The sequence below is a fragment of the Acidovorax kalamii genome (genome assembly GCF_002245625.1).
GTDB lineage: Bacteria > Pseudomonadota > Gammaproteobacteria > Burkholderiales > Burkholderiaceae_C > Acidovorax > Acidovorax kalamii.
In genome coordinates this window covers 115,002-168,573 of record NZ_NOIG01000004.1, presented here as the reverse complement: position 1 = coordinate 168,573, position 53,572 = coordinate 115,002, and the positions used below count along the sequence as shown (strand labels likewise).

The following is a 53,572-nucleotide window of genomic DNA, read 5'->3' as shown; positions in this document are numbered from 1 at the left end:
ACCTTCCGCGCATCGGGCGCAGGCGGCCAGCACATCAACAAGACCGACTCGGCCGTGCGCGTGGTGCACTTGCCCACCGGCATCGTGGCCGAGTGCCAGGATGGCCGCAGCCAGCACAGCAACAAGGCCAAGGCGCTGCAGGTGCTGCAGGCCCGCATCCAGGAGAAAGAACGCAGCGAACGCGCCGCCAAGGAGGCCGCGCTGCGCAAGGGCCTGATCGGCAGCGGCGACCGCAGCGACCGCATCCGCACCTACAACTTCCCTCAGGGGCGGCTCACAGACCACCGCATCAACCTCACGCTGTACAAACTGCTGCAGGTGATGGAAGGCGACCTGGGCGATGTGCTGCAGGCGCTGCAACATGCGCGCGAGGCGGAACAACTGGAAGAGCTGGAGATGAGTGTGGCGTGACCACAGATCTTTAACAAACTAGGCCTCCTGCGCTTATCCAGCAAGCGCAGACAGCTATTAAATTCATAGTGAACCAGACAACCCCCACCCTGGCACAAGCCCTGGCCCAGGCCCACACGCTGGGACTGCCGCGCATTGACGCCCAGCTACTGCTGCTGCACGCCCTGGGCCGCCCCGACGCTGGCCGCGCCTGGTTGCTGGCGCATGACACCGACACGCTGGAGCCCGGTACCCACGACGCTTTCATCGCCCTGTGCCAGCGCCGCGCAGTGGGCGAGCCCGTGGCCTACCTGACGGGGCGCAAGGAGTTTTATGGGCTGATGCTGCAGGTAGACGCCCGCGTGCTGGACCCGCGCCCTGACACCGAAACCCTGGTGGACTGGGCGCTGGAAATCATCGCCCCACTGGCATCGCCGCGCGTGGCGGACCTGGGCACCGGCAGCGGCGCCATTGCCCTGGCGCTGCAAAGCCAGCGCGCCGACGCCCAGGTGCTGGCCGTGGATGCCAGTGCCGATGCCCTGGCCGTAGCGCAGGCCAACGCTGAACGGCTGGGCCTGCCCGTGCAGTTCCAGCAAGCCAACTGGCTGGCGGGCGTGCAGGGCCCGTTCGATGCCATCGTCTCCAACCCCCCCTACATCCCCAGCGCCGATCCGCACCTGGCGGCGCTGACGCACGAGCCGCTGCAGGCCCTGGCCAGCGGCGCCGACGGGCTGGACGACATCCAAGCCATCGCGGCCCAGGCGCCCGCCCACCTGCGCCCCGGCGGCTGGCTGCTGCTGGAGCATGGCTACGACCAGGCAGCGGCGGTGCAAGCGCTGCTGGCCGCCCAGGGCTTTGCCCAGGTGCAAAGCCGCAATGACCTCGCTGGCATTGCGCGTTGCACAGGGGGGCAGTGGCCCTTGCCGCAGACAGTGAAATAATCCATCCCATTGCGGGCACCCTGCCACCCTCTGCCCGCCAGCCCCAATTCAAGGAGTTTTACCCATGAGCGACACCCAACAACGCATCGACGCCCTCGTCAAATCCAGCGACATCCTGCTGTTCATGAAGGGCAGCGCCAGCTTCCCCATGTGCGGTTTTTCGGGCCGCGCGATCCAGATCCTCAAGGCCTGCGGCGTGGACCCCAAGAGCGTGGTCACCGTCAACGTGCTGGAAGACGACGAAATCCGCCAGGGCATCAAGGAATACAGCAACTGGCCCACGATTCCGCAGCTGTACGTGAAGGGCGAATTCATCGGCGGCTCAGACATCATGATGGAGATGTACGAGTCGGGCGAACTCAAGCAGGTGCTGGGCACTGAAGGCTGATCGACACGGCCATTGCACCACCCGCCATCAGGCCGCCTTCGGGCGGCCTTTTTGTTTGCCTGCAACAGCTGCACCAATCGGGGGCTTTTCCGGTGGAGCAGCGGGCATGTTGTGTGCTTGAATGGTTGCGTGACGTAACCATCACAGGAGCATGCAATGACCAGCCATAGCCTTGTTCCCCAATCCCCCGCCCTGCGCTTGCCGGTGGCCCAGATGCGCAATGTGTTCCACCCGGGCGATGTCGAACGCAAGCTGGCCCGGTTGCAAGAGTCCGGCAACCAGCGCGAATACGAAACCCTGCGCACCGTGTACGAACGCATGCTGGAGCGCGGCCCGGAGCGTTTTCAGGTCAAGCCCTCGGGCGTGCCCGACATGGCCAGCCTGTACGAGCAGTTGCCCAACTTCACCGAGGTGCTGGACGATGTGAAGCGCCATGTGGCGCTGGCGCAGGACAGCAGTGATGGCCTGGAGGTCACGCCCATGCTGCTGCTGGGCCCGCCCGGTATCGGCAAGACGCACTTTGCACGCCACCTGGCCGAGCTGCTGGGCACGGGCATGAACCTGCTGCCGATGAGTTCCATGACCGCTGGCTGGTTGCTGTCGGGCTCGTCGGCGCAATGGAAAGGAGCCCGCCCCGGCAAGGTGTTTGAGGCGCTGGTAGAGGGCGAATATGCAAACCCGGTCATCGTGGTCGACGAGATCGACAAGGCCAGCAGCGATGCGCAATACGACCCGCTGGGCGCGCTGTACAGCCTGCTCGAATACGACACCGCCCAGAGCTTTACCGATGAGTTTGCCGAGGTGGCCATCGACGCGAGCCAGGTGATCTGGATCACCACAGCCAATGACACGCGCGGCATTCCCGACCCCATCCTGAACCGCATGAATGTGTTCGAGGTGGAGGCCCCCACGCTAGAGCAGGCGCGCACCATCGCCCGCAACCTGTACCTGGGCATCTGCGCGGGGCATGACTGGGGCCGCCTGCTGGACCCGGAACCCCTGGACGACGTGCTGGACCACCTGGCCCAGATGCCGCCGCGCGAAATGCGCAGGGCACTGATGACGGGCTTTGGCAATGCGCGGCTGGACCGGCGCAGCACGGTGGAGATTACCGACCTGCCCAAGGCGGCCTCGGGCCGCAGCCGCATCGGCTTCGTGCAATAGCGGCTGCGCGTGGTTGCCGGCCGCCTTCACGGGCGGTGCGCAGCCGGTGTCCGCCCGCAGGGCGCGCAGATACACTCGGGTGGCCGCTGTGCCCTGGCCTGCGCCGCCCGTCCCTCCCATGACCCTGTCCCAAAGCCTCTTCGTCATCGGGCTGCTGATTGCAGCCAGTGCCTTCTTCTCCATGGCCGAGATTTCGCTCGCCGCTGCGCGCCGCTTGCGCCTGCGGCAGATGGCCGACGAGGGCGACGCGCGCGCAGACCGCGTGCTGCGCATGCAGGAGCAGCCGGGGGACTACTTCACCGTCGTGCAGGTGGGCCAGAACGCCGTGGCCATCCTGGGCGGTATCGTGGGCGAGGGGGCGCTGAGCCCCCATTTCACGGCGCTGCTCAGCCTGTGGCTGTCCGAATCGACCGCAGAGAAGGCCGGGTTCCTGGTGTCCTTCCTGGTCATCACCTCGCTGTTCATCCTGTTTGCCGACCTGTTCCCCAAGCGCCTGGGCATGGCCGAGCCCGAGCGGCTGGTGGTGCGTCTGGCGCAGCCCATGGCCTGGTGCACCACGCTGCTGCGCCCACTGGTGTGGTTCTACAGCCGCGGGGCCGATGCGCTGTTCCGCGTGCTGGGCTTGTCATCGCTGCGCGACGACCGCATCACCTCCGACGACATCCTGGCCATGATGGAGGCCGGGGCCCGTGCCGGGGTGCTGGCCGCGCGGGAGCAGCAGGTCATCACCAATGTGTTCGAGCTGGACACGCGCACCGTGTCCAGCGCCATGTCGCCGCGCGACCGGGTGGCGTTCTTCCTGCGCGACGAGCCCGACTCCGTCATCCGGCTGCGCATTGCGGCCGAACCCTTTTCGACCTACCCCGTGTGCGAGGGCGACATCGACCATGTGGTGGGTTATGTGGATGCCAAAGACCTGTTCCAGCGCGTGCTGAATAACCAGCCCATTTCGCTGGCCGACGACAGCCTGGTGCGCAAGGTGCTCATCGTGCCCGACCGGCTCACCCTGTCCGAGGTGCTGGAGCAGTTCCGCCAGGTGCACGAGGACTTTGCCGTCATCGTGAACGAGTACAGCCTGGTGGTGGGGGTCGTGACCCTGAACGATGTGATGAGCACGGTGATGGGCGACCTCGTGGGCCCCGCAGACGAAGAACAGATCGTGCGGCGCGACGAGGACTCGTGGCTCATCGATGGCGTCACGTCCATTGAGGACGTGCTGCACGCGCTGTCGCTGGACGAGCTGCCCCACACCGGCGAGTACGAAACCCTGGCGGGTTTCCTGATGGTGATGTTGCGCCGCGTACCGCGCCGCACCGACAGCGTGAGCTGGGGCGGCTACAAGTTCGAGGTGCTGGACGTGGACAGCTACCGCATCGACCAGGTCATGGTCTCACGTTTGAACCCCACGGGCGGCAGCAGCAGTAGCAGCCCGCCTGCGGTTCAGGCGTAACCCCGTCAGGCGGCAGGCGCTGTGGGCCTGTCGATGAACGCCCAGTTGCGCTGGGCGCCAAACACCGCATCCGGGTAGGGCGAGCGGCCACGGCTGCCGTTGTAGCGGCCCAGGGCCATGAAAAGATCACCCTGCTCGCGGTCGATGTAGTGGCGCAGGATCACACAGCCAAAACGCAGGTTGGTCTGCATGTGGAACAGCTTGCCTGCATCGCCATCGCCAATCACCCGCGTCCAGAACGGCATGACCTGCATGTAGCCCCGCGCGCCCACGCTGGACACGGCAAACTTGCGGAAGCCACTCTCCACCTGGATGAGCCCAAGGACCAGCGATACGTCGAGCCCCGCACGTTTGGACTCGTACCAGACCGTCTGCAGAAAATCGCGCCGCACCTCCCATTCGGGCTTGCGGCGGCGCAGCCGGTCGCTCTGGGTGCCCAGCCAGCGCAGGTAGTGCAGGCGGGCCTCGGTGGTAAAAAATTCAGGCTCGGGTGGCGCCTGGTTGGCAATGGCCGAACTCAGCGCCGTGCGCACGGAATCCATCAGGGGTTCTTCAAGCTGCCCCCCCGCATGTGCCGCCTGCGGTGCGGCCAGCCAGGCTGCCGGTGCCGCGAGCGAGGCTGCAGACAGCAGGCATGCGCGCCGCGAGAGCCCAGCCACAGGACCGGGCCGGGCCGTGGGGGATGCGTTGGTGCCCCGCTCCTCGCTCATGCTCATACCACCATGCGGCCCTTCACATGGGCCAGGATGTCAGCCACCGCCACTTTGGTCGCGGCCGTGTCGCGGCGGTGCTGGTACTCGACCACACCTTCCTTGAGACTCTTGTCGCCAATGGTCACGCGATGCGGCACACCGATCAGCTCCCAGTCGGCAAACATGGCGCCGGGGCGCTCGCCACGGTCGTCCAGGATCACATCCACACCGGCTGCCAGCAGGTCGGCATAGAGCTGCTCGGCCGCAGCCTTGACAGCCTCGCTGCGGTCCATGCCAACGGGGCAGACCACCACAGTGAAAGGTGCGATCGCGTCGGGCCAGATGATGCCGCGCTCGTCGTGGTTTTGCTCGATGGCGGCGGCGGGAAGGCGCGTGACGCCAATACCGTAGCAGCCCATCTCAAAGAAAGCGGGCTTGCCGTCGTCACCCAGGAAGGTGGCGTTCATGCCCTTGCTGTACTTGGTGCCCAGGTAGAAAACATGGCCCACTTCGATGCCGCGCTCAATGGAGAGCTCGCCCTTGCCATCGGGGGAGCGGTCGCCCGCCACCACGTTGCGCAGGTCGGCCACGGCATCGGGCTCGGGCAGGTCGCGGCCCCAATTCACGCCGGTGATGTGGAAGTCCACTTCGTTGGCGCCGCAGATCCAGTCGGCCATGAGGGCCACTTCGCGGTCCACCACAATCTTGAGAGACTTCTTCAGGCCGATGGGGCCCAGGTAGCCGGGCTTGCAGCCAAAGTGGTCCTCGATCTCGGAGAGCGTGGCAAACCGGAAACCCGCCAAGCCGGGCACCTTGCCGACCTTGATCTCGTTCATGTCATGGTCGCCACGCAGCAGCAGCAGCCAGACCTGGCTCTTGACGATCTCGCCGGCCTCGTTGGTTTCGTCCGTGGCCAGGACCAGCGACTTCACGGTGGTGCTCAAAGGCACGCCCAGCAGCTCGGCCACGTCGGCGCAGGTGCTCTTGCCAGGCGTCGGCGTCTTTTCCATGGCCTTTGAGGGCGCAGGGCGTGGACCGGCAGGCGCCAGGGCCTCGGCCTTTTCCATGTTGGCGGCGTAATCGCTCTGCGGGCAGTAGACGATGGCGTCTTCACCCGTGGCGGCGATCACCTGGAACTCTTCGGACAGGTCGCCACCGATGGCACCGCTGTCGGCCGCCACGGCACGGTAGGTCAGGCCGAAGCGGTCAAAAATGCGGCGGTAGGCCTGGGCCATCACCTGGTAGCTGGCCTTGGCGGCCGCCTGATCGCGGTCGAAGCTGTAGGCGTCCTTCATGATGAACTCGCGGCCGCGCATGAGGCCAAAGCGTGGGCGGCGCTCATCGCGGAACTTGGTCTGGATCTGGTAAAAGTTCTTCGGCAGCTGCTTGTAGCTCTTGAGTTCCTGGCGCGCGATGTCAGTGATCACTTCTTCGCTGGTGGGCTGCACCACGAAGTCGCGGCCATGGCGGTCCTGGATGCGCAGCAGCTCGGGGCCCATCTTGTCGAAGCGGCCGGTTTCCTGCCACAGCTCGGCGGGTTGCACCACGGGCATGGTCAGCTCCACGGCGCCCGCGCGGTTCATCTCTTCGCGCACGATAGCTTCCACCTTGCGGATCACGCGCAGGCCCAGAGGCATGTAGTTATAGATGCCCGCGCCCAGCTTCTTGATCAGCCCTGCCCGCATCATGAGTTGGTGGCTGACCACTTCTGCGTCGGCCGGAGCTTCCTTGAGGGTGGAGATAAAGAATTGGGAGGCTTTCATCGGAATCGATTTCGGGCGGATCAGAGCAGTCCACTTGCTGCGCGCTAGGCGCCGTGCATAATGGACACAGTTTAAAAATTTGGGGTTTGATTATGCTTGACCGGGACGGCTTTCGGCCGAACGTCGGCATCATCCTGCTCAACCAGAGAAACCAGGTGTTCTGGGGCAAGCGCATACGCACCCACAGCTGGCAGTTTCCGCAGGGTGGCATTGACCGGGGCGAAACCCCCGAGCAAGCCATGTTCCGGGAGCTGCACGAAGAGGTGGGATTATTGCCTGACCACGTGCGCGTGGTGGCCCGCACACGGGACTGGTTGCGCTATGAGGTGCCTGACCGGTACATCCGCCGCGACGCGCGCGGACATTACAAGGGCCAGAAACAAATCTGGTATCTGCTCCAACTGGTGGGCCACGACTGGGACTTGAATCTCCGCGCGACCAACCACCCCGAGTTCGATGCCTGGCGCTGGAATGACTACTGGGTGCCTCTGGACGTGGTGGTCGAGTTCAAGCGGGGGGTCTATGAAATGGCCCTGACCGAGCTGGCACGCTACCTGCCTCGGCATGAACAGCGCAACCGCTACTTGCGCAGCGGCATGCGGACACGAGAAGGTGAGCACACGGGGACGAGCATGTACCGCACCGGGTCCATGCTGATCAACCCGGGCATGGAACTCCCCCCTGGCGCCAGTTTTGACCCCGACCCGCAAAACAGCATGCCGGGTGAACTGGACGGGATTCCACCGCTGACCACCACACCCCGCTGATCTCCACGTCCACCAACAAAAATGCCTGTAATGAGCAGGCATTTTTTATGGCTTGGGCGGCTGTGCGCAAAACGCTAAAAGCAATCCGGCAATCAAGCGCCCACGGCCAGCACCAGATTGTCCCGGTGCACCATCTCCGGCTCGGCCACATAGCCCAGCAGTTTTTCAAATTCGGTCGAAGGCTTGCGGCACAGAAGGCGCGCTTCGGCGGCTGCATAGTTGGCCAGGCCCCGCGCGATCTCGACCCCGGAGGCATCCCGCACGGCAATCACGTCGCCGCGCGAAAAATCTCCCTCCACCGCCGTCATGCCGATCGGCAGCAGGCTCTTGCCTTCATCGCGCACCTTGGCGGCAGCCCCGGCATCCACCACAACGGAGCCGCGCAGCTGAAGGTGATCCGCCATCCATTGCTTGCGGGCTTGTTTTTTCTGGGTTTGTGCAACCAGCAGGGTCCCCAGAGGCTCACCCCCGACCAAGCGCAGCAGCACATCGGGCTCCCGCCCCCAGGCGATCACGGTGGACGCGCCCGAGCCTGCGGCACGCTTGGCCGCCAGTATCTTGGTGATCATGCCGCCCTTGCCGATGCTCGACCCCGCGCCTCCGGCCATGGCCTCCAGGGCCGGATCCCCTGCCTTGGCTTCGTGCACGAATTGCGCTGCGGGGTCCCGGCGCGGGTCGGCGGTGTACAGCCCCTTTTGGTCCGTGAGGATGATCAGTGCATCGGCCTCGACCAGATTGGCCACCAGCGCCCCCAGGGTGTCGTTGTCGCCAAACTTGATTTCGTCGTTGACGACCGTGTCGTTCTCATTGATCACCGGCACCACGCCCAGGCGCAGCAGCGTGAGCAAGGTGGAGCGCGCGTTCAGGTAGCGCTCGCGGTCGGCCAGGTCGGCGTGGGTGAGCAGCACCTGGGCGCTGCCCATGCCCTCCTCGCGCAGCTTGGTCTCGTACATCTGCGCCAAGCCCATCTGCCCCACAGCGGCGGCGGCCTGCAGCTCGTGGATTTCCTGCGGTCGTGTGGTCCAGCCGAGGCGCTTCATGCCCTCGGCGATCGCGCCGCTGGACACCATCACGACCTCACGCGCCACCCCGCCATCGCCGCGCACCAAGGCCGCCAGCTGGCGGCTCCATTCACCGATGGCCGTTTCATCCAGGCCACGACCTTCATTGGTCACAAGGCTGGAGCCCACCTTGACCACGATGCGGCGGGCATCTCGCAATACGCTGGAAACCATTGTTTGAATCATTTTTGGCCGCTACCGCGCACCCACAAAGCGCTAGCAGCTATTAAAAATATAGCAATCAGGCAAAAGACCCGGAAGCCTCTTGCATCAAGCGGGCGCGTCTCCGGCAAACCGGGGATCGACTTCCACGGGCTCGTTTTCCGTGCGCTGCTCCGACTGCACATGGCGGAAGATCGCATGGATCAGAGACTCGCAGCCCTCGCGCGTCAGCGCAGAAATCTCAAACACCGGCCCCTTCCACTTGAAGCGTTTCACAAAATCTTTGACACGCGCCTCGCGCTCGTCGTCCGGCACCATGTCCAGTTTGTTCAGCACCAGCCAGCGGGGTTTGTTGTAAAGCTGCTGGTCGTACTTCTTCAGCTCGTTGACGATGGCCTTGGCCTGCGCCACCGGGTCCACCGCATCATCGAACGGCGCCAGATCGACGATGTGCAAGAGCAGGCGGGTGCGCTGCAGGTGGCGCAGGAACTGGTGGCCCAGCCCCGCCCCCTCCGACGCGCCTTCGATCAGGCCAGGGATGTCTGCCACCACAAAACTTTGCTCGGGCCCCACGCGCACCACACCCAGATTCGGGTGCAGGGTGGTAAAGGGGTAGTCCGCAATCTTGGGACGCGCATTGGAAACCGCCGTGATGAAGGTGGACTTGCCAGCATTCGGCATGCCCAGCAGACCCACATCGGCCAGCACCTTCAGCTCCAGCTTGAGGTTCTTTTTTTCACCCGGCCAGCCCGGCGTCTTCTGGCGGGGCGCACGGTTGATGGCGCTCTTGAAGCGCAGGTTGCCGAATCCACCATCGCCGCCCTTGGCGATGGTGATCACCTCGCCCGGAGTGAGCAACTCATACAGCACCTCACCCGTTTCCGCGTCGGTGATGATGGTGCCTACGGGCATTTTCAGGGTGATGTCAGCCCCGGCGGCGCCAAACATGTCCGAGCCCATGCCATGCTCACCGCGCTTGGCCTCGTGCCGGCGCGAGTAGCGAAAGTCCACCAGGGTGTTCAGGTTGGGGTCGGCAACAGCAAACACATGCCCGCCCCGCCCCCCGTCACCGCCATTGGGTCCGCCAAATTCCTTGTATTTTTCGTGCCGAAACGACACGCAGCCATTGCCGCCGTCACCGGCTGCAATGTCAATAAAGGCTTCATCGACGAACTTCATGGAATATCCAGTTTACAAAAGGGCGCCGTACAAACCGGCAGCCAACCGCCGATTGTGGCGGAACAGCGGAACGCCTTCCAGGCGCCGCAGGCAGATGGCATGCGAGAGCCACCCGTACAGACCAAACAACAAAGCCCCGGCAAAGCGGGGCTTCGTTGCTTGCCGGAGGAAAAATCCTCAGGCGGGAGTCACATTGACCGTGGACTTGGACAATGCACCCTTGGTGCCAAACGACACATGGCCGTCCACCAGGGCGAACAAGGTGTGGTCCTTGCCGACGCCAACGTTGGTGCCAGGGTGGAAACGTGTGCCACGCTGGCGCACGATGATCGAGCCAGCGCTGATCAATTCACCACCGAACGCCTTGACACCCAGCATCTTTGGCTTGGAGTCGCGCCCGTTTCGCGTAGAGCCGCCGCCTTTTTTCTGTGCCATGACTTAGCTCCTTCGCTTAAGCAGCAATCGCACCGATTTGCAGTTCGGTGAACTGCTGGCGATGGCCTTGGCGTTTCTGATAGTGCTTGCGACGGCGCATCTTGAAGATGTGCACCTTGTCGTGCTTGCCGTGGGCCACAACAGTGGCTTTCACGGTTGCGCCGGACACCAGGGGCGTACCAACCTTGAGTTCAGCGCCGTTGCCGACAGCCAGAACCTGGTCGATCACGATCTCCTGGCCTACGTCCGCAGCAATCTGTTCTACTTTAATTTTTTCGCCGGAAGCAACGCGATACTGCTTGCCGCCGGTTTTTATGACCGCGTACATGTTGACCTCTTGATATGAGTTCCGCAGACGGATTTCTGCAGAGCCAGCGATTGTAGCGCATCACGCATCGCAGGTCCAGCTCTCTTGAAGTCTGGCGCAACGCGCGCCAGTCAGGCAGCGATGGCCCCTGTCAGGTCTTCCTATAATCCGGGCACTTTCTGTGACCGCCATCTTGACTGACCATACCGCCCCCGCAGCCTCTCCCCTCACGCTCGTTGCCCAGGACATGCACGAGGTCGACAAGGTCATTGAGCGGCGCCTGACGTCCAGCGTGCCGCTGGTTGCCCAGATATCGCAGTACATCATTGCTGCTGGCGGCAAGCGGCTGCGGCCTGCGCTGCTGCTAATGGTATGCGGCGCCCTGGGCTACCGCGGCGACCACCGGTTCAGCCTCGCAGCGGTGGTCGAGCTGATTCACACGGCCACGCTGCTGCACGATGACGTGGTGGATGCCTCCACACTGCGCCGGGGACGCCCTACGGCCAACGAGACTTTCGGCAACCCCGCCAGCGTGCTTGTGGGGGACTTCCTGCATACCCGCTCCTTCCAGATGATGGTGGAAGCGGGAAGCATGCGGATCATGGAAATCCTCTCCGAAGCCACCAACGTGATCGCCGAGGGGGAGGTGCTTCAGCTCATGAACATGCATGACGCATCCCTGGATGAGGCAGGCTACCTGCGCGTGATCCGCTCCAAAACCGCCAAGCTGTTCGAAGCCAGCGCCAGACTGGGAGCCGTGCTGGCCAACAGCACCTCCGAGATCGAGGAAGCATGCTCCACGTACGGACAAGCTCTCGGCACGGCTTTTCAGATCATTGATGACGTCCTGGACTACGACGGTGACGCCGCTGAAATGGGCAAGAACCTGGGGGACGACCTCCGGGAGGGAAAGTCTACGCTGCCATTGATTGCCGCCATGGAGCGAGGCACCCCCAGCCAAGCACTCATTGTTCGACAAGCCATCGAGCAGGGATCAACAGAGCAGTTGAGCGAGATCATCCAAATCGTCCGCGCCACTGGCGCCCTGGATGTCACGCGGGCAGCCGCATTTGCAGAGGCCCGTCGGGCCATGGCCGCCGCAGAGCAGCTTCCGGCCAATGCCTATGCAAAGGGCTTGCTAGAATTGGCCGCACAGTTGCTCGCGCGGCGCAACTAAGAACTAAGGTGCGCATTACACCCGCAAATGGGTGCTATGCAATCAACGGGGTGTAGCTTAGCCTGGTAGAGCGCTACGTTCGGGACGTAGAGGCCGGAGGTTCGAATCCTCTCACCCCGACCATAAATCCACCGCCCAAACACACATTCGCGCTGCCTGTGGCGCAGTTACCAATATCCAGCGCTGTACACCCCTAGCGTAATCGGTGATGATAGGATGGTTTCTTTTCCAAACCTAACACATTACCGGTTACATGGCCGCTGTTGATACTGTCCCTAAAGAAGCCTCTGCAGTCGCCCTCCCCGGACTGGGTCGGGCGTTGATGTCTGCCGGCAAGCTGACGCAAAAGTCAGCCGAGGACATTTACAAAAAATCACAAATCAGCCGCACCAGTTTTATCGCCGAATTGACAGGTTCTGGCGCGGTATCGGCGGCCGATTTGGCGCACACGGTTTCTGCCGTCTTTGGCGCACCACTGCTTGATCTGGATGCAATTGATCCATTGCGCCTGCCCAAGGAACTGCTGGACAACAAAATCTGCCAAGCTTATCGCGTTGTAGTGCTCAGCAAGCGCAACAACCGGCTGATTGTTGCGACTGCAGATCCCACCGATCAAGAAGCTGCAGAAAAAATCAAATTTACCACCCAGATGGGGGTGGATTGGATTATCGCCGAGTATGACAAACTGAGTCGCCTGGTAGATGTGACCTCCAAATCCACCAGCGAGTCCATGGAAACGCTGGTGAGTGGAGGCGGTGATTTCGAGTTTGACGATGTCTCGATTGAAGATGCTCCCGAGGAAGCCGATACTGGCGTCACAGAGGTCGAAGACGCACCTATCGTCAAGTTCCTTCACAAGATGTTATTGGATGCCTTCAATATGCGGGCATCCGATTTGCACTTTGAACCCTATGAACATCAGTATCGTGTCCGCTTCCGAATTGATGGGGAGTTGCGCGAAATAGCATCACCCCCGATTGCGATCAAGGACAAGCTGGCTTCGCGCATCAAAGTGATTTCGCGCCTGGACATCTCGGAAAAGCGGGTTCCGCAAGATGGTCGGATGAAGCTGAAGGTCGGCCCCGACAGAGTCATTGATTTCCGCGTCAGCACGTTGCCCACCTTGTTTGGTGAAAAAATTGTGATCCGTATTCTGGATCCGAGCAGTGCAAAACTGGGCATTGACGCATTGGGGTATGAGCCTGTCGAGAAGGAGCGACTTCTTCAGGCCATTGGTCGCCCCTACGGCATGATCTTGGTGACTGGGCCTACGGGCTCCGGCAAGACCGTTTCTCTTTATACCTGCCTGAATCTGCTCAACAAGCCGGGCGTCAATATTGCGACCGCTGAAGACCCTTCTGAAATCAATCTGCCTGGCGTCAACCAGGTCAATGTGAATGAGAAGGCCGGCCTGACATTTGCAGTCGCGCTCAAATCCTTTCTCCGCCAGGATCCCGACATCATCATGGTGGGGGAAATTCGGGACTTGGAGACTGCCGATATCTCGATCAAGGCGGCCCAGACCGGTCACCTGGTCCTGTCCACCCTGCACACCAACGACGCGCCCACGACGCTGACACGCATGCGCAACATGGGCATAGCGCCCTTTAATATTGCATCCAGCGTGATCTTGATCACGGCACAGCGACTGGCACGCAGGCTCTGCCCAGCCTGCAAGACACCTGCCGATATTCCCCACGAAACGCTCGTGGAGGCAGGGTACAAAGAAGAGGACCTCGATGGCTCTTGGGTCACCTACCGCCCTGTTGGCTGTTCTGCCTGCAACAACGGGTACAAAGGCCGGGTAGGTATATACCAGGTCATGCCAGTGTCTGAAGACATACAGCGCATCATTCTTCGTGATGGAAGTGCCCTGGAAATTGCGGAGCAAGCCCGGGCTGAAGGTGTGCGTTCGCTGCGCGAATCCGGACTTCACAAAGCCAAGCTCGGCCTGACCTCTCTTGAAGAGGTTTTGGCAGTTACCAACGAATAGCACCCACTGACGAGGGCAGTATGGCTACCGTAGCATCAAAAAGAGATATCAAGGATTTTGTCTTCGAGTGGGAGGGCAAAGACCGCCATGGGAAAATCGTGCGTGGGGAAATCCGTGCGGTGGGCGAAAATCAGGTTCAAGCGACCTTGCGCCGCCAAGGCGTTTTCCCGACAAAGATCAAAAAACGCCGGATGCGTTCGGGCAAGAAAATCAAGCCCAAAGACATTGCGCTTTTCACCAGGCAACTGGCAACCATGATGAAAGCCGGGGTTCCGCTGTTGCAGGCTTTCGATATTGTTGGAAGAGGCAACACCAATGCCAGCGTTACCAAATTGTTGAACGATATTCGTGCGGACATTGAGACAGGCACATCGCTGAATGGGGCCTTCCGCAAGTATCCAATGTATTTTGACAGCCTCTACTGCAATTTGGTCGAGGCAGGGGAAGCTGCGGGTATTCTGGAAGCGCTTCTGGATCGGCTCGCCACCTACATGGAGAAAACTGAGGCCATCAAATCGAAAATCAAATCGGCCTTGATGTACCCGATATCCGTGATCATTGTTGCCTTTGTCGTTGTAACCGTGATCATGATTTTTGTGATTCCCGCATTCAAAGAGGTCTTCACGTCATTCGGTGCAGATTTACCCGCCCCTACACTGTTTGTGATGGCTATCAGTGAGATTTTCGTGAAGTGGTGGTGGTTGATTTTTGGCGTTATAGGCGGTGGCTTTTTCTTCTTCATGCAGGCGTGGCGACGCAATGAAAAGATGCAAATGTTCATGGATCGCCTGCTGCTGCGCATGCCCGTCTTCGGGGCACTGATCGACAAGTCTTGCGTTGCACGCTGGACCCGGACCCTGGCCACCATGTTCGCGGCAGGCGTTCCCTTGGTCGAAGCTCTGGACTCGGTAGGAGGCGCCGCAGGTAACTCCGTTTATTCCATGGCCACCGACAAGATTCAGCAGGAAGTCTCCACCGGCACCAGCCTGACCGCCGCGATGGGAAATGCCAATATCTTCCCGTCCATGGTGCTGCAAATGTGCGCCATCGGGGAAGAATCCGGCTCCATTGACCACATGCTAGGCAAGGCGGCCGATTTCTACGAGTCGGAAGTGGACGACATGGTGGCCGGCCTGTCCAGCCTGATGGAGCCCATCATCATCGTGTTCCTGGGCACCTTGATTGGCGGAATCGTGGTTTCCATGTACCTCCCCATCTTCAAGCTCGGTCAGGTCGTGTAATGGAATTCGAGGTGTGGTGGGGCGCCGCCCTGGGTGGCGTCTTGGGCTTGCTGATCGGCAGTTTTCTGAACGTGGTCATTTACCGGCTGCCCAAGATGATGGAGCAGCAGTGGGCGGCGGAGTTGGCCCAGTTGGAGGCAGAGAAACAGGGCAAGGAGCCTCCTGCAGACACGCAGGCCCCCTTCAACCTGATGACCCCGCGGTCACGCTGCCCCGCTTGCGGACATGTGGTTCAGTGGTATGAAAATGTCCCCGTCCTGAGTTATCTCTTTTTACGGGGTCGCTGCTCGGCCTGCAAAGCACCGATCAGCGCCCGCTACCCGTTGGTCGAATTGCTCACCGGGGCGCTGTTCTTCTTCTGCATATACCGCTGGGGGGTGACCCCTGTCGGTTTTGCATGGTGCGGATTCTCCGCAGCACTCGTGGCCTTGGCATTCATCGACTGGGACACCACCCTGTTGCCGGACGATATCACCCTGCCTTTGCTCTGGGCGGGCTTGCTCTCGGCGGCATTCCAGTGGACGAACGTCCCGCTGCACGCATCCGTGACAGGAGCTGCTGCCGGTTACCTGTCGTTGTGGCTGGTGTATTGGGGCTTCAAGCTGGCCACGGGCAAGGAGGGCATGGGGTATGGCGACTTCAAGCTGTTCGCGGCACTCGGCGCCTGGTTTGGATGGCAGGCGCTGGTGCCCATCATTTTGATGTCGTCGATCATTGGCGCCATCATCGGTATCGCAATGAAAATTTTCAGCAGCTTGCGCGAAGGGGGCTACATACCGTTTGGTCCCTTCCTCGTGGGTGCAGGGCTGACGGCGATGGTGTTTGGCCCCAATGCCATCCTCAACACCGTGTTGAATCTCCTGGGCCTGTAGCCCCTCCCCGACCATGGCAAACAAAAGGTGCCCGGTGCGCCTGGGCCTGACCGGCGGCATTGGGAGTGGCAAAAGCACCGCGGGCGGCATGTTCGCCTCGCTGGGCGCCACCATGATCGACGCAGACCAGATTGCGCGCGCGGTCACCGGCCCCGGCGGGGACGCCATGGACGCCATCCGCAGCACATTCGGCGCGGCCTTTGTAGATGCATCCGGGGCGCTGGACCGCTCGCGCATGCGCGAGCTGGCCTTCAACCAGCCTGAGGCACGCACGCAGCTGGAGGCCATCGTGCACCCGCTGGTAACCCGCCACAGCCTTATGCAGACGCAACAGGCCATTGCGGCAGGTTCCCGCCTGATCGTGCACGATATTCCGCTGCTGACAGAGTCCGGCCGGTGGGCCCGCCAGCTGGATGCCGTGGTGGTGGTGGACTGCCCTGTGGAGACCCAGATTGAGCGTGTCATGCACCGCAGTGGCCTCGCCCCTGACGTGGTGCAGGGCATCATTGCATCGCAAGCCACCCGGCACGCGCGCCGTGCGGTCGCCGATATCGTGATTGCCAACGGGCCCCACAACACCTTGCCCGCATTGCAGGCCCAGGTGCGGCAGGTAGCCGCCTTGTTCGGGCTATGATGCACAAGAGCCCCAGGAACCCGCCAGCGTGATCCTTTACGAATACCCCTTTAACGAGCGTCTCAGAACCTATCTGCGGCTTGAGCAGTTGTTCCGCCGGTTGGGGGAGTTGATCCCCCGCGCCCATGCGCTCGACCACCACTTTGCACTGGTCACGATCTTCGAGATCATGGATGTGGCAGCCCGGGCCGACCTGAAGTCGGACGTGCTCAAGGACATCGAAAAACACAAGCACCAGCTCGACAGCTACCGTGGCAACCCTTCCATCTCCGAGGCCGCGCTGGATGCAGTGATCGCCCAGCTCGACCGGTGCTTCACCGCACTGAATGGGCAAAATGGAAAGTCAGGCCATGCACTGACCGAGAACGACTGGCTGATGAGCATCCGCAGCCGCATCGGCATTCCCGGCGGCACCTGCGGGTTCGATCTGCCAGCCTACTATGCATGGCAACACCACGCCCCCGACGTGCGGCAGCAGGCGCTGGAGCAATGGGCCTCCACGCTCGCGCCACTGGCCGAATCGATTTATGTGCTGCTCAAGCTGCTGCGCGATTCGGGTGTCCCCCAGAAGGTCGCGGCAGAACGTGGCCAGTTCCAGCAGAATCTGCCGCAAGGCCGCACCTTCCAGCTGCTGCGGCTGCGCATGGACCCGGGCCTGAACCTGATTCCCGAGATCAGCGGAAACCGGCTGATTGTTTCGGTGCGGCTCATGCGGCTCGAAGGGGATGGCCGCCTGCACGCCTGCAACGAGGATGCAGCGTTTGAACTCACGCTGTGCGCCTGAGTCCGGATACTTTCAGTGAACCATCCTGGTGACCGGCGAGCACCACCTTGATTCGCCCACAAGCATGACCCGCTCCACATCCACCACATCCTTTGCACGCACCGTGGTCTGCCCCCGCTGTGGAGGCGACAGCGTATACAGCCCCGCCAATGCCTACCGCCCTTTTTGCAGCGAGCGCTGCAAGCAGGTCGATCTGGGCGCCTGGGCCAGCGAGGACTTCCGCATGCCCGCCGAAGCTCCGCCTGCGGACGCCCAATACGGCGACCCGCGCCAGCAGCACTGATACGCCGGCACCCAGCCAAAACATTGGCCCCAAATGGTCGCTGCCGCCTGACAGCAAACACTTTCAAGCTATATATTTAATAGCAAACAGTTTCCACCGCGCCGACATCAAGCAGCCGCGACGGTTTATTCGGGCGTGAATTCCAGGCCCCGCTCCTCGGCCAGCCACTGCAGCACCGGGTAAGCGCCGGGCAGCACCGGCGCCACCGTCAACGGCATCTGCTGCCAGGCCATGGACTGGCCTTCGCGCATCTCGAACTCCCCCGTCCACGCCCAGACCTTGCACCAGTGCAAACGCACCAGGGCATGGGGATAGTCGTGCTCCGTGACCTTCCAGACCGTGGCCGGGCCGATGGTCACGCCCAATTCCTCGATCAGCTCTCGGCGCAGCGCCTCTTCCACCGTTTCGCCCGCCTCCAGCTTGCCGCCCGGAAACTCCCAGTAGCCTGCGTACGGCTTGCCCGGCGGGCGGGTGGACAGCAGCATGGCGCCGTCTTCACGCAGCAGGATGCCCACGGCCACCTCGGTGTGTTTGCGTGTTGTTTCAGCCACTGTGGCGCCCCGCATAGTCACGCGCAAACTGGTAGGCCACGCGGCCGCTGCGCGAACCCCGCTCCAGCGCCCAGACCAGGGCCTCGGGCCGCGCAGCCGCGATGGCGGCGGCAGGAACCCCCAGCGACGACAGCCATTGCGCCGTGATGGTCAGGTACTCCTCCTGGCTGAAGGGGTAGAAGCTCACCCACAGGCCAAAACGCTCTGACAGGGAGATCTTCTCTTCCACCACTTCACCGGGGTGCACCTCGCCGTCCTCGGTGCGGGTGTAGGTGAGGTTCTCCTTCATGTACTCGGGCAGCAGGTGGCGCCGGTTGCTGGTGGCATAGATCAGCACATTGGGCGTGGCAGCCGCCACCGAGCCGTCGAGGATGGACTTGAGCGCCTTGTAGCCGGGCTCGCCGTCTTCAAAGCTCAGGTCGTCGCAGAAGACGATGAATTTCTCCGGCCGTGCGGACACCACGTCCACGATGTCGGGCAGATCGGTCAGGTCCGCCTTGTCCACCTCGATCAGGCGCAGGCCCTGCGCCGCATAGGCGTTCAGGCATGCCTTGATGAGCGAGGACTTGCCGGTGCCGCGTGCGCCGGTCAGCAGCACGTTGTTGGCGGGCAAGCCTCGCACAAACTGCTGCGTGTTGCGCTCGATCTTTTCCTTCTGGGGGTCGATTTCCTTGAGGTCCGCCAGCGCCATCGCGGCCACATGGCGCACCGGCTCCAGGGTGCCGTGGCCGCTGCTGCGCTTGCGATAGCGCCAGGCAATGGCGGCCGACCAGTCGGGCGCAGAGAGCGGCTGAGGCAGCACGGATTCGATCCGGGCGATGAGCTGCTCGGCACGCTCGATCAGATGTTCAAATTTCTGGTTCATTTTGGCATCTACCGCGCGTCCATCATGCGCTAGCAGCTATCAAATCAGGAGTATTGCAGTGAATCAGGAGCGGTAGTCCGCGTTGATCGTCACATATTCGTGACTGAAATCGCAGGTCCAGACCGTGTCCACCGCATCACCACGGCCCAGCAGCACACGCACGGTGATCTCGGCCTGCTTCATCACGCGCTGGCCGTCTTCCTCACGGTAGGCGGGGTTGCGACCGCCTTGCACGGCCACATGCACGTCGTCCAGGTACAGGTCGATGCCGGTCTGGTCCAGATCGTCGATGCCCGCATAACCCACAGCGGCCAGGATGCGGCCCAGGTTCGGGTCGCTGGCAAAGAAGGCGGTCTTGACCAGGGGCGAATGGGCAATCGCATAGGCCACCTTGCGGCATTCGTCGCCGGTCTTGCCGCCCTCCACCCGCACGGTGATGAATTTGGTGGCGCCCTCACCATCACGCACGATGGCCTGGGCCAGTTTCTGCGACACCGCCAGCATCGCCGCCTTGAGGGCCTGGCCCTCGGCGCTGTCGAGCGAAGTGATGGGCGCATGCGCGGCCTTGTTGGTGGCCACGACCACGAAGGAGTCGTTGGTCGAGGTGTCGCCGTCGATGGTCACGCGGTTGAAGGAGCCATCGGCCAGCTCGCGCGCCAGCTGCTGCATCACAGCAGGTGCCACACAGGCGTCCGTGGCCAGAAAGCCCAGCATGGTGGCCATGTTGGGGCGGATCATGCCCGCGCCCTTGCTGATGCCGGTGATGGACACCGTGGTGCCGCCGATCTGCGCCTGCGCCGAGAAGGCCTTGGGCAGGGTGTCCGTGGTCATGATGCCTTCAGCGGCGCGGGCCCAGTGGCCGGGCTGGGCATCGGCAATCGCTGCGGGCAGGCCCGCCTCGATGCGGTCATTGGGCAAGGGCTCCATGATCACGCCGGTGGAAAACGGCAGGATCTGCTCGGGCGCCACGCTCAGCTGGCGTGCGAGCGCAATGCAGGTGGAGCGCGCACGCGCCAGACCATCCGCGCCCGTGCCTGCATTGGCGTTGCCGGTGTTGATGACCATGGCTCGGATCGGCTGACCGCTGCTCAGGTGGTCGCGGCTGATCTGCACCGGGGCCGCGCAGAAGCGGTTCTGGGTGAACACGCCCGCCACGCTGGCGCCTTCGTCCAGCAAGAACACGGTCAGGTCCTTGCGGTTGGCCTTGCGGACACCGGCTTCGGCCACACCAATCCGAACACCGGCAATCGGGTGCAGGTCGGCGGCAACGGGGGCAACAAGATTCACAGGCATGGGACGGGGCCTTTCTATCGGAGGGAGGGGTCAGATGCATGGTGGCTACACAGCCTCTGCATCCGTCAAAGAAGATTGCGGCCGATTATCCGGAAAACCGTGGCGCGCCAATGAAAACACGGGCCGAAGCCCGTGTTGTGTGGATCAGGAAATCAAGCGAGCTTGCCGTGGCACTGCTTGTACTTCTTGCCGCTGCCGCAAGGGCAGGGGTCGTTGCGGCCCACGCGGATGCCCTCCGGCAGGGCCTGGCCCACCGTTTGTGCATCCACCGTGGTTTCCACCTCGCCCGTTTCGGTGGGGGCGGTGTACGTGACGTTGGCGATGCTCTCGGCGCGGCTTTCCATGTCCTGTGCGGCCTGGTCCAGCTGGGCCTGGGACTGGATCTGCACGGTCATGAGGATCTTGGTGACCTCGTTCTTGACCTGGTCGATCAACTGGCGGAACAGCTCAAAGGCTTCGCGCTTGTACTCCTGCTTGGGCTGCTTTTGTGCATAGCCGCGCAGGTGGATGCCCTGGCGCAGGTAGTCCAGCGCAGAGAGGTGGTCGCGCCAGTTGGAGTCAAAGTTCTGCAGCAGCACCACGCGCTCGAACTGCGTGAAGTTGTCGCGGCCTACCTGCTCCACCTTCGCATCGAACGAGGCGTTGGCAGCCTGCAGCACCTTCTCCAGGATTTCGTCGTCGGTGACGCTGCTCGCGCCCTGCACTTCCTGCTGCAGCGCAATCGCCACCTGCCATTCCTCGGCCAGCACCTTTTCCAGCGCAGGCAGATCCCACTGCTCTTCCACCGATTCAACGGGCACGTACTGGCGCACGAGATCGGTCATGCAGTCTTCGCGCATCGCGGCAATCACGTCCGACAGATCGGAGGCGTCGAGGATGTCATTGCGCTGCTGGTAAATGACCTTGCGCTGGTCGTTGGCCACATCGTCGTACTCCAGCAATTGCTTGCGGATGTCGAAGTTGCGGGCTTCCACCTTGCGCTGGGCCGACTCGATGGAACGCGTCACGATGCCCGCTTCAATGGCTTCACCATCGGGCATCTTCAGGCGGTCCATGATGGCCTTGACGCGGTCGCCCGCGAAGATGCGCATCAGCGAATCGTCCAGGCTCAGGTAAAAGCGCGACGAGCCAGGATCGCCCTGGCGGCCCGAGCGGCCACGCAGCTGGTTGTCGATGCGGCGGGATTCGTGGCGCTCGGTGGCAATGATGCGCAGACCACCCAGGGCCTTGACCTTCTCATGGTCCACCTTCCACTGCTCGCGCAGCGCGGCCACCTTGGCAGCACGGTCGGATTCGGACAAGGACTCGTCGGCCTCAATGGCCGCCACATCCTTCTCGATGTTGCCGCCCAGCACGATGTCAGTACCACGGCCGGCCATGTTGGTGGCGATGGTGATCATGCCGGCACGGCCCGCCTGGGCCACGATGTCGGCCTCACGGGCGTGCTGCTTGGCATTGAGCACCTGGTGCGGCAGGCCTTCCTTGTTCAGCAGCTGGTCGATGATCTCGGAGTTCTCGATCGACGTGGTGCCCACCAGCACCGGCTGGCCACGTTCGTGGCATTCGCGGATGTCCTTGATGGCGGCTTCGTACTTCTCGCGTGTGGTTTTGTACACACGGTCCAGCTGATCGTCGCGCTTGCTTGGGCGGTTGGGTGGGATGACCACGGTTTCGAGACCGTAGATTTCCTGGAATTCATAGGCCTCGGTGTCGGCCGTGCCGGTCATGCCAGCGAGCTTGCTGTAGAGGCGGAAATAGTTCTGGAAGGTGATGGACGCCAGCGTCTGGTTCTCGGCCTGGATCTTCAGGCCTTCTTTCGCTTCGACAGCCTGGTGCAGTCCTTCGCTCCAGCGGCGGCCCGACATCAGGCGGCCGGTGAACTCATCCACGATCACGATCTCGCCGTTCTGCACCACGTAGTGCTGGTCACGGTGGTAGAGGTGGTTGGCACGCAGGGCTGCATACAGGTGGTGCATCAGCGTGATGTTGGCCGGGTCGTACACCGAGGCGCCTTCGGCAATCAGGCCATGGCTGGCGAGCACGCGCTCGGCGGTCTCGTGGCCCTGTTCGGTCAGGAACACCTGGTGGCTCTTCTCGTCCACCGTGAAGTCGCCGGGCTTGGTCACGCCCTCGCCCGTGCGGGGGTCGGCTTCGCCTTCCTGGCGCACCAGCAGGGGCACCACCTTGTTCATGGCGACGTAGGTCGCCGTGTGGTCCTCGGCCTGGCCGCTGATGATCAGAGGCGTGCGCGCCTCATCGATCAGGATGGAGTCCACCTCGTCCACGATGGCGAAGTTCAGGCCCTGCTGGACGCGGTCCTGCGCCTCATAGACCATGTTGTCGCGCAGGTAGTCGAAGCCGTATTCGTTGTTCGTGCCGTAGGTGATGTCGGCGCGGTAGGCCTCCTGCTTCTGCTCGCGGGGCATGTTGGGCAGGTTGATGCCCACCGTGAGGCCCAGGAAGTTGTACAGACGCCCCATCCACTGCGCATCGCGGTTGGCAAGGTAGTCGTTCACCGTCACCACATGCACGCCCTTGCCCGACAGGGCATTGAGGTACACCGGCAGCGTGGCGGTCAGCGTCTTGCCCTCACCAGTGCGCATTTCGGAGATCTTGCCGTAGTGCAGTGCCATGCCGCCCAGCATCTGCACATCGAAGTGGCGCATCTTCATGACGCGCTTGGACCCTTCGCGGACCACCGCAAAGGCTTCGGGGAGGATGTCGTCCAGCGACGCGCCCTTGACTACGCGCTCCTTGAACTCCTGCGTCTTGGCCTTGAGCTGCTCGTCCGACAGCTTTTCGTACTCGGGCTCCATCGCATTGATGCGGGACACCGTCTTGCGGTACTGCTTGAGAAGCCGGTCATTGCGGCTGCCGAATATTTTGGTGAGGAAGTTGGTGGCCATGCGAACAGGACCGCTTGCCCGCTGCAATCAGCGCGCCAAGCGACCGAAATCCCTAAGATGAATTGAGTTCAGGTGGGTCCTTTGGCCAGGTTTGCAACCCAGGCAATGAACACCGGACCCGCGATTTTACCTGCCCGGTGTGGGGGCAGCCCCTTGCGCAGCCGCCACCTGCGCATTGGTCGTGGTGCCCCCTGCGCTCAGGAACTTCTGAGGATCCTGAAAAACCCCTTGCACGAGCACTTCGAAATGCAGATGGGGTCCCGTGGAACGTCCGGTCGTCCCGATTTCTGCAATCTTCTGCCCCCGGCGCACGATGTCCCCTTGCTTCACCAGGGTACGGGAGGCATGGGCATAACGCGTCACCAGCTGGTTGCCATGGTCCACCTCGATCATGTTGCCGTAAGCGGGGTGGTACTCCTGCGTCACGACGACCCCCCCTGCAGCCGCCAGAATAGGCGTTCCCGTGTCGGCCTGAAAATCCAGCCCGGTGTGCAGGGCCGACTGGCCGGTGATCGGGTCCAGGCGCCAGCCAAAGCCCGATCCCGCAGACCGCCCGGTGACCGGTGCATGGGTCGGCACCATCTTCTTGCGGATGTGCTGGTCGAACAAACGGGATTCGAGCACCGTCATCAAGTCCACTCGCTGGTTGGTTAGCCGCTCCAGCTCGTCAAGGGTGGTTTGCAGCTCTTCCATGGACAGGTTGTGGGCGCTCACCAGCGCTCCGCCGCGTGCGTCAGCCTTCTGGATATCCCCGGGTGCCATGCCCGCCAGGCCCAGCACACGCTCCCCCAGCGACTCCAGTTGCACCATGCGGGCCTGCATCTCGCCCACGCGGCGCGCCATGGCATCCAGATTGGCGCGCATGAAGCGGTCGCGTTCCGCAAACTCGTCCTTGACCACCAGCCGCACCAGGGAGCCGACAATCGGCCAGCCTTCGCGCGCGCCCTTCAGAAAAACCCAGTGGTACAGCGTGGCCGCCACCAGCATGAGGCACAACGACAGCGCCAAGCCCGCCAAGAGCAGACGGGTGCCGGACAGATGAATGGCCCTGCTGCGCGCCAGCCGGGCGTCCGTGATAATCAAATGCACTACGAATTCCCCACGCCCGAAGACGCCACACCATGAATCGCCGCCACCACGCTGTCACCGTGCAGCAAGCCAGCGCGGAATCCCCCACGCTGGCCAGGCTTACAGCACTGACACGCGACTCCAGTGATCGGCTCAAGGCCATTGAATTGCTGATACCTGCAACCTTGCGTCCAGCCATCCAGGCCGGCCCCATCGATGGAGACAGCTGGTGCCTGCTGGTCAAGAGCAATGCCGCAGCGGCAAAAATACGCCAACTGCTGCCTGCGTTGCAGGCGCATCTGCGCAGTCGGGGGTGGGAGGTTAACGCGATTCGCCTGAAAGTTCAAACCTGACGGCGGCCGCCAGAACCAGGGAATGCAGAAGAAAGCAAGAAAAATGGTGCCGGTTGTCGGAATCGAACTGACGACCTACCGCTTACAAGGCGGGTGCTCTACCAACTGAGCTAAACCGGCGAAGGCGGCATTCTATCCTGTAAATGCCACCTCAAAATCGAAAGCAGCGCTACTTGACGCGCTTGAGGGAGGGACGTCCACCGCCCGCTGCCGGGGGTGGCCTGGGGGCATCGCCCCCGTCATCCTTGGCGCCATCGTCACTGCCCACCAGCTGAACCACCCGGTCCTCTGGCGATGCGGTCGCTGCAGCCGCAGGACCCGCTGGCACAGGCGCCGATGCGAGCACGGGGGAAACATCCCCACCCGCCAACATATCCACCGGCGGAGGGAAGGCCATGCCCTGGCCATTTTCACGGGCATAGATCGCGATCACCCGGCCCACAGGCACCAGGATTTCACGGGGCTTGCCACCGAAGCGGGCCTTGAACTCAATGAAATCATTGCCCAGCTGCAGCGCGCTCGTGGCATCAAAACTGATGTTCAGGACAATCTCACCATCCTTCACATACTCGCGCGGCACCTGCACGGAGTCGTCCACGCGCACGGCCACATAGGGCGTGAGCCCGTTGTCCGTGCACCACTCGTACAGGGCACGAATGAGATAAGGGCGCGTGGAGGTCGATTCCTGTGCGGTCATGTCAATGGATGGCTGCTGCGTGGGTAGAAAAGGAAGTAGGCAGGCCGCAGATTACTTGCGCATGACCTTCTCGGAAGGCGTCAGCGCCTCGATGTAGGCCGGACGCGAGAAGATGCGCTCGGCGTACTTGAGCAGCGGCGCCGCATTTTTCGACAGATCGATGCCGTAGTAGTCCAGGCGCCACAGCAGCGGGGCGATGGCCACGTCCAGCATGGAGAAGTTGTCACCCAGCATGTACTTGTTCTTGAGGAACACCGGGGCCAGTTGCGTGAGGCGGTCGCGGATGTGGGCGCGGGCCTTCTCCAGGGCCTTTTCGTTGCCCTTGGTCGCACGCGATTCGAGCGTGTTCACATGCACGAACAACTCTTTCTCGAAGTTCAGCAGGAACAGGCGCACGCGGGCACGGTCCACCGGGTCGCCAGGCATCAGCTGCGGATGGGGGAAGCGCTCGTCGATGTACTCGTTGATGATGTTCGACTCATACAGGATCAGGTCCCGCTCGACCAGGATAGGCACCTGGCCATACGGATTCATCACGCTGATGTCTTCGGGCTTGTTGTACAGGTCCACATCGCGGATTTCAAAGTCCATGCCCTTTTCAAACAGGACAAAGCGGCAGCGGTGGGAGAAGGGACAGGTCGTACCCGAGTAAAGCACCATCATGGTGGGAGGCTCCTAAAAATCAAAAGAGTGGGAGCCCAAAGCGCCCACTCTGCAAACAATCCAGCGGCACCCCGGGGGGCGCCTTGTCAAGGATTTGCGGCTCGTGCTGTTTACTTCACATCCTTCCAGAAGGCTGCGTTCAGCCTCCAGGCAATGACGGTGAAAACACCCAGGAAGATCAGCACCCACACGCCCACTCGGACGCGAGTGTTTTGGGCAGGTTCGCCCATCCATTGCAGATAGTTCACCAGATCACCCACGGTCTGGTCGAACTGCAGCGGGGTCATCGTACCGGGCTTGATCTGCTCCCAGCCCTTGAAGACCTGGGTCTTGTGGCCGTGGCTCTCGCGCTCTTCAAACACGGGACGGCGGTCACCCTGCATTTCCCACAGCACATGGGGCATGCCCACGCTTGGGAAGGCCAGGTTGTTCCAGCCCGTGGCCTTGGTTTCGTCGCGGTAGAAGGTACGCAGGAAGGTGTAGAGGTAGTCGGCACCCGTGCCGCCGTGGCCGGCGCGCGAACGTGCGATCACGGTCAGGTCAGGCGGGTTGGCACCAAACCATTCCTTGGCCTGCTTGGGATCGATGGAAGCCTTCATGGTTTCGCCGACCTTGTCAGTCGTGAACAGCAGGTTGTCCTTGATCTGCTGCTCGGTCAAACCGATGTCGCGCAGGCGGTTGAAGCGCATGAAGGCTGCCGAGTGGCAGTTCAAGCAGTAGTTGACGAACACCTTGGCACCGTTTTGCAGCGAAGCCAGGTCATTGGTCTTGTTGGGCGCCTTGTCCCAGGCGATGGTGTCGCCACCAGCAGCATGGGCTGCACCAGCGACCAAGCCTACAGCGGCGATCAACGTGAGGATGATTTTCTTCATTGTTGTTGTCTCCAGGCTCAGTGCGCCACAAAGGTCACGCGGTCGGGCACGGGCTTGGCTTCGCCGATGCGGCTCCACCAGGGCATCAGCAGGAAGAAGCCGAAATAAAACAGCGTTCCCACTTGCGACACACGCTCGCCAATCGGCGATGGTGGCTGCACACCGAGGTAGCCCAGGATCAGGAAGATGATCACGAAGATGCCATACAGGTATTTGTGCCAGTCAGGACGATAGCGGATCGACTTGACGGGGCTGTGATCCAGCCAGGGCAGGAAGAACAGGATGACCACAGCACCACCCATCACCACCACACCCCAGAACTTGGCGTCGATGGACAGCATCATGGCGATGACCACCACGGCCGCACCGGCGATGCCCGCCTTCACGAAGCTGGGCAGTTTGGCCTTGAGCACGCCGAAACCAGCGCCAGCGACAACGCACAGCACGAGCACGTACATCATCTCGGTGGTGATGGCACGCAGCATCGAATAGAAAGGCGTGAAGTACCAGACCGGGGCAATGTGCGCGGGGGTCTTGAGCGGGTCCGCAGGGATGAAATTGTTGTATTCGAGGAAGTAGCCACCGAACTCGGGTGCAAAGAACACCACGGCCGTGAATGCCATCAGGAACATGCTCAGCGCGAAGATGTCATGCACCGTGTAGTAGGGATGGAAAGGCACGCCATCCAGCGGCTTGCCATTGGCATCCTTGGGCGCCTTGGGGCCCTTGATTTCCACGCCATCGGGGTTGTTGGAACCCACATCGTGCAGCGCCAGCAAGTGCGCCACCACCAGGCCAAGCAGCACCAGTGGCACGGCGATCACGTGGAAGCTGAAGAAGCGGTTCAGCGTCGCATCGCCCACCACGTAGTCGCCACGGATCAGCAGCGCCAAGTCGGGGCCGATGAAGGGGATGGCGGCAAACAGGTTCACGATCACCTGGGCGCCCCAGTAGGACATCTGGCCCCAAGGCAGCAGGTAGCCCATGAAAGCCTCGGCCATCAGGCACAGGAAGATGGCGCAGCCGAAAATCCAGACCAGCTCGCGCGGCTTGCGGTAGCTGCCGTAAATGAGGCCACGGAACATGTGCAGGTACACCACCACAAAGAACGCGGAGGCGCCTGTGGAGTGCATGTAGCGGATCAGCCAGCCCCAGGGTACATCGCGCATGATGTACTCGACCGAAGCAAACGCCAGGTTGGCGTCGGGCTTGTAGTGCATGACCAGGAAGATGCCCGTCACGATCTGGATCACCAGCACGACCAATGCCAGCGAGCCGAAGATGTACCAGAAATTGAAGTTCTTCGGAGCGTAGTACTCCGACATGTGCACCTTGTAGGCGTCGAACGCGGTCGGGAAGCGGTTCTCGAACCAGTTCGTGACCTTGGCGCCCGCCGAGGCGTTGGGAGAGATTTCCTTGAATTCAGCCATGTCGTCGTGCTCCTTCAAGCCTTCTTGTCTTCACCGATCAGCAGGCGCGTATCGGACAAGTACATATGGGGGGGCACTTCGAGGTTGTCGGGTGCGGGCTTGTTCTTGAAGACGCGGCCAGCCATGTCAAACGTGGAGCCATGGCAAGGGCACAGGAAGCCGCCCTTCCAGTCGTCGGGCAGCGAAGGCTGGGCACCGGGCTGGAACTTATCGGAGGGCGAGCAACCCAAGTGCGAGCAGATGCCCACACCCACAAAAATCTCGGGCTTGATGGAGCGCGCTTCGTTGCGGGCGTACTCCGGGGTGAGTTCGGACGGCTTGCGTTCGGACTTGGGGTCAGCCAGCTGGCCGTCGAGCTTGGGCAACTCGGCCAGCTGTTCGGGGGTGCGCTTGATGATCCAGACGGGCTTGCCGCGCCACTCCACGGTGACTTTTTCTCCCGGCTTGAGGGCGGAGATATCCACCTCTACCGCAGCCCCGGCGGCTTTTGCGCGCTCGGAGGGCTGGAAGGTACTCACGAAAGGGACGGCAGTTGCCACGCCGCCCACCGCACCAGCACATGCTGACGTGATGATCCACGTCCGCTTGCTGGAGTCGATTGGAGTGTCACTCATGGGGATCCTCGATTGATCATCGCTAGATTGGGGTCAACCGCGAATTGTAGCGGAGTGAAAATGGTTATTTCAACGCGACCGCCTGTCTTGACAGCCCATTGAGCTGAGCAATACTCCCGCATCAACATCCGTTCATACAAGGAGCAACAACATGGGGATGATGCAAGAGTTCAGGGAATTCGCGGTCAAGGGCAATGTGGTGGACCTCGCCGTGGGCGTCATCATCGGCGGCGCCTTCGGCAAGATTGTGGATTCGGTGGTGTCCGACCTCATCATGCCGGTGGTGGGCCTGGTGTTCGGCAAGCTGGATTTTTCCAACCTGTTTGTAGTGCTGGGCACGATTCCGCCGGGCACGGGCACCACGCTGGATGCGCTCAAGAAAGCCGGCGTGCCGGTGTTTGCCTATGGCAACTTTTTGACGGTGGCCGTCAACTTCCTGATCCTGGCGTTCATCATCTTCATGATGATCAAGCAGATCAACCGCCTCAAGCGCGAAACCCCCGCCCCTGCTCCCGAAGCACCCGCCGCTCCCGCAGAGGACATCGTGCTGCTGCGCGAGATCCGGGACAGCTTGAAGAAGTAAACACCCCCTGAGTCGCTTCGCGCCTTCCCCCTCTCTCGACTCGCTGCGCGATTCGGGAGGGGGATGCCCCCGGCGCGACGGGGCGGCCCTTGCGCGGGGGCACTCGCCTTGGCCGCGCCAGTGGCATAGGCTGCATGCGGCTGGCCGCCCATGGGTCACTGCAAAACAGGTGCTGAAGCGCTAAGCGGACAGTTGGCGCGCCATGCGCACCGCCTCGATGAGGCTGGCCGCATCAGCAACGCCCTGCCCCGCAATGTCAAAGGCCGTGCCGTGGTCGGGACTGGTGCGCACCAGGGGCAGCCCCAGCGTCACATTCACCCCCTTGTCCACGCCCAGGTACTTCACCGGGATCAGCCCCTGGTCGTGGTACATGGCGATCACCACATCGAATTCGCCCACACGCTGCGGCGTGTTGCGCGCGCGCATGAACACCGTGTCGGGCGCAAACGGGCCATGCACATCGAGCCCCTGGGCGCGCGCAGCTGCGATGGCCGGGGCGATCACCTCCAGTTCCTCGCGGCCAAACAGGCCGCCCTCGCCCGCATGGGGATTGAGCCCGGCCACTGCCATGCGCGGCACGCGGCCCAGGCTGCGCAACAGCGCGGCATGGGTGATCTGCAGCGTCTGCAGCACGTTGTCCTGCGTCACCGCCGCAATCGCGTCGCGCAGCGACACATGGATGCTGACCAACACGGTGCGCAGTTCGTCGTTGGCCAGCATCATGCGCACGGGCATGCGGGCCAGCGGCACGCCCTGGTGGGCGGCGGCCTCGGCCTGCAGCAGCTCGGTGTGCCCCGGAAAATCCACGCCCGCAGCAGACAACGCCTCCTTGTGCAGGGGCGCGGTGACCAACGCCGCCACCTCGCCGCGCAAGGCCGCGCGGGCCGCCCAGACCACCGCGTCGGCTGCGGCCCGGCCTGCTGCAGCACTGACCTGCCCCCAGGGTTGGGAGCCGGGGATGCCCGGCACCGGCAGCACGGGCACGCAGCGCGGGGGCATGGCCAGCGCTTCGTGTGGCGCACTGATCTGCGCCACCGGCAAGCCCCCGACACCCGGCCGCGCAATGGCCTGGGCCGCACGCCGCAGCGTGGCCACGTCGCCCACCACAAAACAATGGCGTAGCAGCTCGGGCGCGTCCCGGAAGGCCTTGGCCACGATCTCGGGCCCGATACCGGCGGGGTCTCCCTGGGTGATGGCGATGGTGTGCATGGTTTTTTGAAGCTTTTTGTGCCGCTACCGCGCTATCAGCAAGCCTGAGCAGCTATTAATATGTGAGCAAGCACCCCGCACAGCGTATCGCACCGACAGGGGGTACAGGGCGGGGCGAGCGCCTACGCAGGGTTGTCGATTTCGATGAACTGGTGCTCCAGACCGCACTGCGCCGCCACATGGGCGGCCACGGCAGGGGCACCGTAGCGCTCGGTGGCATGGTGCCCGGCGGCAATGAAGCTCACACCCATCTCGCGCGCCAGGTGGGCCTGGGGTTCGGAGATTTCGCCGGTGATGAAGGCATCGGCACCTGCTGCAATCGCCGACTCGAAGTACCCCTGGGCGCCCCCTGTGCACCAGGTTACCCGGCGGATGGGCCGCTGAGCGCCGTCCGGCTCGGGCTGCACCAGCGTCACAGCGCGGCCCAGCGCCTGCGCCACATGGTCGGCCAGGGCCTGGCCGTCGTCAAAAACCGCTGGGGCGGAGAAGCCCAGGTCCTGTTCGCCAAACCGCGCATCGGCTGCAAAACCCAGCACGCGGCCCAGTTGCGCGTTGTTGCCCAGTTCGGCATGGGCATCCAGCGGCAGGTGGTAGGCAAACAGGTTGATGTCGTGCGCCAGCAGCAGTTGCAGCCGCTGCTTCATCCAGCCCGTGATGCGGCCATCCTGCCCACGCCAGAACAAGCCGTGGTGCACAAAGATGGCGTCTGCGCGGGCGGCGATCGCAGCCTCGATCAGGGCACGGCTGGCGGTCACGCCGCTCACCACGCGCTGAATCTCGGCCTTGCCCTCGACCTGCAGGCCGTTGGGGCCGTAGTCCTTGAAGCGTTCGGGCTGCAGCAGGCCGTCGAATGCCTGCAAAAGTTGGTGGCGTGAAATGCTCATGCCGCTATTGTCGCGCGCAGCCCATGCCCCCACATGGGGGACAATGCCGTCCAGGGAGACGGCCTGGCGCCGCCCTGGTGCAAGCACCCTCGGCCCCTCCCTACCCACCACCTGTACGTTCATCGGGACGTGAATTTCATGAAACGACTCTGGCTGCTGTTTTCCCAGACCGTGACGGTGTTCGTTGCGGCCTATTTTGTTGTTGCCACCCTGCAACCCGACTGGCTGGGCCGGGGCACCACACGCTCCGGGGCCGGTATTGCGCTGCTGGAAGCGCCCGCCACGCCGCCCTCCCAGCCCGCAGCGGGCAGCTTCAGTGCTGCAGCGCGCAAGGCCGCGCCCGCTGTGGTCAGCATCAACACCAGCAAGGAAGTGCGCCACCCGCGCAGCAACGACCCCTGGTTCCAGTTCTTCTTTGGCGACCAGGGCAGCCAGGCCCAGGCAGGCCTGGGCAGCGGCGTGATCGTGAGCCCCGATGGCTACATCCTCACCAACAACCATGTGGTCGAGGGTGCTGACGAGATTGAAGTCACCCTCACCGACAGCCGCCGCGCCCGTGCGCGCGTGATCGGCACCGACCCCGACACCGATCTGGCCATCCTCAAGATCGAACTCGACAAGCTGCCCGTGATCGTGCTGGGCAATTCCGACGGCCTGGACGTGGGCGACCAGGTGCTGGCCATCGGCAACCCCTTCGGCGTGGGCCAGACCGTGACCAGCGGCATCGTGAGCGCGCTGGGCCGCAGCCAGCTGGGCATCAACACCTTCGAGAACTTCATCCAGACCGACGCGGCCATCAACCCCGGCAACTCGGGCGGCGCGCTGGTGGACGTGAACGGCAACCTCATGGGCATCAACACCGCGATCTACTCGCGCTCGGGCGGCAGCATGGGCATTGGCTTTGCCATTCCGGTGTCCACGGCGCGCATGGTGCTCGACGGCATCGTGAAGGACGGCCAGGTCACACGCGGCTGGATCGGTGTGGAGCCCAACGAGCTCTCGCCCGAGCTGGCCGAAACCTTTGGCGTGAAGAAGGCCACCGAGGGCGTGATCATCACCGGCGTGCTGCAGGACGGCCCCGCCGCCCAGGCCGGCATGCGGCCCGGCGATGTGATCGTGCGGGTGGACGGCAAGAACGTGGGCAATGTGTCCGAGCTGCTGAGCGCCGTGGCCGCCCTCAAGCCGGGTACCAGTTCGGCCTTCAATGTGCAGCGGGGGGACAAGCTGGTGGAGCTCAGCATCAACCCCGGCGTGCGCCCCCGGCCGCAGCAGCGGAACATCCGGCGGTAAACGGAGAGGTGGCGGGCGGGCCCTCGGGCTCGCTTCGCGCCAAGGCGCCCACCGTCGCACAGGTGGTCACAGCCATACCATCAGCGCGCGCAAACGCTATATAAAATATAGCATTTAGTCGTTTATGGATGGGCGGAAGCAGCCAATTTCACCCATAAAACTGGCCACAAAATCGCACAAGACGCGCAGACCAGCCTCTCTCGTTGTTGATGGCCCTGCCCCGCTGGTGCATTGCGCGCCGCCAGCACGAACAAACGCTTCAGAAAGCCAGGGAAAGAATCAGGAAGCCGATGCGGACTCTTCCGCTTCTTCCGGCGCCTTGGTGTGCTTGATGAAGATCTGCGCGGCCCAGATGCCCACCTCGTACAGGATGCACATGGGGATGGCCAGCGACAGCTGCGACACCACATCGGGCGGCGTGACGATGGCGGCGATCACAAACGCGATCACGATGAAGTAGCCGCGGAACTCGCGCAGCTTCTGCACGCTGACCACGCCCATGCGGGCCAGCACCACCACAGCGATCGGCACCTCGAACGCCAGACCAAAGGCCAGGAACATCGAGAGCACAAAGCTCAGGTAGGCCTCGATATCAGGCGCAGCCGTGATGCTCTTGGGCGCAAAGCTCTGGATGAACGCGAACACCTGGCCAAACACGAGGTAGTAGCAGAACGCAACGCCGACGAAGAACAGCAATGTGCTGGAGATCACCAACGGCAGCACCAGCTTCTTCTCGTGCGAGTACAGGCCGGGCGCCACAAAGGCCCACACCTGCCACAGCACAAACGGCAGCGCCAGCAAGAAGGCCGACATCAGCAAGATCTTGAGCGGCACCATGAACGGCGAAATCACCGAGGTGGCGATCAGCGTGGCCCCCTTGGGCAGGTGCGCCACCAGGGGCGCCGCCAGGAAGTCATAGAGCGCGCCGGGGCCGGGGAAGAAGAACAGGATCGCCGCCGCAATGGCGATGGCGATGATCGCCTTGACCAGCCGGTCGCGCAGCTCCATCAGGTGCTGCACAAACGGCTGCTCTGTGCCGGCCAGTTCGTCTTCTTTGGTGGGGGTGTCGGACATGGTGGGTTTTCAGGGGCGCACCGGGCGCCCATGCAGCGCCGCGCACAGGGGGCCGCGCGGCGCCATCGTCAATGGAATTTCTGGGGACGGAAGCGGGCCACGCGCGCAGCGCCCGACTGCGCCTTGGTGCGCACACCACTTTTGGCCTTGTACCACTGGGGCACAGCGCCGCGCTTGAGGCGCCAGTTCTTGCCCGGGTGCTTGTAGGCAGGCACCACGGTGGTCTGCTCGTTCAGGGCCGCGCTGGCCGTGTCGGTGGCTTCGGCCCAGTCCTTCTCGAACTCGCTGGCGCTGGTCTGGATGGAGTTGTGCACATCACGCGCCGCGTTCTCCACCGTGTCCTTCATCTTCTTGAGTTCGTCCAGCTCCATGGAGCGGTTGACCTCGGCCTTCACGTCGGACACATAGCGCTGGGCCTTGCCCAGCAGCGTGCCCACGGTGCGGGCCACGCGCGGCAGCTTTTCGGGGCCGATGACGATCAGCGCCACGGCGCCGATCAGCGCCATCTTGGACAGGCCGATATCAATCATGGATGGATCAGGCGCAAAGGCAAGGCAAAGTGCAGCGTGTGCAGGTCAGCAGACACACCGGCTCAGCTTTTTTGCTTGGCTTCGACATCGATGGTGGTCTTGTCGGCGGCCTGGCTGTTGGCCACCTGGCCGGCCGGGGGCGTTGCGGCGGTGTCGGAGGAAGAACCGTCCTTCATGCCGTCCTTGAAGCCCTTGACGGCGCCCCCAAGGTCGGAGCCCATGTTCTTGAGCTTCTTGGTGCCGAACACCATCACAACGATCAGCAGCACGATCAGCCAGTGCCAGATGGAAAAAGAGCCCATGGAATATCTCCTAACGAATTGCAACCATTTTAGACGGGGGCTGTGACCGGAGTTCGGCGCACGCGCTCCCCAGCGGGAAACTACCGGCTTGCGCCGTCAGTCTGGGTCAGCCTTTGAGCCACGGACGGGGGCCGCCCATCACATGAATGTGCAGGTGGTGGATTTCCTGCCCGCCTTCCAGACCCGTGTTTACCACGACGCGAAAGCCACCCTCGGGGTACGGGTTGCAGCCTTGTTCCAGCGCCAGCTTCGGGGCCAGCGCCATCATGCGCCCCAGCACGCCCGCATGCTCGGCAGTGACCTGGGCCATCGAAGGGATATGCAGCTTGGGGACCATCAGAAAGTGCACCGGCGCCCAGGGGTGGATGTCGTGGAAGGCGAAGATTTCTTCGTCCTCATAGACCTTCTTCGAGGGAATCTGGCCCGCGATGATTTTGCAGAAGAGGCAGTTCGGATCGTGCATGGGAAAAATGTCAGAACGAAGTTAATGGTTCACCGGCCGCTTCTCACCACCCAAAGCCGTCGCAACCGGCGCGCCCCAAGCCAGCGCCACCGTGGAACTGGCTTTGCCAGGCCACGGGCGCCTTCCCCCTCCCGAAGGCGAGGGGGAAGGCGCGCAGCGACTCAGGGGGAGCATCACGCATTTTCAGCGATCTTGATGGTGGGCCGCACGCCCACGTCCTTGCGGTGCGCCTGCAGCCATTCCTGGCCCGCCGTGCGGCCCAGGGCGAACAGTTTGCGCACAAAAGGCAGGTCCGCGCGGGTCTTGCTGTCGGCCCCAAAGGGCGCGAGCACGGCACCGCCGTCGATGCGGTGCATGCGCACGCTCTTGTAGCGGCGCGGGTCCAGCTTGCCCTCGGCCAACAGACGGCGCACGAACTCGATGGCGCGCATCTCGGCCAGCAGGCTGGCGTTGAAGGTGACCTCGTTCATGCGCTCCATGATCTCGGGGCCGGAATGGGGCAGCTCCAGGTGCTCGATGGGGTTGATCTGCACCAGCAGGATGTCGGAGGTTTCGGTCTGGTAGATCAGCGGGTGCAGCGCCGGGTTGCCTGAATAACCGCCGTCCCAATAGTGCTGGCCGTCGATCTCCACCGCCTTGAACAGCAGCGGCAGGCAGGCCGAGGCCATCACCGCATCGGCGCTGAGGCGGGGGCCCGAGAAGATCTCGCCGCGCCCGGTGCGCACATTGGTGGCGCAGACAAACACCTTGGGCCCACCCGCAGCAGTGATGGCGCGGCGCTCGGAGCACAGCAGGTCAAAGTCCACCTCGCGCTCCAGCAAGCGGCGCAGCGGGTTGATATCGAGCGGATTGGTCTGGTAGGGCGAGAGCCACTGGCGCATCAGCCCCATCATCGGGTTGGCGGCCGACAGGGGCGAGCCCCACATCAGGCTGCCCAGCGTGCCCACCCCCTCCCACAGGCGGGTGAGGGTATCGCGCGCCTGCTGGCAACCGGCCTGGTGCGCCTCTTGCGGGTCTTTGTGCTCCTTGGCGGCTTTGGCAAAACCGTATGCCAGGGCCACGGCATTCATGGCGCCAGCGCTGGTACCGCTCACGCCGTCAAAGTGCCACTGCCCGTCTTCGAGCAGCGCGTCCAGCACGCCCCAGGTCAGCGCGCCGTGCGAACCACCGCCCTGCAAGGCCAGGTTCAGGCGCGACAGCGGCACTGCGGGGGCTTCAGGCATCGACCGCCCGGTTGTTGCTCATGGCCAGCATTCCGCGCACGATGCGGTACAGGAACCACAGCGAAATAATGCCCCAGGCAATCCAGCCCGGCGCAATCAGCAGCAGCCACAGGGGCGCAGTCACGATGTACAGCACGCCCACCCAGATCGTCGAGCGAATGCGCCACGAAAAATGATTGGCTTGCCAGGTGCCCTCGGCATCACCGCGCTTGACCAGATCGATCACCAGCGCAATCACCAGCAGCAGTGCGCTGGCCTGCGTACCCGGCAGCACCGCCCCCACGGCCACGATGAGGTGCAGCACATAGCTGACCCAGCCGATGTTCTTGAGGCTCTGGGCCTTCTGGTCGTTGGTCTGCACATCGACGATATCGCTCATGAAGAACCCTCCTGGCTGGCACGCGCATCCGCCTTGCGCAAGGCTTTTTCCTCAATGCCGCTGGTGCCTTCGCGGCGCTCCAGCTCGGCCAGCACATCGGCGGGCGCGAGGCCGTAGTGGGCCAGCGCCACCATGGAGTGGAACCACAGGTCGGCCACCTCGTACACCAGCGTGGACTTGTCCGCACCATGGTCCACGTCCTTCGCCGCCATCACCACCTCGGTGGCCTCTTCGCCGATCTTCTTGAGGAACGCGTCCGGCCCTTTGTGCAGCAGGCGCGAGACATAGCTCTTCTCGGGGTCGCCACCGTTGGCCGGCTTGCGGCTTTCAATGACGGCGGCCAAACGCGCGAGCGCATCTTGCGACGCGGGGGCGAGGGAATCGTTGGAACTCATGGTGCTTACTTGTAGATGGATTCGGGGTCTTTCAAGACCAGATCGACCGGCGTCCAGGCGCCGTCCTTGAGCACACTGAAAAAGCAGCTGTGGCGGCCGGTGTGGCAGGCAATGCCGGGTTCGTGGCCGAGCTGGGTGACCTTGAGCAGCACCACGTCGTTGTCGCAGTCGAGGCGGATCTCATGCACCGTCTGCACATGGCCCGACTCTTCGCCCTTGAACCACAGCTTGCCGCGCGAGCGGCTGAAGTACACGGCGCGGCCGAGTTCGGCCGTTTTTTCGAGTGCTTCGCGGTTCATCCAGGCAAACATCAGCACGTCGCCCGTGCCCTGCTCTTGCGCAATCACGGGCACCAGGCCCTGCGCATCCCATTTCACTTCGTTGAGCCAGTTCATGGCGGGGATTGTCGGCGATTTGCCTGGAGAGCCCGTGCGCCCAGGGTGCGGGTTTGAGGTCATTTTGGCCCTTTGGGCGCGACCACCATGCGCAAGCAGCTACTAAAAAATGAGCAATAGAAATCCACCGGGCTGTGGGTACGCGGCCCTTGGCGCTGCCGCGCTGCCTGCCGCACATCCACTCAAAAACAATAGCTATAAACGCTTACCCAGAGCGCGGAGAAGCCGATTTTCCTCACTCACCGCGCGACCGTCAGGAAGACCCACTTGCGGTCCCAGTTCTTGCGGCCCAGGTACTTGATGGCGAAGGCGTAGCGGCCCGGGGGCAGGAAGTCCTGCGTGAGGGTTTCCCGCTGCGTCACCACCGGCTGGCCATTGATGCGCACGCTGGAATTCGCCACCAGTTCCGACTCGCTCTCCAGGTCCTGGCCATCCAGGGCATAGACGATCACGTCGGGCTCTTCCTTCTCGTCCCCCACATGGGGCAGGCCCAGGGTGGTGGCGCGGGTTGCCACGTCCAGCGCCTGGGCGCCCGGCACGGGGTCGCGCACGACCCAGTGCACATCGCGCACATTGCTGTTGAGCGTTTGCAGCAGGGCCTTGAGCTTGTCGAATTCGGCCTTGTCGGCAATCACCTCCACCGGCTTGCCGCCGATGGTGGCGTCAAAACACCGGCCAATGCGGTGCACACAAGGCAGGCGCTCGGAAAAGCTCGCGTACGACGGGGGTGGCACCTGGGCCGCAGCAGGCAGCGCCGTGGCCGCGCCAGCCAACGCCACCGTCAGCAGCCGGCGCAGGCCTGCGAACGGAACAGCCATCACAGCCGTACGGGGATACCGCGCTCGGCCATGCGGGCCTTGGCCTGGCCCACCGTGTATTCGCCGTAGTGGAAGATGCTGGCGGCCAGCACCGCATCCGCCCCGCCCTGCTGCACGCCATCGGCCAAGTGGTCGAGGTTGCCCACGCCGCCCGAAGCGATCACGGGCACGCTCACGGCATCGCTCACGGCGCGCGTCAGGGCCAGGTCAAAGCCGGACTTGGTGCCGTCACGGTCCATGCTGGTCAGCAGGATTTCGCCCGCACCCCGGCGCGCCATTTCGGTGGCCCAGGCAATGGCGTCCAGGCCGGTGTTCTTGCGACCGCCGTGGCTGTACACATCCCAGCCCTCGCCGCGCGCGGCCAGGTCGTCGCCCTGGCGGCGCTTGGCGTCGATGGCGACCACGATGCACTGCGCGCCATACTTGGCCGACACGGCGTTGATCAGGTCGGGGTTGGCAATGGCGGCCGAGTTGAAGCTGGTCTTGTCGGCACCCGCGTTGAGCAACCTGCGCACATCTTCCACGGTGCGCACGCCGCCGCCCACGGTCAGGGGAATGAACACCTGGCTGGCCACGGCCTCGATGATGTGCAGGATCAGGTCGCGGCCATCGCTGGTGGCGGTGATGTCGAGAAACGTGAGTTCGTCGGCGCCCTGCGCGTTGTACCGCGCAGCGATCTCGACCGGGTCGCCCGCGTCGCGCAGTTCGACAAAGTTGACGCCCTTGACCACGCGGCCTCCGGTGACGTCGAGGCAGGGAATGATGCGTTTGGCAAGCATGTCAGATGTCCAATGGGGCGGCGCTGCCGCCCCGGGGGTTGTTACCCATTCAACTCGTCAGCCCGCGCTTGCGCAGCTGCAAAGTCCAGGTCGCCACTGTAAATCGCGCGGCCGCAGATCACGCCTTCGACGCCCTCACCTTCCACCGCGCACAGCTGCTCGATGTCAGCCATGTTCGACAGGCCGCCCGAGGCGATCACGGGGATGGTCAGCGCCTGGGCCAGCTTGACGGTGGCGTCGATGTTGATGCCCGAGAGCATGCCGTCGCGGCCAATGTCGGTGTAGATGATGGATTCAACGCCCCAGTCCTCGAACTTCTTGGCCAGGTCCACGACTTCGTGGCCGGTGAGCTTGCTCCAGCCGTCGGTGGCGACCTTGCCTTCCTTGGCGTCCAGGCCCACGATGATGTGGCCGCCGAAGGCGCTGCAGGCGTCCTTCAAGAAGCCGGGGTTCTTCACGGCTGCCGTGCCGATGATCACGTAGCGCAGGCCGCCGTCGATGTACTTCTCGATGGTGTCCAGGTCGCGGATACCGCCACCCAGCTGCACGGGGATGTCGTCGCCCACCTCTTTCAGGATGGACTTGATGGCGCCGTAATTCTTGGGCGTGCCCGCGAAGGCGCCATTGAGGTCCACCAGATGCAGGCGGCGTGCGCCCGCATCCACCCACTTGCGCGCCATGGCGGCGGGGTCTTCGCCAAAGGTGGTGGATTGGTCCATATCGCCTTGCTTGAGGCGTACGCAGTGGCCGTCTTTGAGGTCGATGGCGGGGATGAGCAGCATGGTGGTGGGGTTCAGGGGATCGGCCAAATCTCGGCGCTGCCCGAACGGGGTGGTTGAGGAGGAAAGGTGGAGAAGAAAAGAATCAGGGATTCCAGTGCAGAAAGTTGCGGTACAGGGCCAGGCCATGTTCCGCGCTTTTCTCCGGGTGGAATTGCGTCGCAAAAATATTATCGCGTGCAATGGCCGCAGCGAAAACACCGCCGTAGTCTGCCTGCCCCGCACAGTGGGCGGGGTTTTGCGGCACGGCATAGAAGCTGTGCACAAAGTAGAAGTAGCTGTTGTCGGGCACACCGGCCCACACGGGGTGCACAGCCCCCGCGTGTTCTATCTGCCGCACCTGGTTCCAGCCCATCTGGGGCACCTTGAAGCGGCTGCCATCAGCCTGGGTACGGCCCGCCAGGTCGAACTTGCGCACGTCGCCAGGGATCAGGGAGAGGCCTGGGGTGTCGCCTTCGGCACTGTGGTCCAGCAGCATCTGCATGCCCACACACACACCAAAAAGGGGCTTGCTGGCAGCGGCTTCAAGCACCGATTCCTGCAGGCCGGACTCGCGCAGCTCGCGCATGCAGTCGGGCATCGCGCCCTGGCCGGGCAGCACCACGCGTGCTGCGGCGCGCACGTCTTCCGAGCGCTGTGTAACCCGCACCGTCCAGCCCGTGCCCTGGGCGGCGGCCTGCACAGCCTGCGACACCGAGCGCAGGTTGCCCATGCCGTAGTCCACGACGACCACTGTTTTTGCTTCCATATTCATAGCTGCTAGCGCTTACCCATCAGGCGCAGAGGCCCGATTTGATGCATAAAAATCACAAGGAACCCTTGGTGGACGGGATGACACCGGCCGAGCGCGGGTCGCGTTCCAGCGCCGCGCGCAGCGTGCGCCCGAAGGCCTTGAAGATCGTCTCGCACTGGTGGTGGGCATTGACGCCCTTGAGGTTGTCGATGTGCAACGTCACGCCCGCGTGGTTCACAAAACCCTGGAAGAACTCGTAGACCAGCTGCGTGTCGAGCTGGCCGATGCTGCCCGCTGTGAATTTCACGTCCATGTGCAGGCCCGGGCGGCCCGAGAAGTCGACCACCACGCGCGACAGTGCTTCGTCCAGCGGCACGTAGGCATGGCCGTAGCGGCGGATGCCCTTCTTGTCGCCCACGGCACGTGCAAACGCCTGGCCCAGGGTGATGCCCACGTCTTCCACCGTGTGGTGGCCGTCGATGTGCAGGTCGCCCTCGCAGTCGATGTCGAGGTCGATCAACCCGTGGCGGGCGATCTGGTCGAGCATGTGGTCGAAGAAGCCGATGCCGGTGTGCAGCTTGGCCTGGCCGGTGCCGTCGAGGTTGATACGCACGCTGATGCGCGTCTCAGCGGTGTTGCGGCTGACCTCGGCGATGCGGTCGGCCATCGGGTCGGCCGATGGAGCGGAGGGGACGAGTGCAGAGGAAGTCATAGGGAGGCTTGCAGGGCGGCCAGCATCTGCGCGTTGTCGGAGGCGGCGCCTACCGTGAGGCGCAGGCAGTTGGCCAGCAATGGGTGCATTGTAGAAACGTTCTTGACGAGGACCTTGCGGGTTTTCATACCCTCGTACGCCTTGGCGGAATCCGCCACGCGGATGAGGATCATGTTGGCCTCGCTGTCCCAGCATTTTTCGACGCCGGGCATCTGGCGCAGGGCTGCGATCACCTGGGTACGCTCGGCACGGATTTCGGCCGCCTGGGCGGCAAACACGTCGGCATGCTCCAGTGCAAACAGCGCGGCCTCGCAGTTGAGCACGCTCACGTTGTAGGGCGGGCGCACCTTGTCGATCTCGCTCACGAACGCCGACGGCCCGATGAGGTAGCCCAGGCGCACGCCTGCCAGGCCAAACTTGCTGAGCGTGCGCATGAGCAGCACGTGCGCGTTGCGCGCGGGCTCGGCGCGCATGCGGTCGATCCAGGTGCGGCTGGCAAAGGGCTGGTAGGCCTCGTCCATGACCACGATGCCGCCCTGAGCGCCCGCGGCGTCGATGATGCGCTGCACTGCGCCCTCATCCCACAGCGTGGCCGTGGGGTTGTTGGGGTAGGCGATGTAGGTGATAGCGGGGTTGTGCTGCGCGATGGCGGCCAGCATGGCGGGCTCATCCAGCTCGAAGTCGGGCGTGAGCGGCACGCCGACAAAGTCCAGCCCCTGCAGCTGCGCAGACAGCGGGTACATCACGAAGCCGGGCATGGGCGCGAGCATGGTGGCGCGTTGGCCGGTGCCAGGCTGGGCGCAAGCCAGGGCCAGCAGGGTGATGAGTTCATCGGAGCCATTGCCCAGCACGATGCCATAGCCCTCTGGCATGCCAGCGTACTTTGCGAGCGCCGCCTTCAGGTCCAGCAGGCGGTCGCCAGGGTAGCGGTTGAGTGCCACCCCACCCAGACGCTGGCCCAGCGCAGCCTGCAGGTGTGCAGGCAGGCGGAACGGGTTCTCCATCGCGTCCATCTTGAGCATGCCGGTGGAGGGCTGCACGGCGTAGGCGTGCATGGCGCGTACATCGGGGCGGATGCGGGCCAGGGCTTGAAGCGGGGAAGATGGAGCGGCGTTGGTCATTCGGCGGTGTCCAGTTCGTTGGGGGTGACAAGGAAAGGGTTGATCGGCCGCACGGCGTCCAGTGGCTGGTCGTGTGGCAGCGCCTCGGTCAGCAGGTAGCGGCAGCCCTGCTGGTGGGCAGACGAGAGGATGAGCGCATCCCAGTAACTCAGGCGGTAGCGGTCCTGCAGGTCCCAGGCGCCGTCCACGGTGTAGGAGTCGAGGTGGGGCGGCAACCACACGCGCAGGCGGCGCACCTGGGCGCGCACCTGCTGCAGCACCTGCGGGCCGTCAAAACGCTGGATGGCCTGGTTGTACAGCTCGTTGAGCACCTGCGAGCTGATGCGGCCGCTGCGCGTCTGCCAGCAAAAGCTGATCCACTCACGCGCCCGCGCCTGACGCTCGGCATCGCGGTCGTCCACGCTGGCGAGCAGGATTTCGGTATCGACAAAGATGGGGGCGGTGGCCATGCGTTATGCCCCGTTCAGCGCAGAAACAGGGTTTCGCGCGGCACATAGGGCCCGCTGGACGTGCCCCAGGATTCAAACCCCAGCGCCTCGCGCATGGCTTGGGCGTAGGCGTCTTCCTGGCGCATTTTTTCGGCCAGCCATTCACCGAGCAGGCGGGACACGCTGCTGCCGCGCCTGGCGGCTTCCACGCGCACCCATTCGGCTACGGCGTCGTCCATGGTCACGGTGACGTTTTTCATGGGAGTCATATTACACGAAGTTCGTGAAACACGAACTTCGTGTTTATTCTTCAAGAAAGGTCAGGCAGCCTGCCGCTGCCCCCGCAGCATGCGCGTGGCCATGTCGCCCACGGTGCGCAGCGCCTCCAGATGCGCGGGCGACCAGTCGCCGCCCACGCCAATGCGCAGGCAGTTGCGAAAGCGCCCGCTGGTGCTGAACACCGTGCCGGGTGCGATCAGGATCTGCCGGGCCAGGCAGGCCTCGTGCAGTTGCACCGAATCGAGCGCACGGGGCAGCTCCAGCCACAGCAGCAGGCCGCCGGGCGGGTCGCTCACGCGCGTGCCCTGCGGGAAATGCGCGGCAATCACCCGGCGCGCCTCGTCCATGCGGGCCGCCACACCCACATGCAGCTGGCGCATGGCGGCGGCATGGCCTGCCTGGGTGATGAGGTCAGCCAGGGCCAGTTCCAGCACGGCCGACTGCCCGCCCGCCTGCAGGTCCTTGATGGCGCGCACCTTGTCGGTCCAGCGGCCCGCCTCCAGCCAGCCCAGGCGCAGGCCCGGCGCCAGCGTCTTGGAGAACGAATCACACAGCATCACATGGCCCGTGGTGTCGTAGGACTTGACGGTACGGCGCATCTCGTCCACCTCCGCCAGGTCGTTGTAGATCGCGTCCTCGATCACCGCCATGCCGTGCCGCGCCGCCATCTGCGCCAGGCGCTTGCGCTCGGCCTGGGGCATGCAGCTGCCCAGCGGGTTGCTGAGCGTGGGCACCACCATCACGGCCTTGACCGGCTGGGTGTCCAGCGCCAGCTGCAGCGCATCCAGCGAGAGGCCGTTGCGCGGGTGGGTGGGAATCTCCAGCGCCTTGAGGTGCAGGCCCTGCAGCACCTCCAGAAACGAAAAATGCGTGGGCGACTCCAGCGCCACCACATCGCCCGGCTGCGTGACGGCGCGCAGGCACAGTGCAATGCTGTCCATGCAGCCCCCAGTGATCACGATGTTCTCGGGGTCCAGGCTGCAGCCCAGGCTGACGGCGTAGCGCGCCAAGGCGCGGCGCGCATCCACATGGCCCGCGGAGCTGGGGTAGGTGCACAGCAGGTTGCGGTGGCGCTGGGCCGCACGCACCACGGCGCGGCGCACGCGGTCGGGGTTGAACAACTCGGGGCCCGGTGTGCCGCTGCTGAACGAAAGCATGTCCTCCGGCTGGTTGCGGCCCAGGATGCGCTGGCCCAGCCAGTCCACCGACACCTCGCGCGGGCGGCGCATCGGGCGCGGTGTGCTGGGCTCGGGCAGGCTCACCGGCCGCGCCGCCACAAAAAAGCCGGAGCGCGGGCGCGCGGTAATCAGGCGGGCATCCTCCAGCCAGTGGTAGGCCTGCACCACCGTGGTCTGCGCCACGCCGTGCTGGCGCGCCAGCTCGCGCACCGACGGTAGCTTTTCGCCGCGCGCCAGCGTGCCGTTGCGGATCAGCTGCGCCAGCTGCTCGGCGATTTGAAGATAAAGCGGAAGAGCGTCATCGGTGGCCATGGCTGCATTCTGTACTGGCAACCAAACAAACAGCCAGTACAGAGCAGATGCAGCCCATACAGTACAGATGAGCAGTACAGCCTCTCTGTACTGGGCCAGGTCCTGCATGCCTGTCCGTAGCGCCGCGCGCGCCCTGGCCGCACAGTGAAGGCATGAACACGCTGCACACCCCCACCCCACCGTCGCCCACGCTGCCCACCCAGCCTGCGGTGCCCCTCACCCTGCAATGGAAGCGCCAGCCCCTGCCGCCACTGCAGGCCGTCCAGGTGCTGGACTTCCGCGCGGGTGATATCGCCCTGCTCGAAGTCGAACAAGGCCGCGTCTGGGTGACCTGTGATGGTCTGCTGGAGGATTATTTTCTGGAGGCCGGGCAGCGCCTGTCGTTCACCGGCCCGGTACGGCTGCGCGTGAGCGCCGAAGGCCACCGGCCTGCGCGGCTGAGCTGGGCGCGGCACCGGGCGGTGGCAGGCGCCGCCTATCCGCCTGCGCCCACTGCGGCCTCTCAGGCCAAGACAACGCCCCTCGCACAGGGCGCCCTGCCCCGGGGTGCGATCAGCGCGGCTTGACGGGCGTTGTCAGCCGCATCTCGGCCGCCTGCGCGTGCGCCTGCAGGCCCTCGCCATAGGCCAGCTCGGCGGCGATGGTGCCCAGCACCTGGGCGCCCGCCTCGCTCACCTCGATGAGGCTACTACGCTTTTGGAAGTCGTACACACCCAGCGGCGACGAAAAGCGGGCCGTGCCGCTGGTGGGCAGCACGTGGTTGGGGCCCGCACAGTAGTCGCCCAGGCTTTCGGAGGTGTAGCCCCCCAGGAAGATCGCGCCCGCGTGGCGCAACAGCGGCTCCCAGCGGTGCGGGTCGGTACTGCTCACTTCCAGGTGTTCGGGTGCGATGCGGTTGCTGATCGCACAGGCTTCTTCCATGTCTTTGGTGAGGATCAGCGCGCCCCGGCCCGTGAGGCTCTTGGCGATGATCTCGGCACGCGGCATGCTGGGCAGCAGGCGGTCGATCTCGCGCTGCACGGCATTGAGGTAGGCGGCGTCGGGGCACAGCAGGATGCTCTGGGCCAGTTCGTCGTGTTCTGCCTGGCTGAAAAGGTCCATCGCTACCCAGTCGGGCGGCGTGGAGCCGTCGGCCAGCACTAGGATTTCGCTCGGGCCCGCGATCATGTCGATGCCCACGGTGCCGAACACGCGCTTCTTGGCGCTGGCCACGTAGGCATTGCCGGGGCCGGTGATCTTGTCCACCTTGGGTACAGTGGCCGTGCCGTAGGCCAGCGCGGCCACGGCCTGTGCGCCGCCGATGGTGAAGGCGCGCGTGACGCCCGCCACATAGGCGGCGGCCAGCACCAGCTCGTTGCGCTCGCCCTTGGTCGAGGTGCCCTCGCCCGAGCCCCCCGTCGCCACGCTGCCACGCACCGGCGTGGGCACCACCATGATGATCTCCTGCACGCCCGCCACATGGGCCGGGATGGCGTTCATCAGCAGGCTGGAGGGGTACGCGGCCTTGCCACCGGGCACGTAGATGCCCACGCGGTCCAGCGGCGTGACCTTCTGGCCCAGCAAGGTGCCGTCTTCGTCGCGGTAGCTCCAGCTCTCGCCGGAGGCCTTTTTCTGCGCCTCGTGGTAGCTGCGCACACGCTTGGCAGCGGCCTGCAGCGCGTCGCGCTGGGCCTGGGGAATGGCATCGAAGGCGGCCTTGAAGTCGGCCTGGGTCAGCTCCAGCGCTGCCATGCTGGGGGCGCTGAGGCCGTCGAAGCGGGCCGTGTACTCCAGCACCGCCGCGTCGCCGCGCTTTTGCACGTCGGCCAGGATGTCGGCCACGCGCTGCTCGATGGCCGCGTCGGTGTCGGCAGACCAGTGCAGGCGGGCTGCAAAATCAGCCTCAAAAGTGGCCGCAGCGGTGGACAGACGGGCGGGAGCAGCTACCAAAGTCATAGTGCGTTCTACAGTTGGTTTCAGTTCTTTGGCGCAGGGATGGCCGATGCAAATGCATCAATGATGCGGCGCAGCGGCGCCTGCTTGAGCTTGAGCGCGGCCTGGTTCACAACCAGGTAGGAGCTGATGTCCATGATGCGCTCGACCTCCACCAGGTGGTTGGCCTTGAGCGTGTTGCCGGTGGAGACCAGGTCCACGATGGCATCGGCCAGGCCGGTCAGCGGCGCCAGCTCCATGCTGCCGTAGAGCTTGACCATGTCCACGTGCACGCCCTTGGTCGCGAAGAAGTCGCGGGCGATGCTGGTGTATTTGGTGGCAACCTTCAGGCGTGCGCCCTGCTTGACGGCGCGCTCGTAATCGAAGTCATTGCGCACGGCCACGCTCACGCGGCACTTGGCGATCTGCAGGTCCAGCGGCTGGTACAGGCCTTGGCCACCGTGTTCGATGAGGGTGTCCTTGCCCGTCACGCCGATGTCGGCGCCGCCGTATTCCACATAGGTGGGCACGTCGGTGGCGCGCACCAGCACCACACGCACATTGGGCTGGTTGGTGGGCAGGATGAGCTTGCGCGACTTTTCGGGGTCTTCGAGCACCTCGATGCCTGCAGCGGCCAGCAGCGGCAGGGTTTCGTCAAAGATGCGGCCCTTGGAAAGCGCCAGGGTGATCATGTTGCTGCTGCTCATGCTTTTACTCGTTCGATGTCGGCGCCGATGCCGCGCAGTTTGGCTTCCATGCAGTCGTAACCACGGTCCAGGTGATAGATGCGGTCCAGCACGGTCTCGCCGTCGGCCACCAGGCCAGCGATGACCAGGCTGGCCGAGGCGCGCAGGTCGGTGGCCATCACGGTGGCGCCGGACAGGCGGGGCACGCCTTCGATCACAGCCACCTTGCCATCCACCTGAATTTTGGCGCCCAGGCGCACCAGCTCGTTGACGTGCATGAAACGGTTTTCAAAAATCGTCTCAGTCACCGTGGCCGTGCCCTGGGCGATGCAGTTGAGCGCCATGAACTGGGCCTGCATGTCGGTGGGGAAACCGGGGTACTCGGTGGTGCGAAACCCCTGGGCCTTGAGCGTGGCGCCACCCGGGCTCTTCACACGGATGCCGCCTTCCACCGCCTGCACATCGGCACCGGCTTCGCGCAGCTTTTCGATAACGGCGTCCAGGTGGTCGGCGCGGCCATGGCGCAGCACCACATCACCGCCCGTGGCGGCCACGGCGCACAGGAAGGTGCCTGCCTCGATGCGGTCGGCCACCACGCGGTGGGTGCAGCCGTGCAGCTTCTCAACGCCCTGGATGCGGATGCGGCTGGTGCCGTGGCCTTCGATCTTTGCGCCCATGGCGATCAGCATCTCGGCCAGGTCCGAAATCTCGGGCTCTTGCGCGGCGTTTTCTAGCACCGTCTCGCCCTCCGCCAGCGCGGCGGCCATGAGAAAGTTTTCGGTGCCCGTCACCGTAACCATGTCGGTGGTGATGCGCGCGCCCTTCAGACGCTTCCAGCCTGCAGGCAGCTTGGCAATGATGTAACCATGCTCCACCACGATTTCGGCGCCCATGGCGGCCAGGCCCTTGATGTGCTGGTCCACCGGGCGCGAACCGATGGCGCAGCCGCCGGGCAGCGATACCGTGGCCTCGCCAAAGCGCGCGAGCAGCGGGCCCAGGGCCAGCACCGAAGCGCGCATGGTCTTGACCAGCTCATAAGGAGCTTCGGGCGTATTCAGGCCGCTGGCATCAATGCGCACCGTGCCGTCGTCGGCACGCTCGGCCACCACGCCCATGTTGCGGATGAGCTTGAGCATGGTGCTCACATCCTGCAGCTGCGGCACGTTGAGCAGGGTCACGGGTTCGGCCGTGAGCAGGGCAGCGCACAACTCCGGCAATGCGGCGTTCTTGGCGCCGGAGACCAGCACCTCGCCCTGCAAGCTGCGTCCGCCGCGAATCAGGAGTTTGTCCATGTCAAATAACCAGAATATGAATAAAAATGGGCTCTACCGCGCGTCTATCATGCGCTGATAGCTATAAAAATATGAGCAATTGATACGGCACGCTGCGCTGCGTACTTACTGCGCCTGCGCCGCCCACTCGGCGGGGGTCAAGGTTTTCATCGACAGCGCATGCACCTCATCGGTGTGCATTTTCGCGCCCAGCGTGGCGTACACGCGCTGGTGGCGTTGGATGGCGCGCTTGCCCTCGAACTCGGCCGAGACGATGGTCGCGTACCAGTGGCGGCCATCGCCTTCAAGGGTGATGTGTTCGCAGGCCAGGCCAGCGGTGATGATGTCTTTGAGTTGGTCAGCGGTCATGGTGGGGCGCTCGGAATCAGTGACGGATTTTGTAGCCCGTGCGCAAGAGGTGCACGGCCAGCGCGCTCACGGCCAGCCAGGCGATGCCCACGATGCCCAGGCTGAGCCAGGGCGAGGTGTCGCTCTGACCAAAGAAGCCGTAGCGGAAACCGTCGATCATGTAGAAGAACGGGTTGAGGTGGCTCACGGCCTGCCAGAAGGCGGGGAGCGACTGGATCGAATAGAACACGCCCGACAGGAAGGTCATGGGCACGATGATGAAGTTCTGGAACGCGGCCATCTGGTCGAACTTGTCGGCCCAGAGCCCCGCAATCAACCCCAGCGTGGCCAGCAACGCCGCGCCCAGCAGGGCAAAGGCCAGAATCCACAGCGGCGCCGCAAATTCGGGCCGCGCAAACGCCAGCGTGACGATGAACACGCCCAGGCCCACCACCAGCCCGCGCACGATGGACGAGCCCACGTAAGCGCAGAACCACGCCCAGTGCGACAGCGGCGTGAGCAGCACAAACACCAGGCTGCCCATGATCTTGCTCTGGATGATGCTGGACGAGCTGTTGGCAAAGGCGTTCTGCAACACGCTCATCATCACGAGACCCGGCACGAGGAAGGCCGTGTAGCTGATGCGGTCGTAGACCTTCACATGGTCTTCGAGCACATGGCCGAAGATCAGCAGGTACAGCACGGCGGTGAGCACGGGGGCCGCGACGGTCTGGAAACTCACCTTCCAGAAACGCAGCACTTCTTTATAAAAAAGCGTTTGCCAGCCCGTCATAGCGCCACCTCGGACAAGGGAATATTGGACGCCGAGGTGCCCGACATCACCTGCAAGAACACGTCTTCCAGATCAGGCCGGCGGATCTCCATGTCCTGCACCTCGACCCCGGCCACACGCAACGCGGCCAGGTGGCTTTCGATCTCTGCCGCGTCGTGGGCGGGCAACTGGACGATGCGGCCGGTGACCCGCGCCACGGCAGCCAGCGCGGGCGGCAGGGCCGTGTCGGTCTTGAACTGCAGCACGCTGCCCGAGGCGGCCTTGAGCAGTTCGCTGGTGCGGTTGAGCGCCACCACCTGCCCGGCCTTGAGCATGGCAATGCGCCCACACAGGGCTTCGGCTTCTTCGAGGTAGTGGGTGGTGAGCAGCACGGTGTGCCCTTCCTTGTTCAGGCGGGCGATGAACTGCCACAGGGTCTGGCGCAGCTCCACGTCCACGCCCGCCGTGGGCTCGTCGAGCACGATGATGGGCGGTTTGTGCACCAGCGCCTGCGCCACCAGCACGCGGCGCTTCATGCCGCCCGAGAGTTGGCGCATGTTGGCGTTGGCCTTGTCGGCCAGGCCCAGGTTTTCGAGCAGTTCGTCGATCCAGGCGTCGTTGTTCTTCACCCCGAAGTAACCGGACTGGATGCGCAGCGTCTCGCGCACGTTGAAAAAAGGGTCGAACACCAGCTCCTGCGGCACGATGCCGAGTTTGCGGCGGGCCTCGCCGTACTGGGCCTGCACATCGCTGCCCTGCACCAGCACGCGGCCGCTGCTGGCACGCGCCAGGCCCGCCAGGATACTGATGAGGGTGGTTTTACCGGCGCCGTTGGGGCCGAGGAGCCCGAAGAACTCGCCCTCCTCAATGTCCAGGTTCACCTGGTTCAGTGCCTGGAAAGGGCCTTTGGGCGTGGCAAAGGTCTTGGAGATGGCTTGGAAGGAGACTGCGGGCATGAAGCCGTCGATTTTACGGCCTTGCCTTGAGCCGCGTTGGGGAGGGGGCAGGCAGCAGCCTGTGCGCCCTCGGGGCCGAGACTCTGAACCCGCTTCAGGACACCGGCGTGAGCAAGGTGCCCACACCATACAGGCCCGCCATGCCGCGCAGCGCCGGGGGCAGGCCCTGCACGGCAAAGGTCTTGCCCACCGACAGCGCCTCGCGCCGGCACTCCAGCAGCACCGCCAGCGCCGAGCTGTCGAACACCGCCATGGCGCTCGCGTCCACCACCACGCCACTTTCGCGGTGCACCCGCAGGCCTTGCAGCAGCATCTGCAGGCAGGCCGTGGCCTGGCGGTGGGTGAGTTCGTGGGGCAGTACCAGCATGGCGGATTCGGTCACACCGTTTCAACCCTTGGTGGTGTTGTTGGTCTTGTTGCGTGCAACCAGGGTCTCGATCAGGCCGTCGATGCCCTTGGCGTTGATTTCCTGCGCAAATTGGCCTCGGTAAGTTTCCACCAGCCACACGCCCAGCACGTTCAGGTTGTAGATCTTCCAGCCTGCGCCGTCGCCGGGGGTCTTTTCGAGCCGGTAGTCGAGCTGGATGGGGTCGCCCCGGCCCACGATTTCGGTGCGCACCAGCACGTCCTTGTCTTCGGCCGCCGCACGCAGGGGCTTGACCTGGATGGTCTGGTCGTTGACCTGGGCCAGCGCACCGGCGTAGGTGCGCACGAGCAGGATCTTGAACTCCTCCTGCAGGCGCTTTTGCTGCTCGGGCGTGGCCTGGCGCCAGCCGGGGCCCACGGCCGCTGCCGTCATGCGGCGAAAGTTGACGTTGGGCATGACGGTCTTGTCCACCAGCGCGATCACCTTGGACAGATCGCCAGCCTGGATGGCTTTGTCAGCTTTGACGGTGGAAAGTACATCGGCAGACAGGCGCTTGATCAGCGCATCGGGGGCTTCATCGGCCGCCAGGGCGGGTGCGGACAGGCCCAGAGACAGTGCCATTGCGGCAGCCAGGCTCAGGGCACTGCGGCCCAGGGTACGTCGGTTCATCATGTTCTTGGCTTTCATCAGCGCGGGCTGATGCCCGTCAAATCATTGTGGTGGCCTGGGTGCGCCCGCATACTTCGCTGAGGTTGCGGATTGCAAGCAAGTGCAACAGGCACCGACTGTCTGTTGGAGCATCCGGCGGGGTTGTTCAGCGCGGAGGCTCTTCGGGCAGTACGCCGTCGTTGCCATTGGCCTCGCTCTTGTCGTCGCCATTGAACGGCGTGCCGGCCTGCTGGCTGCGCACCTGCAGGAACACGTCGCGCGTGAAGCTGTACTTGTCCAGCGCCGCGCTGTCGAGCACCGAGCTGGCACGCAGCAGGTTGGCCCGCGTGTCCACAATGCGCAGCGCATAGAGCGAATTGCGTGCCGAAACCGGGTCCACGTAGCTCACCACATTGCCCTTCATGTCCACCGGCAGGGCCAGGGTGTCACGCACCGTGGAGGGCCCCAGGATCGGCAGCACGAGATACGGACCGGTGCCCATGCCCCAGTAGCCCAGCGTCAGGCCGAAATCCTGCTTGTAGCGGTCGATGCCCAGCTCGCTGGCAATGTCCAGCACACCGCCAATGCCCATGAAGGTGTTCACATTCACCCGCATGAAGGTAGAGGCGGCGGCTTCGCCACGCAGCTGCAGCACGTTGTTCACGAACGACCACACATCACCCAGGTTCGCAAAGAAGTTGCTCACCCCGGTGCGCACGGGCGCGGGCGTGACCTCCTTATAGGCAATCGCCACCGGCTTGAGCACCATCGCATCCACATGCTCATTGAAGTTGGTCATGCTGCGGTTGTAGGACTCCAGCGGGTCACGCGGGTCGGGGTTGGCCACCGTGGCGCAGCCCGTCAGCAGCGCAGCGCCCAGCAAAAGCCCCAGGCAGGTCACCAGGCGCGCCGCCAAAGCCCCGCGTGTTGCGTGGGGGGCCGGGGTTGTGTCGTGAGAGTTCGTCATTTTTTGCCACCTGTCCCAGCAGGTTTGCTGCCGTCTTCGGCCTTGCTGTAAAGAAATTGTCCAATGAGGTTTTCCAGCACCACGGCCGACTGGGTCGCCGTGACCATGTCGCCCGCCACCAGGTTTTTCTCGTCCGCACCGGCCTCGATGCCGATGTACTGCTCACCCAGCAGGCCGCTGGTGAGGATCTTGAGCGAGCTATCCCTGGGGAAAGCGTAGCGGTTTTCCATCGCCAGCGTCACCCGCGCTTGGTAGGTCTTGTCATCAAAGGTAATTGCCTGTACCCGCCCCACCACCACACCGGCGCTGCGCACCGCCGCCTGGGGCTTGAGGCCGCCAATGTTGTCGAAGCGCGCCGTGATCTGGTAGCCCGGCTGGAAGTTCAGGCTCAGCAGGTTGGCCGACTGCAGCGCCAGAAACACCAGCGCCACCGTGCCGAGCATCACAAAGAGCCCCACCCAGAGATCATTTTTGGAACGTTGCATTGTCTTGGATTCCTTTGCGCGCCAGCTTCGCCAGCGTCAGATACTGAACATCAGGGCCGTGAGCACGAAGTCCAGCGCCAGCACCGCCAGGGACGCCATGACCACCGTGCGCGTGGTGGCGCGCGAAACGCCCTCAGGCGTGGGCTTGGCCACGTAGCCCTGCAAAAGTGCCACAAAGGTCACGGTGAAACCGAAGACCACACTTTTGAGCACGCCGTTGCCCAGGTCTTTCCAGACATCCACCCCGCCCTGCATCTGGCTCCAGAAGGCCCCGGGGTCGATGCCGATCATGAGCACGCC

Annotated in this window: 63 protein-coding genes and 2 tRNA genes (2 of these 65 only partly in view); 18 read left to right on the top strand and 47 right to left on the bottom strand. The window is 63.7% G+C overall.

The window, feature by feature from the left end:
- The 5 genes from prfA to paeA form a co-directional block, all read left to right on the top strand.
- A protein-coding gene (prfA, locus tag CBY09_RS03870) for a peptide chain release factor 1 (protein ID WP_094286603.1) crosses the window boundary here: on the top strand, nt 1–411 show its final stretch. The gene continues 675 nt to the left of window position 1, outside the view; the window shows 411 of its 1,086 coding nt (coding positions 676–1,086); the start codon falls outside the window, past its left edge; it ends in the stop codon at nt 409–411.
- Between the two features lie 68 nt (nt 412–479).
- Nucleotides 480–1,331 carry a peptide chain release factor N(5)-glutamine methyltransferase gene (prmC, locus tag CBY09_RS03865; protein WP_094286601.1) on the top strand — a complete coding sequence of 284 codons (852 nt, stop codon included), beginning with the start codon at nt 480–482 and terminating at the stop codon, nt 1,329–1,331.
- Nucleotides 1,332–1,395: 64 nt separating this feature from the next.
- Nucleotides 1,396–1,719, top strand: a complete 324-nt coding sequence (gene grxD, locus CBY09_RS03860) for a Grx4 family monothiol glutaredoxin (protein ID WP_015012726.1) — start codon at nt 1,396–1,398, stop codon at nt 1,717–1,719.
- Between the two features lie 156 nt (nt 1,720–1,875).
- Nucleotides 1,876–2,883 carry an AAA family ATPase gene (locus CBY09_RS03855; protein ID WP_094286600.1) on the top strand — a complete coding sequence of 336 codons (1,008 nt, stop codon included), beginning with the start codon at nt 1,876–1,878 and terminating at the stop codon, nt 2,881–2,883.
- Nucleotides 2,884–3,001: 118 nt separating this feature from the next.
- Nucleotides 3,002–4,333: a polyamine export protein PaeA gene (gene paeA / locus CBY09_RS03850; protein WP_094286598.1), complete on the top strand. Its 1,332-nt coding sequence runs from the start codon at nt 3,002–3,004 to the stop codon at nt 4,331–4,333.
- A gap of 5 nt (nt 4,334–4,338) precedes the next feature.
- Here paeA and CBY09_RS03845 read toward each other — a convergent pair whose 3' ends face one another.
- Nucleotides 4,339–5,043 carry a lytic transglycosylase domain-containing protein gene (locus CBY09_RS03845; RefSeq protein ID WP_094286596.1) on the bottom strand — a complete coding sequence of 235 codons (705 nt, stop codon included), beginning with the start codon at nt 5,041–5,043 and terminating at the stop codon, nt 4,339–4,341.
- A gap of 2 nt (nt 5,044–5,045) precedes the next feature.
- Entirely contained in the window at nt 5,046–6,788 is a 1,743-nt protein-coding gene (locus tag CBY09_RS03840; RefSeq protein ID WP_094286594.1) for a proline--tRNA ligase, read from the bottom strand.
- Nucleotides 6,789–6,880: 92 nt separating this feature from the next.
- On the opposite strand from CBY09_RS03840, the gene CBY09_RS03835 reads away from it, so the two are divergent.
- The gene (locus tag CBY09_RS03835; RefSeq protein WP_094286592.1) at nt 6,881–7,555 is read left to right on the top strand and encodes an RNA pyrophosphohydrolase; all 675 of its coding nucleotides are present in this window, start codon (nt 6,881–6,883) and stop codon (nt 7,553–7,555) included.
- A gap of 92 nt (nt 7,556–7,647) precedes the next feature.
- Here the strand turns inward: CBY09_RS03835 and proB are convergent, their stop codons facing one another.
- The 4 genes from proB to rplU all read right to left on the bottom strand — a co-directional run bounded on the left by proB (nt 7,648) and on the right by rplU (nt 10,720).
- On the bottom strand, nt 7,648–8,790 hold the full coding sequence (proB, locus tag CBY09_RS03830) for a glutamate 5-kinase (protein ID WP_094286590.1): 1,143 nt from the start codon (nt 8,788–8,790) through the stop codon (nt 7,648–7,650).
- 96 nt (nt 8,791–8,886) lie between these two features.
- Nucleotides 8,887–9,957, bottom strand: a complete 1,071-nt coding sequence (cgtA, locus tag CBY09_RS03825) for an Obg family GTPase CgtA (RefSeq protein ID WP_094286588.1) — start codon at nt 9,955–9,957, stop codon at nt 8,887–8,889.
- 177 nt (nt 9,958–10,134) lie between these two features.
- The gene (gene rpmA, locus CBY09_RS03820) at nt 10,135–10,392 is read right to left on the bottom strand and encodes a 50S ribosomal protein L27 (protein WP_005794180.1); all 258 of its coding nucleotides are present in this window, start codon (nt 10,390–10,392) and stop codon (nt 10,135–10,137) included.
- Nucleotides 10,393–10,408: 16 nt separating this feature from the next.
- Complete coding sequence (rplU, locus tag CBY09_RS03815) at nt 10,409–10,720, bottom strand: 50S ribosomal protein L21 (protein WP_005794184.1); 312 nt, start codon at nt 10,718–10,720, stop codon at nt 10,409–10,411.
- Between the two features lie 226 nt (nt 10,721–10,946).
- Between rplU and CBY09_RS03810 the strand changes: the two genes are divergently transcribed.
- From CBY09_RS03810 to CBY09_RS03775, 8 genes are all read left to right on the top strand, one after another.
- Nucleotides 10,947–11,876 (top strand): polyprenyl synthetase family protein, encoded by a 930-nt coding sequence (locus tag CBY09_RS03810; RefSeq protein ID WP_094286586.1) that lies wholly within the window; start codon nt 10,947–10,949, stop codon nt 11,874–11,876.
- A 46-nt stretch (nt 11,877–11,922) separates the two neighbouring features.
- Nucleotides 11,923–11,999: transfer RNA gene (locus CBY09_RS03805), tRNA-Pro, on the top strand.
- A 130-nt stretch (nt 12,000–12,129) separates the two neighbouring features.
- On the top strand, nt 12,130–13,869 hold the full coding sequence (gene pilB / locus CBY09_RS03800) for a type IV-A pilus assembly ATPase PilB (RefSeq protein WP_094286584.1): 1,740 nt from the start codon (nt 12,130–12,132) through the stop codon (nt 13,867–13,869).
- A 20-nt stretch (nt 13,870–13,889) separates the two neighbouring features.
- A complete protein-coding gene (locus CBY09_RS03795) occupies nt 13,890–15,110 on the top strand; it encodes a type II secretion system F family protein (protein ID WP_094286582.1) in 1,221 nt (406 codons plus the stop codon).
- Nucleotides 15,110–15,982 (top strand): prepilin peptidase, encoded by an 873-nt coding sequence (locus tag CBY09_RS03790; protein ID WP_094286580.1) that lies wholly within the window; start codon nt 15,110–15,112, stop codon nt 15,980–15,982. The genes CBY09_RS03795 and CBY09_RS03790 overlap by 1 nt, the downstream gene beginning before the upstream one ends.
- Nucleotides 15,983–15,995: 13 nt before the next feature.
- Complete coding sequence (gene coaE / locus CBY09_RS03785; RefSeq protein ID WP_094286578.1) at nt 15,996–16,616, top strand: dephospho-CoA kinase; 621 nt, start codon at nt 15,996–15,998, stop codon at nt 16,614–16,616.
- 28 nt (nt 16,617–16,644) lie between these two features.
- Nucleotides 16,645–17,400, top strand: a complete 756-nt coding sequence (gene zapD / locus CBY09_RS03780) for a cell division protein ZapD (protein ID WP_094286576.1) — start codon at nt 16,645–16,647, stop codon at nt 17,398–17,400.
- Between the two features lie 64 nt (nt 17,401–17,464).
- Nucleotides 17,465–17,683 carry a DNA gyrase inhibitor YacG gene (locus CBY09_RS03775; RefSeq protein WP_094286563.1) on the top strand — a complete coding sequence of 73 codons (219 nt, stop codon included), beginning with the start codon at nt 17,465–17,467 and terminating at the stop codon, nt 17,681–17,683.
- 125 nt (nt 17,684–17,808) lie between these two features.
- Here the strand turns inward: CBY09_RS03775 and CBY09_RS03770 are convergent, their stop codons facing one another.
- The 5 genes from CBY09_RS03770 to CBY09_RS03750 form a co-directional block, all read right to left on the bottom strand.
- Nucleotides 17,809–18,249 (bottom strand): NUDIX domain-containing protein, encoded by a 441-nt coding sequence (locus tag CBY09_RS03770; RefSeq protein ID WP_094286561.1) that lies wholly within the window; start codon nt 18,247–18,249, stop codon nt 17,809–17,811.
- Nucleotides 18,227–19,099: an ATP-binding protein gene (locus CBY09_RS03765; RefSeq protein ID WP_094286559.1), complete on the bottom strand. Its 873-nt coding sequence runs from the start codon at nt 19,097–19,099 to the stop codon at nt 18,227–18,229. The genes CBY09_RS03770 and CBY09_RS03765 overlap by 23 nt, the downstream gene beginning before the upstream one ends.
- Nucleotides 19,100–19,162: 63 nt before the next feature.
- Entirely contained in the window at nt 19,163–20,392 is a 1,230-nt protein-coding gene (gene argJ, locus CBY09_RS03760) for a bifunctional glutamate N-acetyltransferase/amino-acid acetyltransferase ArgJ (protein ID WP_094286557.1), read from the bottom strand.
- 152 nt (nt 20,393–20,544) lie between these two features.
- On the bottom strand, nt 20,545–23,298 hold the full coding sequence (secA, locus tag CBY09_RS03755) for a preprotein translocase subunit SecA (RefSeq protein WP_094286555.1): 2,754 nt from the start codon (nt 23,296–23,298) through the stop codon (nt 20,545–20,547).
- Nucleotides 23,299–23,424: 126 nt separating this feature from the next.
- Nucleotides 23,425–24,387, bottom strand: coding sequence for a M23 family metallopeptidase (locus CBY09_RS03750; RefSeq protein WP_094286553.1), 963 nt, complete (start codon nt 24,385–24,387; stop codon nt 23,425–23,427).
- A gap of 32 nt (nt 24,388–24,419) precedes the next feature.
- Here CBY09_RS03750 and CBY09_RS03745 point away from each other — a divergent pair, with 32 nt between their 5' ends.
- Nucleotides 24,420–24,719: a hypothetical protein gene (locus tag CBY09_RS03745; RefSeq protein WP_063459831.1), complete on the top strand. Its 300-nt coding sequence runs from the start codon at nt 24,420–24,422 to the stop codon at nt 24,717–24,719.
- A gap of 44 nt (nt 24,720–24,763) precedes the next feature.
- Here the strand turns inward: CBY09_RS03745 and CBY09_RS03740 are convergent.
- The 6 genes from CBY09_RS03740 to petA all read right to left on the bottom strand — a co-directional run bounded on the left by CBY09_RS03740 (nt 24,764) and on the right by petA (nt 28,995).
- Nucleotides 24,764–24,839: transfer RNA gene (locus CBY09_RS03740), tRNA-Thr, on the bottom strand.
- 49 nt (nt 24,840–24,888) lie between these two features.
- Nucleotides 24,889–25,416 carry a ClpXP protease specificity-enhancing factor gene (locus tag CBY09_RS03735; RefSeq protein ID WP_094286551.1) on the bottom strand — a complete coding sequence of 176 codons (528 nt, stop codon included), beginning with the start codon at nt 25,414–25,416 and terminating at the stop codon, nt 24,889–24,891.
- A 51-nt stretch (nt 25,417–25,467) separates the two neighbouring features.
- Nucleotides 25,468–26,079: a glutathione S-transferase N-terminal domain-containing protein gene (locus tag CBY09_RS03730; RefSeq protein ID WP_005794209.1), complete on the bottom strand. Its 612-nt coding sequence runs from the start codon at nt 26,077–26,079 to the stop codon at nt 25,468–25,470.
- A gap of 110 nt (nt 26,080–26,189) precedes the next feature.
- Entirely contained in the window at nt 26,190–26,951 is a 762-nt protein-coding gene (locus CBY09_RS03725) for a cytochrome c1 (RefSeq protein ID WP_094286549.1), read from the bottom strand.
- Nucleotides 26,952–26,968: 17 nt separating this feature from the next.
- Nucleotides 26,969–28,381: a cytochrome b gene (locus CBY09_RS03720; RefSeq protein ID WP_094287968.1), complete on the bottom strand. Its 1,413-nt coding sequence runs from the start codon at nt 28,379–28,381 to the stop codon at nt 26,969–26,971.
- A 14-nt stretch (nt 28,382–28,395) separates the two neighbouring features.
- Nucleotides 28,396–28,995, bottom strand: coding sequence for a ubiquinol-cytochrome c reductase iron-sulfur subunit (gene petA, locus CBY09_RS03715; protein WP_015012701.1), 600 nt, complete (start codon nt 28,993–28,995; stop codon nt 28,396–28,398).
- A 151-nt stretch (nt 28,996–29,146) separates the two neighbouring features.
- On the opposite strand from petA, the gene mscL reads away from it, so the two are divergent.
- Nucleotides 29,147–29,578, top strand: a complete 432-nt coding sequence (mscL, locus tag CBY09_RS03710; protein WP_094286547.1) for a large conductance mechanosensitive channel protein MscL — start codon at nt 29,147–29,149, stop codon at nt 29,576–29,578.
- A gap of 180 nt (nt 29,579–29,758) precedes the next feature.
- Here mscL and pdxA read toward each other — a convergent pair whose 3' ends face one another.
- On the bottom strand, nt 29,759–30,787 hold the full coding sequence (gene pdxA / locus CBY09_RS03705) for a 4-hydroxythreonine-4-phosphate dehydrogenase PdxA (protein ID WP_094286546.1): 1,029 nt from the start codon (nt 30,785–30,787) through the stop codon (nt 29,759–29,761).
- 122 nt (nt 30,788–30,909) lie between these two features.
- Nucleotides 30,910–31,671, bottom strand: a complete 762-nt coding sequence (locus CBY09_RS03700) for a Nif3-like dinuclear metal center hexameric protein (RefSeq protein ID WP_094286544.1) — start codon at nt 31,669–31,671, stop codon at nt 30,910–30,912.
- Nucleotides 31,672–31,809: 138 nt separating this feature from the next.
- Here CBY09_RS03700 and CBY09_RS03695 point away from each other — a divergent pair, with 138 nt between their 5' ends.
- The gene (locus CBY09_RS03695) at nt 31,810–32,961 is read left to right on the top strand and encodes a S1C family serine protease (protein ID WP_094286542.1); all 1,152 of its coding nucleotides are present in this window, start codon (nt 31,810–31,812) and stop codon (nt 32,959–32,961) included.
- 279 nt (nt 32,962–33,240) lie between these two features.
- Here the strand turns inward: CBY09_RS03695 and tatC are convergent, their stop codons facing one another.
- From tatC to CBY09_RS03610, 17 genes are all read right to left on the bottom strand, one after another.
- Nucleotides 33,241–34,035 carry a twin-arginine translocase subunit TatC gene (gene tatC / locus CBY09_RS03690; RefSeq protein WP_094286540.1) on the bottom strand — a complete coding sequence of 265 codons (795 nt, stop codon included), beginning with the start codon at nt 34,033–34,035 and terminating at the stop codon, nt 33,241–33,243.
- A 68-nt stretch (nt 34,036–34,103) separates the two neighbouring features.
- A complete protein-coding gene (tatB, locus tag CBY09_RS03685; RefSeq protein ID WP_094286538.1) occupies nt 34,104–34,565 on the bottom strand; it encodes a Sec-independent protein translocase protein TatB in 462 nt (153 codons plus the stop codon).
- 62 nt (nt 34,566–34,627) lie between these two features.
- Nucleotides 34,628–34,867 (bottom strand): Sec-independent protein translocase subunit TatA, encoded by a 240-nt coding sequence (gene tatA, locus CBY09_RS03680; protein ID WP_094286536.1) that lies wholly within the window; start codon nt 34,865–34,867, stop codon nt 34,628–34,630.
- Nucleotides 34,868–34,973: 106 nt separating this feature from the next.
- Nucleotides 34,974–35,330, bottom strand: a complete 357-nt coding sequence (locus CBY09_RS03675; RefSeq protein WP_063459820.1) for a histidine triad nucleotide-binding protein — start codon at nt 35,328–35,330, stop codon at nt 34,974–34,976.
- Nucleotides 35,331–35,503: 173 nt separating this feature from the next.
- On the bottom strand, nt 35,504–36,553 hold the full coding sequence (locus CBY09_RS03670) for a patatin-like phospholipase family protein (RefSeq protein ID WP_094286534.1): 1,050 nt from the start codon (nt 36,551–36,553) through the stop codon (nt 35,504–35,506).
- A complete protein-coding gene (locus CBY09_RS03665) occupies nt 36,546–36,932 on the bottom strand; it encodes a DUF4870 family protein (RefSeq protein ID WP_094286532.1) in 387 nt (128 codons plus the stop codon). The genes CBY09_RS03670 and CBY09_RS03665 overlap by 8 nt, the downstream gene beginning before the upstream one ends.
- Nucleotides 36,929–37,327, bottom strand: coding sequence for a phosphoribosyl-ATP diphosphatase (locus tag CBY09_RS03660; RefSeq protein ID WP_094286530.1), 399 nt, complete (start codon nt 37,325–37,327; stop codon nt 36,929–36,931). The genes CBY09_RS03665 and CBY09_RS03660 overlap by 4 nt, the downstream gene beginning before the upstream one ends.
- A gap of 5 nt (nt 37,328–37,332) precedes the next feature.
- Nucleotides 37,333–37,731, bottom strand: a complete 399-nt coding sequence (hisI, locus tag CBY09_RS03655) for a phosphoribosyl-AMP cyclohydrolase (RefSeq protein ID WP_205734107.1) — start codon at nt 37,729–37,731, stop codon at nt 37,333–37,335.
- Nucleotides 37,732–37,961: 230 nt separating this feature from the next.
- Nucleotides 37,962–38,540 carry a hypothetical protein gene (locus CBY09_RS03650; RefSeq protein ID WP_094286527.1) on the bottom strand — a complete coding sequence of 193 codons (579 nt, stop codon included), beginning with the start codon at nt 38,538–38,540 and terminating at the stop codon, nt 37,962–37,964.
- The gene (hisF, locus tag CBY09_RS03645) at nt 38,540–39,319 is read right to left on the bottom strand and encodes an imidazole glycerol phosphate synthase subunit HisF (RefSeq protein ID WP_094286525.1); all 780 of its coding nucleotides are present in this window, start codon (nt 39,317–39,319) and stop codon (nt 38,540–38,542) included. Before hisF ends, CBY09_RS03650 begins: the two co-directional genes overlap by 1 nt.
- A gap of 41 nt (nt 39,320–39,360) precedes the next feature.
- Nucleotides 39,361–40,101, bottom strand: a complete 741-nt coding sequence (hisA, locus tag CBY09_RS03640; protein WP_094287966.1) for a 1-(5-phosphoribosyl)-5-[(5-phosphoribosylamino)methylideneamino]imidazole-4-carboxamide isomerase — start codon at nt 40,099–40,101, stop codon at nt 39,361–39,363.
- 82 nt (nt 40,102–40,183) lie between these two features.
- Nucleotides 40,184–40,852 carry an imidazole glycerol phosphate synthase subunit HisH gene (gene hisH / locus CBY09_RS03635; protein WP_094286523.1) on the bottom strand — a complete coding sequence of 223 codons (669 nt, stop codon included), beginning with the start codon at nt 40,850–40,852 and terminating at the stop codon, nt 40,184–40,186.
- A 52-nt stretch (nt 40,853–40,904) separates the two neighbouring features.
- Nucleotides 40,905–41,543, bottom strand: a complete 639-nt coding sequence (hisB, locus tag CBY09_RS03630; protein ID WP_094286521.1) for an imidazoleglycerol-phosphate dehydratase HisB — start codon at nt 41,541–41,543, stop codon at nt 40,905–40,907.
- Nucleotides 41,540–42,664, bottom strand: a complete 1,125-nt coding sequence (hisC, locus tag CBY09_RS03625; protein WP_094286518.1) for a histidinol-phosphate transaminase — start codon at nt 42,662–42,664, stop codon at nt 41,540–41,542. The genes hisB and hisC overlap by 4 nt, the downstream gene beginning before the upstream one ends.
- Nucleotides 42,661–43,113: a PIN domain-containing protein gene (locus CBY09_RS03620; RefSeq protein WP_094286516.1), complete on the bottom strand. Its 453-nt coding sequence runs from the start codon at nt 43,111–43,113 to the stop codon at nt 42,661–42,663. Before CBY09_RS03620 ends, hisC begins: the two co-directional genes overlap by 4 nt.
- A gap of 14 nt (nt 43,114–43,127) precedes the next feature.
- On the bottom strand, nt 43,128–43,352 hold the full coding sequence (locus CBY09_RS03615; protein WP_094286514.1) for a CopG family transcriptional regulator: 225 nt from the start codon (nt 43,350–43,352) through the stop codon (nt 43,128–43,130).
- A gap of 60 nt (nt 43,353–43,412) precedes the next feature.
- Nucleotides 43,413–44,861, bottom strand: coding sequence for an aminotransferase-like domain-containing protein (locus CBY09_RS03610; protein WP_094286512.1), 1,449 nt, complete (start codon nt 44,859–44,861; stop codon nt 43,413–43,415).
- Nucleotides 44,862–45,013: 152 nt separating this feature from the next.
- Here CBY09_RS03610 and CBY09_RS03605 point away from each other — a divergent pair, with 152 nt between their 5' ends.
- A complete protein-coding gene (locus tag CBY09_RS03605; protein ID WP_094286510.1) occupies nt 45,014–45,427 on the top strand; it encodes a DUF2917 domain-containing protein in 414 nt (137 codons plus the stop codon).
- Here the strand turns inward: CBY09_RS03605 and hisD are convergent.
- The 11 genes from hisD to mlaE all read right to left on the bottom strand — a co-directional run.
- Nucleotides 45,414–46,796 carry a histidinol dehydrogenase gene (gene hisD, locus CBY09_RS03600; RefSeq protein ID WP_094286508.1) on the bottom strand — a complete coding sequence of 461 codons (1,383 nt, stop codon included), beginning with the start codon at nt 46,794–46,796 and terminating at the stop codon, nt 45,414–45,416. The two genes, CBY09_RS03605 and hisD, sit on opposite strands and share 14 nt — an antisense overlap.
- 20 nt (nt 46,797–46,816) lie before the next feature.
- Nucleotides 46,817–47,464 carry an ATP phosphoribosyltransferase gene (gene hisG / locus CBY09_RS03595; protein WP_094287964.1) on the bottom strand — a complete coding sequence of 216 codons (648 nt, stop codon included), beginning with the start codon at nt 47,462–47,464 and terminating at the stop codon, nt 46,817–46,819.
- A gap of 11 nt (nt 47,465–47,475) precedes the next feature.
- Nucleotides 47,476–48,750, bottom strand: a complete 1,275-nt coding sequence (murA, locus tag CBY09_RS03590; RefSeq protein ID WP_094286506.1) for a UDP-N-acetylglucosamine 1-carboxyvinyltransferase — start codon at nt 48,748–48,750, stop codon at nt 47,476–47,478.
- Nucleotides 48,751–48,855: 105 nt separating this feature from the next.
- Nucleotides 48,856–49,098, bottom strand: a complete 243-nt coding sequence (locus tag CBY09_RS03585; protein ID WP_094286504.1) for a BolA family protein — start codon at nt 49,096–49,098, stop codon at nt 48,856–48,858.
- Nucleotides 49,099–49,114: 16 nt separating this feature from the next.
- Nucleotides 49,115–49,870, bottom strand: a complete 756-nt coding sequence (locus CBY09_RS03580; RefSeq protein ID WP_094286502.1) for an ABC transporter permease — start codon at nt 49,868–49,870, stop codon at nt 49,115–49,117.
- Complete coding sequence (locus CBY09_RS03575) at nt 49,867–50,805, bottom strand: ABC transporter ATP-binding protein (protein WP_094286500.1); 939 nt, start codon at nt 50,803–50,805, stop codon at nt 49,867–49,869. The genes CBY09_RS03580 and CBY09_RS03575 overlap by 4 nt, the downstream gene beginning before the upstream one ends.
- A 94-nt stretch (nt 50,806–50,899) precedes the next feature.
- Entirely contained in the window at nt 50,900–51,172 is a 273-nt protein-coding gene (locus CBY09_RS03570) for an STAS domain-containing protein (protein ID WP_094286498.1), read from the bottom strand.
- 21 nt (nt 51,173–51,193) lie between these two features.
- Nucleotides 51,194–51,844, bottom strand: a complete 651-nt coding sequence (locus CBY09_RS03565) for an MlaC/ttg2D family ABC transporter substrate-binding protein (protein WP_094287961.1) — start codon at nt 51,842–51,844, stop codon at nt 51,194–51,196.
- A gap of 142 nt (nt 51,845–51,986) precedes the next feature.
- The gene (locus CBY09_RS03560) at nt 51,987–52,787 is read right to left on the bottom strand and encodes an MlaA family lipoprotein (protein WP_094286496.1); all 801 of its coding nucleotides are present in this window, start codon (nt 52,785–52,787) and stop codon (nt 51,987–51,989) included.
- On the bottom strand, nt 52,784–53,272 hold the full coding sequence (gene mlaD, locus CBY09_RS03555; RefSeq protein WP_094286494.1) for an outer membrane lipid asymmetry maintenance protein MlaD: 489 nt from the start codon (nt 53,270–53,272) through the stop codon (nt 52,784–52,786). Before mlaD ends, CBY09_RS03560 begins: the two co-directional genes overlap by 4 nt.
- A 36-nt stretch (nt 53,273–53,308) precedes the next feature.
- Nucleotides 53,309–53,572, bottom strand: the final stretch of a protein-coding gene (mlaE, locus tag CBY09_RS03550) for a lipid asymmetry maintenance ABC transporter permease subunit MlaE (protein WP_094286492.1). The gene runs 519 nt beyond the window's last position; 264 of the gene's 783 nt are visible here — the last part of the coding sequence; the start codon falls outside the window, past its right edge; its stop codon occupies nt 53,309–53,311.

Coding starts and splice junctions, on each gene's coding strand:
- grxD (WP_015012726.1), top strand. CDS start 1,396: ATGAGCGACACCCAACAACGCATCGACGCCCTCGTCAAATCCAGCGAC.
- CBY09_RS03855 (WP_094286600.1), top strand. CDS start 1,876: ATGACCAGCCATAGCCTTGTTCCCCAATCCCCCGCCCTGCGCTTGCCG.
- paeA (WP_094286598.1), top strand. CDS start 3,002: ATGACCCTGTCCCAAAGCCTCTTCGTCATCGGGCTGCTGATTGCAGCC.
- CBY09_RS03845 (WP_094286596.1), bottom strand. CDS start 5,043: ATGAGCGAGGAGCGGGGCACCAACGCATCCCCCACGGCCCGGCCCGGT.
- CBY09_RS03840 (WP_094286594.1), bottom strand. CDS start 6,788: ATGAAAGCCTCCCAATTCTTTATCTCCACCCTCAAGGAAGCTCCGGCC.
- CBY09_RS03835 (WP_094286592.1), top strand. CDS start 6,881: ATGCTTGACCGGGACGGCTTTCGGCCGAACGTCGGCATCATCCTGCTC.
- proB (WP_094286590.1), bottom strand. CDS start 8,790: ATGGTTTCCAGCGTATTGCGAGATGCCCGCCGCATCGTGGTCAAGGTG.
- cgtA (WP_094286588.1), bottom strand. CDS start 9,957: ATGAAGTTCGTCGATGAAGCCTTTATTGACATTGCAGCCGGTGACGGC.
- rpmA (WP_005794180.1), bottom strand. CDS start 10,392: ATGGCACAGAAAAAAGGCGGCGGCTCTACGCGAAACGGGCGCGACTCC.
- rplU (WP_005794184.1), bottom strand. CDS start 10,720: ATGTACGCGGTCATAAAAACCGGCGGCAAGCAGTATCGCGTTGCTTCC.
- CBY09_RS03810 (WP_094286586.1), top strand. CDS start 10,947: ATGCACGAGGTCGACAAGGTCATTGAGCGGCGCCTGACGTCCAGCGTG.
- pilB (WP_094286584.1), top strand. CDS start 12,130: ATGGCCGCTGTTGATACTGTCCCTAAAGAAGCCTCTGCAGTCGCCCTC.
- CBY09_RS03795 (WP_094286582.1), top strand. CDS start 13,890: ATGGCTACCGTAGCATCAAAAAGAGATATCAAGGATTTTGTCTTCGAG.
- CBY09_RS03790 (WP_094286580.1), top strand. CDS start 15,110: ATGGAATTCGAGGTGTGGTGGGGCGCCGCCCTGGGTGGCGTCTTGGGC.
- coaE (WP_094286578.1), top strand. CDS start 15,996: ATGGCAAACAAAAGGTGCCCGGTGCGCCTGGGCCTGACCGGCGGCATT.
- CBY09_RS03775 (WP_094286563.1), top strand. CDS start 17,465: ATGACCCGCTCCACATCCACCACATCCTTTGCACGCACCGTGGTCTGC.
- CBY09_RS03770 (WP_094286561.1), bottom strand. CDS start 18,249: ATGCGGGGCGCCACAGTGGCTGAAACAACACGCAAACACACCGAGGTG.
- CBY09_RS03765 (WP_094286559.1), bottom strand. CDS start 19,099: ATGAACCAGAAATTTGAACATCTGATCGAGCGTGCCGAGCAGCTCATC.
- argJ (WP_094286557.1), bottom strand. CDS start 20,392: ATGCCTGTGAATCTTGTTGCCCCCGTTGCCGCCGACCTGCACCCGATT.
- secA (WP_094286555.1), bottom strand. CDS start 23,298: ATGGCCACCAACTTCCTCACCAAAATATTCGGCAGCCGCAATGACCGG.
- CBY09_RS03745 (WP_063459831.1), top strand. CDS start 24,420: ATGAATCGCCGCCACCACGCTGTCACCGTGCAGCAAGCCAGCGCGGAA.
- CBY09_RS03735 (WP_094286551.1), bottom strand. CDS start 25,416: ATGACCGCACAGGAATCGACCTCCACGCGCCCTTATCTCATTCGTGCC.
- CBY09_RS03730 (WP_005794209.1), bottom strand. CDS start 26,079: ATGATGGTGCTTTACTCGGGTACGACCTGTCCCTTCTCCCACCGCTGC.
- CBY09_RS03725 (WP_094286549.1), bottom strand. CDS start 26,951: ATGAAGAAAATCATCCTCACGTTGATCGCCGCTGTAGGCTTGGTCGCT.
- CBY09_RS03720 (WP_094287968.1), bottom strand. CDS start 28,381: ATGGCTGAATTCAAGGAAATCTCTCCCAACGCCTCGGCGGGCGCCAAG.
- petA (WP_015012701.1), bottom strand. CDS start 28,995: ATGAGTGACACTCCAATCGACTCCAGCAAGCGGACGTGGATCATCACG.
- mscL (WP_094286547.1), top strand. CDS start 29,147: ATGGGGATGATGCAAGAGTTCAGGGAATTCGCGGTCAAGGGCAATGTG.
- pdxA (WP_094286546.1), bottom strand. CDS start 30,787: ATGCACACCATCGCCATCACCCAGGGAGACCCCGCCGGTATCGGGCCC.
- CBY09_RS03700 (WP_094286544.1), bottom strand. CDS start 31,671: ATGAGCATTTCACGCCACCAACTTTTGCAGGCATTCGACGGCCTGCTG.
- CBY09_RS03695 (WP_094286542.1), top strand. CDS start 31,810: ATGAAACGACTCTGGCTGCTGTTTTCCCAGACCGTGACGGTGTTCGTT.
- tatC (WP_094286540.1), bottom strand. CDS start 34,035: ATGTCCGACACCCCCACCAAAGAAGACGAACTGGCCGGCACAGAGCAG.
- tatB (WP_094286538.1), bottom strand. CDS start 34,565: ATGATTGATATCGGCCTGTCCAAGATGGCGCTGATCGGCGCCGTGGCG.
- tatA (WP_094286536.1), bottom strand. CDS start 34,867: ATGGGCTCTTTTTCCATCTGGCACTGGCTGATCGTGCTGCTGATCGTT.
- CBY09_RS03675 (WP_063459820.1), bottom strand. CDS start 35,330: ATGCACGATCCGAACTGCCTCTTCTGCAAAATCATCGCGGGCCAGATT.
- CBY09_RS03670 (WP_094286534.1), bottom strand. CDS start 36,553: ATGCCTGAAGCCCCCGCAGTGCCGCTGTCGCGCCTGAACCTGGCCTTG.
- CBY09_RS03665 (WP_094286532.1), bottom strand. CDS start 36,932: ATGAGCGATATCGTCGATGTGCAGACCAACGACCAGAAGGCCCAGAGC.
- CBY09_RS03660 (WP_094286530.1), bottom strand. CDS start 37,327: ATGAGTTCCAACGATTCCCTCGCCCCCGCGTCGCAAGATGCGCTCGCG.
- CBY09_RS03650 (WP_094286527.1), bottom strand. CDS start 38,540: ATGGCTGTTCCGTTCGCAGGCCTGCGCCGGCTGCTGACGGTGGCGTTG.
- hisF (WP_094286525.1), bottom strand. CDS start 39,319: ATGCTTGCCAAACGCATCATTCCCTGCCTCGACGTCACCGGAGGCCGC.
- hisA (WP_094287966.1), bottom strand. CDS start 40,101: ATGCTGCTCATCCCCGCCATCGACCTCAAAGACGGCCACTGCGTACGC.
- hisH (WP_094286523.1), bottom strand. CDS start 40,852: ATGAATATGGAAGCAAAAACAGTGGTCGTCGTGGACTACGGCATGGGC.
- hisB (WP_094286521.1), bottom strand. CDS start 41,543: ATGACTTCCTCTGCACTCGTCCCCTCCGCTCCATCGGCCGACCCGATG.
- hisC (WP_094286518.1), bottom strand. CDS start 42,664: ATGACCAACGCCGCTCCATCTTCCCCGCTTCAAGCCCTGGCCCGCATC.
- CBY09_RS03620 (WP_094286516.1), bottom strand. CDS start 43,113: ATGGCCACCGCCCCCATCTTTGTCGATACCGAAATCCTGCTCGCCAGC.
- CBY09_RS03615 (WP_094286514.1), bottom strand. CDS start 43,352: ATGAAAAACGTCACCGTGACCATGGACGACGCCGTAGCCGAATGGGTG.
- CBY09_RS03610 (WP_094286512.1), bottom strand. CDS start 44,861: ATGGCCACCGATGACGCTCTTCCGCTTTATCTTCAAATCGCCGAGCAG.
- CBY09_RS03605 (WP_094286510.1), top strand. CDS start 45,014: ATGAACACGCTGCACACCCCCACCCCACCGTCGCCCACGCTGCCCACC.
- hisD (WP_094286508.1), bottom strand. CDS start 46,796: ATGACTTTGGTAGCTGCTCCCGCCCGTCTGTCCACCGCTGCGGCCACT.
- hisG (WP_094287964.1), bottom strand. CDS start 47,464: ATGATCACCCTGGCGCTTTCCAAGGGCCGCATCTTTGACGAAACCCTG.
- murA (WP_094286506.1), bottom strand. CDS start 48,750: ATGGACAAACTCCTGATTCGCGGCGGACGCAGCTTGCAGGGCGAGGTG.
- CBY09_RS03585 (WP_094286504.1), bottom strand. CDS start 49,098: ATGACCGCTGACCAACTCAAAGACATCATCACCGCTGGCCTGGCCTGC.
- CBY09_RS03580 (WP_094286502.1), bottom strand. CDS start 49,870: ATGACGGGCTGGCAAACGCTTTTTTATAAAGAAGTGCTGCGTTTCTGG.
- CBY09_RS03575 (WP_094286500.1), bottom strand. CDS start 50,805: ATGCCCGCAGTCTCCTTCCAAGCCATCTCCAAGACCTTTGCCACGCCC.
- CBY09_RS03570 (WP_094286498.1), bottom strand. CDS start 51,172: ATGCTGGTACTGCCCCACGAACTCACCCACCGCCAGGCCACGGCCTGC.
- CBY09_RS03565 (WP_094287961.1), bottom strand. CDS start 51,844: ATGATGAACCGACGTACCCTGGGCCGCAGTGCCCTGAGCCTGGCTGCC.
- CBY09_RS03560 (WP_094286496.1), bottom strand. CDS start 52,787: ATGACGAACTCTCACGACACAACCCCGGCCCCCCACGCAACACGCGGG.
- mlaD (WP_094286494.1), bottom strand. CDS start 53,272: ATGCAACGTTCCAAAAATGATCTCTGGGTGGGGCTCTTTGTGATGCTC.